Source organism: Streptococcus sp. HMSC065H07, from assembly GCF_001837325.1.
GTDB lineage: Bacteria > Bacillota > Bacilli > Lactobacillales > Streptococcaceae > Streptococcus > Streptococcus salivarius_H.
In genome coordinates, this window is record NZ_KV832029.1 from 66295 (window position 1) to 123965 (window position 57671).

At 41.3% G+C, this 57671-nt stretch carries 55 protein-coding genes and 1 pseudogene (1 of these 56 running past the window's edge); 6 read left to right on the forward strand and 50 right to left on the reverse strand.

All coding sequences use genetic code 11. The features are described 5' to 3' along the window. The 15 genes and pseudogenes from HMPREF2637_RS04145 to dinB form a co-directional block, all read right to left on the reverse strand. Nucleotides 1-1417 (reverse strand): annotated as a pseudogene (locus HMPREF2637_RS04145) (hypothetical protein); the annotation flags it as partial. A 153-nt stretch (nucleotides 1418-1570) separates the two neighbouring features. Further along, nucleotides 1571-3637: a cation:proton antiporter gene (locus HMPREF2637_RS04150; protein WP_070839171.1), complete on the reverse strand. Its 2067-nt coding sequence runs from the start codon at nucleotides 3635-3637 to the stop codon at nucleotides 1571-1573. Nucleotides 3638-3645: 8 nt separating this feature from the next. Further along, nucleotides 3646-3888, reverse strand: a complete 243-nt coding sequence (locus tag HMPREF2637_RS04155) for a hypothetical protein (RefSeq protein WP_002891697.1) — start codon at nucleotides 3886-3888, stop codon at nucleotides 3646-3648. Further along, nucleotides 3885-4433, reverse strand: coding sequence for a tRNA 5-(aminomethyl)-2-thiouridylate-methyltransferase MnmM (locus HMPREF2637_RS04160; RefSeq protein ID WP_013991103.1), 549 nt, complete (start codon nucleotides 4431-4433; stop codon nucleotides 3885-3887). The genes HMPREF2637_RS04155 and HMPREF2637_RS04160 overlap by 4 nt, the downstream gene beginning before the upstream one ends. Continuing rightward, nucleotides 4430-5374 carry a tRNA modification radical SAM protein MnmL/YtqA gene (locus tag HMPREF2637_RS04165; RefSeq protein ID WP_070839175.1) on the reverse strand — a complete coding sequence of 315 codons (945 nt, stop codon included), beginning with the start codon at nucleotides 5372-5374 and terminating at the stop codon, nucleotides 4430-4432. Before HMPREF2637_RS04165 ends, HMPREF2637_RS04160 begins: the two co-directional genes overlap by 4 nt. An 85-nt stretch (nucleotides 5375-5459) precedes the next feature. After that, the gene (locus tag HMPREF2637_RS04170; RefSeq protein WP_070839178.1) at nucleotides 5460-6536 is read right to left on the reverse strand and encodes a SepM family pheromone-processing serine protease; all 1077 of its coding nucleotides are present in this window, start codon (nucleotides 6534-6536) and stop codon (nucleotides 5460-5462) included. Then, entirely contained in the window at nucleotides 6514-7011 is a 498-nt protein-coding gene (coaD, locus tag HMPREF2637_RS04175) for a pantetheine-phosphate adenylyltransferase (RefSeq protein ID WP_049553865.1), read from the reverse strand. Before coaD ends, HMPREF2637_RS04170 begins: the two co-directional genes overlap by 23 nt. Nucleotides 7012-7042: 31 nt before the next feature. Further along, nucleotides 7043-7642, reverse strand: coding sequence for a 16S rRNA (guanine(966)-N(2))-methyltransferase RsmD (gene rsmD / locus HMPREF2637_RS04180; RefSeq protein WP_080983286.1), 600 nt, complete (start codon nucleotides 7640-7642; stop codon nucleotides 7043-7045). Between the two features lie 90 nt (nucleotides 7643-7732). Beyond that, the gene (gene trxB, locus HMPREF2637_RS04185; RefSeq protein ID WP_255296714.1) at nucleotides 7733-8686 is read right to left on the reverse strand and encodes a thioredoxin-disulfide reductase; all 954 of its coding nucleotides are present in this window, start codon (nucleotides 8684-8686) and stop codon (nucleotides 7733-7735) included. A 32-nt stretch (nucleotides 8687-8718) separates the two neighbouring features. After that, nucleotides 8719-8943, reverse strand: coding sequence for a DUF4059 family protein (locus tag HMPREF2637_RS04190; protein WP_002884393.1), 225 nt, complete (start codon nucleotides 8941-8943; stop codon nucleotides 8719-8721). Nucleotides 8944-9154: 211 nt separating this feature from the next. Continuing rightward, the gene (locus tag HMPREF2637_RS04195) at nucleotides 9155-9898 is read right to left on the reverse strand and encodes an amino acid ABC transporter ATP-binding protein (RefSeq protein WP_002884313.1); all 744 of its coding nucleotides are present in this window, start codon (nucleotides 9896-9898) and stop codon (nucleotides 9155-9157) included. Next, entirely contained in the window at nucleotides 9898-10644 is a 747-nt protein-coding gene (locus HMPREF2637_RS04200) for an amino acid ABC transporter permease (protein ID WP_141760020.1), read from the reverse strand. Before HMPREF2637_RS04200 ends, HMPREF2637_RS04195 begins: the two co-directional genes overlap by 1 nt. 387 nt (nucleotides 10645-11031) lie before the next feature. Further along, nucleotides 11032-11862 (reverse strand): transporter substrate-binding domain-containing protein, encoded by an 831-nt coding sequence (locus HMPREF2637_RS04205; protein WP_070839183.1) that lies wholly within the window; start codon nucleotides 11860-11862, stop codon nucleotides 11032-11034. A gap of 216 nt (nucleotides 11863-12078) precedes the next feature. Next, entirely contained in the window at nucleotides 12079-12969 is an 891-nt protein-coding gene (locus tag HMPREF2637_RS04210) for a peptidase (protein WP_070839186.1), read from the reverse strand. Between the two features lie 116 nt (nucleotides 12970-13085). Further along, entirely contained in the window at nucleotides 13086-14192 is a 1107-nt protein-coding gene (gene dinB / locus HMPREF2637_RS04215) for a DNA polymerase IV (RefSeq protein WP_064523905.1), read from the reverse strand. Between the two features lie 265 nt (nucleotides 14193-14457). Between dinB and pflB the strand changes: the two genes are divergently transcribed. The 3 genes from pflB to HMPREF2637_RS04230 all read left to right on the forward strand — a co-directional run bounded on the left by pflB (nucleotide 14458) and on the right by HMPREF2637_RS04230 (nucleotide 18355). Continuing rightward, nucleotides 14458-16770, forward strand: coding sequence for a formate C-acetyltransferase (gene pflB / locus HMPREF2637_RS04220; protein ID WP_064523908.1), 2313 nt, complete (start codon nucleotides 14458-14460; stop codon nucleotides 16768-16770). Nucleotides 16771-17034: 264 nt separating this feature from the next. Continuing rightward, nucleotides 17035-17817: a carbonic anhydrase gene (locus HMPREF2637_RS04225; RefSeq protein WP_037599127.1), complete on the forward strand. Its 783-nt coding sequence runs from the start codon at nucleotides 17035-17037 to the stop codon at nucleotides 17815-17817. Nucleotides 17818-17902: 85 nt separating this feature from the next. Beyond that, nucleotides 17903-18355 carry a GNAT family N-acetyltransferase gene (locus HMPREF2637_RS04230; protein ID WP_037599126.1) on the forward strand — a complete coding sequence of 151 codons (453 nt, stop codon included), beginning with the start codon at nucleotides 17903-17905 and terminating at the stop codon, nucleotides 18353-18355. 16 nt (nucleotides 18356-18371) lie between these two features. Here HMPREF2637_RS04230 and HMPREF2637_RS04235 read toward each other — a convergent pair whose 3' ends face one another. The 3 genes from HMPREF2637_RS04235 to HMPREF2637_RS04245 all read right to left on the reverse strand — a co-directional run bounded on the left by HMPREF2637_RS04235 (nucleotide 18372) and on the right by HMPREF2637_RS04245 (nucleotide 20732). Then, nucleotides 18372-18917, reverse strand: coding sequence for a hypothetical protein (locus HMPREF2637_RS04235; RefSeq protein WP_253183497.1), 546 nt, complete (start codon nucleotides 18915-18917; stop codon nucleotides 18372-18374). Nucleotides 18918-19029: 112 nt separating this feature from the next. Continuing rightward, nucleotides 19030-19977: a serine hydrolase domain-containing protein gene (locus HMPREF2637_RS04240; protein WP_037599124.1), complete on the reverse strand. Its 948-nt coding sequence runs from the start codon at nucleotides 19975-19977 to the stop codon at nucleotides 19030-19032. Next, nucleotides 19977-20732 (reverse strand): CppA family protein, encoded by a 756-nt coding sequence (locus HMPREF2637_RS04245; protein ID WP_022495893.1) that lies wholly within the window; start codon nucleotides 20730-20732, stop codon nucleotides 19977-19979. Before HMPREF2637_RS04245 ends, HMPREF2637_RS04240 begins: the two co-directional genes overlap by 1 nt. Before the next feature lie 173 nt (nucleotides 20733-20905). On the opposite strand from HMPREF2637_RS04245, the gene HMPREF2637_RS10825 reads away from it, so the two are divergent. Further along, nucleotides 20906-21577, forward strand: coding sequence for a CPBP family intramembrane glutamic endopeptidase (locus HMPREF2637_RS10825; protein ID WP_081260144.1), 672 nt, complete (start codon nucleotides 20906-20908; stop codon nucleotides 21575-21577). An 89-nt stretch (nucleotides 21578-21666) separates the two neighbouring features. On the opposite strand, the gene gla is transcribed toward HMPREF2637_RS10825, so the two are convergent. Next, nucleotides 21667-22530 (reverse strand): aquaglyceroporin Gla, encoded by an 864-nt coding sequence (gene gla / locus HMPREF2637_RS04255; protein ID WP_037599123.1) that lies wholly within the window; start codon nucleotides 22528-22530, stop codon nucleotides 21667-21669. A 120-nt stretch (nucleotides 22531-22650) separates the two neighbouring features. Between gla and HMPREF2637_RS04260 the strand changes: the two genes are divergently transcribed. After that, nucleotides 22651-24918: a Xaa-Pro dipeptidyl-peptidase gene (locus tag HMPREF2637_RS04260; RefSeq protein WP_037599122.1), complete on the forward strand. Its 2268-nt coding sequence runs from the start codon at nucleotides 22651-22653 to the stop codon at nucleotides 24916-24918. A 200-nt stretch (nucleotides 24919-25118) separates the two neighbouring features. Here the strand turns inward: HMPREF2637_RS04260 and HMPREF2637_RS04265 are convergent, their stop codons facing one another. The 29 genes from HMPREF2637_RS04265 to HMPREF2637_RS04395 form a co-directional block, all read right to left on the reverse strand. Further along, nucleotides 25119-25415, reverse strand: a complete 297-nt coding sequence (locus HMPREF2637_RS04265) for a bacteriocin immunity protein (RefSeq protein ID WP_021143666.1) — start codon at nucleotides 25413-25415, stop codon at nucleotides 25119-25121. 768 nt (nucleotides 25416-26183) lie between these two features. Beyond that, entirely contained in the window at nucleotides 26184-26585 is a 402-nt protein-coding gene (locus HMPREF2637_RS11720; RefSeq protein WP_002891731.1) for a hypothetical protein, read from the reverse strand. A 571-nt stretch (nucleotides 26586-27156) separates the two neighbouring features. Further along, a complete protein-coding gene (locus tag HMPREF2637_RS11515) occupies nucleotides 27157-27282 on the reverse strand; it encodes a hypothetical protein (protein WP_002891736.1) in 126 nt (41 codons plus the stop codon). After that, the gene (locus tag HMPREF2637_RS11090) at nucleotides 27270-27359 is read right to left on the reverse strand and encodes a ComC/BlpC family leader-containing pheromone/bacteriocin (protein WP_141760019.1); all 90 of its coding nucleotides are present in this window, start codon (nucleotides 27357-27359) and stop codon (nucleotides 27270-27272) included. The genes HMPREF2637_RS11515 and HMPREF2637_RS11090 overlap by 13 nt, the downstream gene beginning before the upstream one ends. A 206-nt stretch (nucleotides 27360-27565) precedes the next feature. Next, complete coding sequence (locus HMPREF2637_RS11275; RefSeq protein ID WP_002891737.1) at nucleotides 27566-27733, reverse strand: hypothetical protein; 168 nt, start codon at nucleotides 27731-27733, stop codon at nucleotides 27566-27568. A 15-nt stretch (nucleotides 27734-27748) separates the two neighbouring features. Further along, nucleotides 27749-27928, reverse strand: a complete 180-nt coding sequence (locus tag HMPREF2637_RS04275) for a Blp family class II bacteriocin (RefSeq protein ID WP_002891738.1) — start codon at nucleotides 27926-27928, stop codon at nucleotides 27749-27751. Nucleotides 27929-28087: 159 nt separating this feature from the next. After that, a complete protein-coding gene (locus HMPREF2637_RS04280) occupies nucleotides 28088-29836 on the reverse strand; it encodes an ABC transporter ATP-binding protein (protein WP_002891739.1) in 1749 nt (582 codons plus the stop codon). After that, nucleotides 29826-31586, reverse strand: coding sequence for an ABC transporter ATP-binding protein (locus HMPREF2637_RS04285; RefSeq protein ID WP_037599120.1), 1761 nt, complete (start codon nucleotides 31584-31586; stop codon nucleotides 29826-29828). The genes HMPREF2637_RS04280 and HMPREF2637_RS04285 overlap by 11 nt, the downstream gene beginning before the upstream one ends. A 63-nt stretch (nucleotides 31587-31649) precedes the next feature. Beyond that, nucleotides 31650-32096 (reverse strand): hypothetical protein, encoded by a 447-nt coding sequence (locus tag HMPREF2637_RS04290; protein ID WP_002891741.1) that lies wholly within the window; start codon nucleotides 32094-32096, stop codon nucleotides 31650-31652. 102 nt (nucleotides 32097-32198) lie between these two features. Next, entirely contained in the window at nucleotides 32199-32726 is a 528-nt protein-coding gene (locus HMPREF2637_RS04295) for a VanZ family protein (protein WP_037599119.1), read from the reverse strand. 1 nt (nucleotide 32727) lies between these two features. Then, on the reverse strand, nucleotides 32728-33837 hold the full coding sequence (gene rlmN / locus HMPREF2637_RS04300; protein WP_096832658.1) for a dual-specificity RNA methyltransferase RlmN: 1110 nt from the start codon (nucleotides 33835-33837) through the stop codon (nucleotides 32728-32730). Nucleotides 33838-33900: 63 nt separating this feature from the next. Further along, complete coding sequence (locus HMPREF2637_RS04305; RefSeq protein ID WP_037599118.1) at nucleotides 33901-34629, reverse strand: YutD family protein; 729 nt, start codon at nucleotides 34627-34629, stop codon at nucleotides 33901-33903. A gap of 54 nt (nucleotides 34630-34683) precedes the next feature. Next, nucleotides 34684-36039, reverse strand: coding sequence for a bifunctional metallophosphatase/5'-nucleotidase (locus tag HMPREF2637_RS04310; RefSeq protein ID WP_037599117.1), 1356 nt, complete (start codon nucleotides 36037-36039; stop codon nucleotides 34684-34686). Nucleotides 36040-36312: 273 nt separating this feature from the next. After that, nucleotides 36313-36543: a Blp family class II bacteriocin gene (locus tag HMPREF2637_RS04320; protein ID WP_002884558.1), complete on the reverse strand. Its 231-nt coding sequence runs from the start codon at nucleotides 36541-36543 to the stop codon at nucleotides 36313-36315. A gap of 479 nt (nucleotides 36544-37022) precedes the next feature. After that, nucleotides 37023-38366, reverse strand: coding sequence for a DEAD/DEAH box helicase (locus tag HMPREF2637_RS04325; protein WP_070839243.1), 1344 nt, complete (start codon nucleotides 38364-38366; stop codon nucleotides 37023-37025). A 72-nt stretch (nucleotides 38367-38438) separates the two neighbouring features. Further along, nucleotides 38439-39461 (reverse strand): phospho-N-acetylmuramoyl-pentapeptide-transferase, encoded by a 1023-nt coding sequence (gene mraY / locus HMPREF2637_RS04330; protein ID WP_002891748.1) that lies wholly within the window; start codon nucleotides 39459-39461, stop codon nucleotides 38439-38441. A 1-nt stretch (nucleotide 39462) separates the two neighbouring features. Continuing rightward, nucleotides 39463-41730, reverse strand: a complete 2268-nt coding sequence (gene pbp2X, locus HMPREF2637_RS04335) for a penicillin-binding protein PBP2X (RefSeq protein WP_070839189.1) — start codon at nucleotides 41728-41730, stop codon at nucleotides 39463-39465. 3 nt (nucleotides 41731-41733) lie between these two features. Next, nucleotides 41734-42054 carry a cell division protein FtsL gene (gene ftsL / locus HMPREF2637_RS04340; RefSeq protein WP_002884540.1) on the reverse strand — a complete coding sequence of 107 codons (321 nt, stop codon included), beginning with the start codon at nucleotides 42052-42054 and terminating at the stop codon, nucleotides 41734-41736. A 2-nt stretch (nucleotides 42055-42056) separates the two neighbouring features. Beyond that, nucleotides 42057-43007 carry a 16S rRNA (cytosine(1402)-N(4))-methyltransferase RsmH gene (gene rsmH, locus HMPREF2637_RS04345; protein ID WP_070839192.1) on the reverse strand — a complete coding sequence of 317 codons (951 nt, stop codon included), beginning with the start codon at nucleotides 43005-43007 and terminating at the stop codon, nucleotides 42057-42059. A 112-nt stretch (nucleotides 43008-43119) separates the two neighbouring features. Next, entirely contained in the window at nucleotides 43120-44148 is a 1029-nt protein-coding gene (locus HMPREF2637_RS04350) for a DUF6287 domain-containing protein (protein ID WP_070839194.1), read from the reverse strand. Between the two features lie 30 nt (nucleotides 44149-44178). Next, nucleotides 44179-44640, reverse strand: a complete 462-nt coding sequence (locus tag HMPREF2637_RS04355; RefSeq protein ID WP_070839195.1) for a Wzz/FepE/Etk N-terminal domain-containing protein — start codon at nucleotides 44638-44640, stop codon at nucleotides 44179-44181. A 141-nt stretch (nucleotides 44641-44781) separates the two neighbouring features. After that, nucleotides 44782-45180: a DUF805 domain-containing protein gene (locus HMPREF2637_RS04360; protein ID WP_070839197.1), complete on the reverse strand. Its 399-nt coding sequence runs from the start codon at nucleotides 45178-45180 to the stop codon at nucleotides 44782-44784. A gap of 88 nt (nucleotides 45181-45268) precedes the next feature. Continuing rightward, complete coding sequence (locus HMPREF2637_RS04365; RefSeq protein ID WP_002884632.1) at nucleotides 45269-45667, reverse strand: DUF805 domain-containing protein; 399 nt, start codon at nucleotides 45665-45667, stop codon at nucleotides 45269-45271. 97 nt (nucleotides 45668-45764) lie between these two features. Continuing rightward, nucleotides 45765-46181, reverse strand: coding sequence for a DUF805 domain-containing protein (locus HMPREF2637_RS04370; RefSeq protein WP_070839201.1), 417 nt, complete (start codon nucleotides 46179-46181; stop codon nucleotides 45765-45767). 99 nt (nucleotides 46182-46280) lie between these two features. Beyond that, nucleotides 46281-46673 carry a DUF805 domain-containing protein gene (locus tag HMPREF2637_RS04375; RefSeq protein ID WP_070839204.1) on the reverse strand — a complete coding sequence of 131 codons (393 nt, stop codon included), beginning with the start codon at nucleotides 46671-46673 and terminating at the stop codon, nucleotides 46281-46283. Between the two features lie 95 nt (nucleotides 46674-46768). Next, entirely contained in the window at nucleotides 46769-48019 is a 1251-nt protein-coding gene (locus tag HMPREF2637_RS04380; protein WP_070839206.1) for a glutamate-5-semialdehyde dehydrogenase, read from the reverse strand. 1 nt (nucleotide 48020) lies between these two features. Then, entirely contained in the window at nucleotides 48021-48824 is an 804-nt protein-coding gene (gene proB, locus HMPREF2637_RS04385) for a glutamate 5-kinase (RefSeq protein ID WP_004183407.1), read from the reverse strand. 119 nt (nucleotides 48825-48943) lie between these two features. Continuing rightward, entirely contained in the window at nucleotides 48944-50533 is a 1590-nt protein-coding gene (locus HMPREF2637_RS04390; RefSeq protein WP_070839209.1) for an ABC transporter permease, read from the reverse strand. Nucleotides 50534-50535: 2 nt separating this feature from the next. After that, the gene (locus HMPREF2637_RS04395) at nucleotides 50536-51267 is read right to left on the reverse strand and encodes an ABC transporter ATP-binding protein (protein ID WP_002891761.1); all 732 of its coding nucleotides are present in this window, start codon (nucleotides 51265-51267) and stop codon (nucleotides 50536-50538) included. Between the two features lie 274 nt (nucleotides 51268-51541). Between HMPREF2637_RS04395 and HMPREF2637_RS04400 the strand changes: the two genes are divergently transcribed. Beyond that, nucleotides 51542-52273 (forward strand): DUF554 domain-containing protein, encoded by a 732-nt coding sequence (locus tag HMPREF2637_RS04400; protein WP_070839211.1) that lies wholly within the window; start codon nucleotides 51542-51544, stop codon nucleotides 52271-52273. A 351-nt stretch (nucleotides 52274-52624) separates the two neighbouring features. Here HMPREF2637_RS04400 and addA read toward each other — a convergent pair whose 3' ends face one another. Together addA and rexB are read right to left on the reverse strand one after the other, a co-directional pair. Beyond that, complete coding sequence (gene addA / locus HMPREF2637_RS04405) at nucleotides 52625-56278, reverse strand: helicase-exonuclease AddAB subunit AddA (RefSeq protein WP_070839214.1); 3654 nt, start codon at nucleotides 56276-56278, stop codon at nucleotides 52625-52627. After that, nucleotides 56268-57671 carry the final stretch of an ATP-dependent nuclease subunit B gene (gene rexB, locus HMPREF2637_RS04410; RefSeq protein WP_070839217.1) on the reverse strand. Its footprint extends 1917 nt past the window's final position, so only the last 1404 of its 3321 coding nucleotides appear in the window; the start codon falls outside the window, past its right edge — the gene reads right to left on this strand; it ends in the stop codon at nucleotides 56268-56270. Before rexB ends, addA begins: the two co-directional genes overlap by 11 nt.

The following is a 57671-nucleotide window of genomic DNA, read 5'->3' on the forward strand; positions in this document are numbered from 1 at the left end:
GCGTTGTGCTAACCGCAGGTGTTTCACTAGTAGCCGGCGTTGTGCTTACAGCTGGAGCTTCACTAGTAGCAGGCGTTGTGCTAACCGCAGGTGCTTCACTAGTAGCAGGCGTTGTGCTTGTCGCGGGTGTAGAAGATGTGTCGGTAACTTTAGGAGTACCATCTGCGTTATGAGTACGATAGTCATATTGCCAAAATTCATAAAGCGTTTTACCAGCTTTTACTCTGTCATAGCTAACTTCGTAAAAGGATGGTGTACCGCTAATGACTGGAAAGGATGCGGCACCTTTACCGCCAAATCCTAAATGTTCCGTCTCACCAGGCTCTATCGTATATTCTACAGAACGTGGATCCTCACCAGTAAAATGATAAATAACAGTATAGGTTAACGGACCTTCAGACTGAGATGATGGTTTTGCAGATGGAGTTAAACTATCTTTAAATGGTGTCTCACTATTGTTCTTTTTATAAAGGAACATGGCCATTGGTGTTCCAGTATTATCAGTAACAAAATATGAGGAAGATAACTTCAACGTATTATCAGGTATATCAGAACCAGTTTCGTATTTATTAGCGCTATCTAAAGTATAGCCTGGTATAGTTTTAGCGCTTACTGTTACCTCCTTATCCAAAGGTACAACAACAGTGTCATAAGGTGCGATATCAATTACTGCTGGAACACCGTATTTACTATTTCTCTCAAAAACACCATAACGAACATGATAAGAAATAGAATCTCCATGATGCCATGAAGGTCTATTGATTGAGTTAACGACAATGTTCCCTTCTACAGAAGGTTTATTTTTATAGTAGGTATATGTTATAGCATTGTCATCAAAATTAGGATGTTTTAAAAGTGGACTATCATAAGGTATGACATCTCCAGCTTTAAAACTCTTTCCATCATCTGACGTGATTGTATAGTAAGAATACCTATAATTATCTCCCTCAGGAAGAACGAAACGCCCATCTTCATTAGAGCTGAAGACGCCAGTCCCCGTTTCTATGTCACCACTGTCTGTATGCTCTACATAACGGAAATAAAATGACTTATCTTCTTCAGTCTCATTCTTGTCACTTGAATTCTCACTTGACGTTGTACTTGTCGATGAAACTATACCAGTTGGAGTTACTGCACGACCTCCAAGTTCTGAATATAAAGCACTTGTTTCTGGTGCTTCGCTATTTTCTGAAGTCAAGGCTACTGCTGGTTCTTCACTCGTTGTTGGCACTGAACTAACGTTTTCGCTAGTAGCAGGTGCTATACTTGGAACTTCACTCGTTTTTGGTGCCGTACTAGCAATTTCATCGGCATACACTTTTGAAGACGACTGACCGAATTGGGACTGTGCTACAGTCGCAACTGTAATAGCTGCAACCAAAACGATACCGTATTTAGACAACTTATTAATAGACAAAATAAACCTCCATAGGAACATTCTCATAAAATTTTTAGAAAAATGAATTTTTCGCTGAAATTATACCCCTAAAAAAACAAAAAGTCAATATTTTTTCTAAAAAATTGACTTTTTTGCTCATTTAGCTACAAGCTGTATACTCTAAACGCCTGCTTAAGCTCGACCTCGAGCCAAATTAATCATATCATAGGTTAAAGTGTTGCTAGTTTCTTTGAGAGAGTAATCCTCAAGAGTATTGACCTCCTTACGGAGCTGTTTGGCGTAACGGCTAGAGATAAGCTCAGCCTGCTCGTACTCGTTAATAACCTTACGTTCCAAATAGTAGCCTCGTAACATTTCATCGACATTGTCTGGATGAAGGTGGGTGATAACCCGCTCAACAAAGGCACCTGACTGAATAATCTCAGCCTCTTGAAGTCGATTGCGCTTCAAATAAGACAAGAGATCTGAATGATAAACACCTTCCAGATTACTCAAGGCTTCTAAAATCTGCTCCGTATTTGTTAAATAAAGTTCAGCCATATGGTCACGGTTTTCTTCCGTCAACCTAGGACCCCTCCTAGTTTCATCCTGATTAATACGAAACTTGAAAGTAAGAACCAAGTGCAACAATCTACGAAGGCCACGCACAAAGACAGCTAGAGCGTAAGAAAGACTAGAGACAAAACCACGGTTAATACGACGCTCTAAGCTCTTGATATAACGTTGGTAGAGACTATATTCGAGTTCTGAAATCTTACCCTTCTTGTAGGCATATTCCAGACCCTCACTCTCAATTTCCATAATCATGACTCGGATATTGGCCAACTCTTCTTTGACATCATTTGATTCCTGCTCCAAGATTAAATCTTCCAAGCGTTGATTGTAGTTGTCAATAGTAGCATAGACAGCTCCTTGATTAGTTGACTGTTTTAGATCTTTTTCCAACTCACCGACCACATCATTAAGAATGGCAATCTGCATATAATGGTTGGTTGTGTGCGCTGGTCCAGTGGCTAGCTTAGGTAGGACTAAGATACCTGTTAAGAAACTTAATAAAGTGACACCCGCTACCGTAAAGAGCAAGAGACTATGTTCCAAAGCCGTCATATTGGCAACCGGAAGCAAAAGGATGGTTGCAATAGAGACCGTTCCTTTAACACCAGAAAAGGTTAAAAGAGTAGCACCCTTCCAGATTTTTTTCAGTGATCGTTTGGCCCTCCAAGCTCTTTGGGCAAATACCGCACTAATCATAACAAAACGAATGCCAAACATGGTCGCTGTTAAAAGGACGATAGCAAGAAGCATCCAGAGATTATCGTAGGTAGTGCTACGCAGTACTGGGGCTGCTAGGGTTGGAAGTTCTGTTCCCAAGAGGAAAAAGACCATGCCATTAAGCATGAAGGTAATGGTTCCCCAAATCGTATGAGAAACACTATCCAACTTAGCATCAAAAACGGTGATTTTTTTGAAACGACTGGCAAGCGAAATCCCTGCTACGACAACAGCAATAATTCCAGAAGCATGAATTTCCTCGGCTACAAAGTAAGAGGAAATCGGTAGTACCAACTCTAGTAAGAGAGCACCTGTGACATCAGCAGCATCCATATTGTCCAAAATGGTTAAAAAGAGACGATTAAATAAGGCTGTAATCAAGCCAACTAAAAAACCACCAAGCACAGAAATAACCAAATTCCAGCTCGCATCAAGGAGGGAGAAAGCACCCGTTGTCAAAGCGGTCACCGCCACCTGAAAGGCAACCAAGCCAGAGGCATCGTTTAGAAGTCCTTCACCCTGCAAAATATAGCTAATCCACTTTGGAAAACTGAAGCGTTTAGAAATAGCTGAGTAGGCCACCAAATCCGTTGGTCCAAGGGCTGCCCCAATGGCTAGGCAGGCAGACAAAGGCACTGAGGCAGGCAAGACAGCCTTAGCAAGATAACCGATTCCCAGCGTAGACACAAAGATAACTGGAAAAATCAAAAATAGAATGAGTTTCCAGTTACGTAGAATACTGGTAATATCACTTTCTTCACCCTCACGAAACAGCAAGGGAGCAATAATGAAAGCTAGGAAAAGTTCCGTTTCAAGCTCGAAAGCACGTCCCTTAAAAAGAAAACCGATACCCACTCCAAAAATAATTTGGATCAAGGGTAGGGGAAGACGTGGAAAGACACGGTTGATAACGTTCGATAAAATCAAGCTAAAAAGAAGAACAAGCAAAGCTAACGATAGATGCATAGCTTCACCTACCCTTCCTTATGACAACAGTTTGAGAATAGTTCTTTTTGCTTACTAATTTTTTTATCAATGGCAGTGACATCTTCCTTGGCTAAAAGTTTATGGCAACGTTCGACCTCAAGACTAGCTAACTTTTTCTTGATCTTAGCCGTTTTACGATTATCAACCTTTTTCAAAGTACCCTCGGCACTCTGCTTATCAATATATTTGGCCTGCATATCTGCAAGTTTTTCTTTAATATCTGTAATCATTGTAATTTCTCCAACATCACCAAAAATGGTGGGGTATTAATTTGATTAAGGGGTTGGTAAAGCATAGCTGTGAAAACACGCTGGTCCAAACCGATAACGTACTCTAGCACAGCATCCTTCTCCATATCACCACCATCATGACCGTAGTAAATCATAATAGCCAAGCGCCCACCAACCTCTAAGCGGTCAAGGATTTTCTCAATGGCCTCAAGAGTCGTATGGGGCTTAGTGATGACACTTTTGTCTGCAGATGGCAGGTAGCCCAGATTGAAAATAGCTGCTCGAATAGGTTCCGTGACATAATGGTCCAGATTTTCGTGACCATCTAAAATGAGTTCCGCATTTTCAATTCCCAGATCTGACAAGCGTTGACTGGTTTTTTCAAGCGCCTGCTCCTGCACGTCAAAAGCATAGACCTTCTTGGCAAGGCCAGCCAGAAAGGCTGTATCATTGCCGTTTCCCATGGTCGCATCGATAGCTACACTCTCATCATCCAGCACTTCTGCTAAAAAGTCATGAGATAGATGAATGGGTCGTTTAATCATGCTTTTTCCTCCTTCTCGCTAGCTACTTTGCACCCTTGCCACGAATCACGACGTTCCATCTCTTTGTCAATGGCATTAAGGACTTCCCACTTGTTGAGACTCCACATAGGACCAATCAACATATCTCGCGGCGCATCACCAGTAATCCGATGAATGACGATATCCTTAGGAATGATTTCCAACTGGTCACAGATGATTGACACATACTCGTCCTGACTCAGCAATTTAAGACGCCCCTCGTGGTAATCTCTTTGCATACGCGTATTGGTCATCAGGTGGAGGAGGTGGAGTTTGATTCCCTGAATGTCATTGTCCGTCACACAACGGCGAACATTTTCCACCATCATCTCGTGGGTTTCCCCTGGCAATCCATTAATCAGGTGCGATACAATTTCAGCCTTTGGCGCACGCTCACGCAGGCGCTTAACGGTCTCCACGTAGAGTTCATAGCTGTGTGCTCGGTTAATGAGTTCTGACGTTTCTTCATAAGTCGTCTGCAAACCAAGTTCAACAGTCACATGCATACGTTCTGTGAGTTCTGCCAGATAATCAATCACATCATCTGCCAAACAGTCTGGGCGAGTACCGATATTGATGCCAACAACACCAGGCTCATTGATAGCCTGTTCGTAGCGTTCCTTGATAACCTCAAGCGGAGCGTGGGTATTGGTAAAATTTTGAAAATAAACCAGATATTTCTGAACTTCTGGCCACTTGCGGTGCATAAAGTCAATCTCATGGTAAAACTGCTCACGAATCGGCGCCTCAGGAGCTACAATGGCGTCCCCAGACCCCGATACCGTACAAAAGGTACAGCCACCGTGAGCCACTGTGCCATCACGGTTGGGACAATCAAAGCCCGCATCTATAGGAAGTTTGAAAATCTTTTCGCCAAAAATTTCACGATAGTAATCATTGACTGTTCTATAACGTTTTTTCATAAAGACTATTATAACACTTTGACCTTAAAAAGAGAGTAAGACTAGGACAAAAATCATGGATTTCTGCCTGTCCTACTCTCTCTTCTTACTTAGTCTTTTTCAAATAATCAATGGCTTCTTGAGCTGTTTTAACAGGAACGATTTTCATCTTGGTCCCCAGTTTCTTGGCAGCTTCCTTGGCCTCTTGATAGTTAGTCTTGGCATCCGGATCAGCCTTTTTCATTTCCTTAGTTACTGGATTATTTGGCACGAAGAAAATATCTGCGCCACTATCAGCCGCTGATTTCACCTTGAGGTAGGCGCCACCGATATCACCGACAGCCCCATCCTTTTCAATGGTTCCTGTTCCAGCAATCTTACGACCAGCCTTGAGGTCTTGACCAGACACCTGATCGTAAATAGCCAAAGTAAACATAAGCCCCGCACTTGGTCCACCAACACCATCAAGTTTAAACTTCACGTTTTCAGGACTCTTGACCTCAGTATGATCCGTCAAACCAATACCGATACCATTTTTACCATTAGCAATCTTAATTATCTTACCAGTGGCAGTCTTTTCTTTGTCCTCTGTCGTATAAGTGACCTTGACTTTTGAACCCAACTTAAGTCCTTGGACGTATTTAATCAAGTCAGTAGAATTATCAAAGGTCTTGCCATTGACAGCTGTCACCGTATCCGCAATATTAAGGACACCCTTGAAACTAGAATCATCAGCCACCTGAAGCACATAAACACCCATATACTCCAAGCTAGCCTCCTTACCAGCCAGAGTCAAGCCCTGATAAATCGCCTGGTTTTGGGAAGTCTCCATGTAGAATTGATTGATACGCATAAAATCTTCATCAGAGTAATTTCCAGTCGCCTCTTCAGCTGTTTGAAGCTTTGCAAAATCATTAAGCTGAGCATAGAGCATGAGGGCCAAAGTCGCCTTGGTTTGAGCCACCGCCACAAAATTGTAGGATCCTTTTGAATCATCAGCTTTCTTATCTACAGTCAAGACTTCCTTGGTATCAAAAGCCCCACCTGGAAGCTCAACATAATAATTATTTAGCGGGAAAAAGAGAGCAAACAGGAGGAACAGTACTGTAAAAATACTTAGCAACCACCACTTAATACGCCAAATTTTCCCTAATAGTGATTTAGATTCGTTCTTGTTTGCCACGCTTGGCCTCCACTTCCTTAACAACTGCTTGAGGAACATAAGAACTAATGTCCCCCTCAAAATAAATCAACTCACGCACACGACTCGATGACACTGGTGTCACCTCATGACTAGCAATCAAATAAACCGTTTCAAGCTCAGGCGCCAGCCCCTTATTGAAATAATCCATATTAGCCTCATAGTCAAAATCTGTCGCATTACGAAGGCCTCTAACCAGATAAGTCACCCCAAGATCCCTGGCGACATCTACAGCCAGACTATCGTGGGCCGTTATAACCTTGACATTGGGAAGATCTGCTACAACCTCTTCCAAGATACACTTGCGAGTCTCAATGTCCCAGAAGCCCTGCTTATTTTTATTATAAAATAGTCCAATATAGAGCTCATCAAAGAGCTTGCTGGCTCTGGCAATAATATCCATATGCCCATTGGTAATTGGATCGAAAGACCCCGTAAACATAGCAATCTTTGTCATAGCATTCCTTTCTACAACTTCCCTACAAAGGCTAACGCACGTAAACGGTCACCTTACTGATACCATAGGTTTTCTGCTTCCAAATCCCAAAGTTTGAAATTTCTTCAGGCAAGTCCACAGTCTTATCCGTCTCGCAAACCAACATAACTTCTTCAGCCAAGAGCCCTTGCTCCTCTAACTGAGTAATATTAGCCACAATCTGCTCTTTGGCATAAGGCGGATCTAAAAGCACCAAGTCAAATTGACCCGTCAATTGTGTCAATGCACGCGCTGCATCCATCTTCAAAAGTTGAAACTGCTTCTCACTCTTGGTCATCTTGATATTTTCCTGGATAATAGCTTGTGCCCGACGATCCTTTTCCACGAGGACAGCAGACGACATACCACGACTGATAGCCTCAATAGCCAGGCTACCGCTCCCAGAAAAGAGATCCAAAACACGCCCTCCATCAAAGAAAGGACCAATCATATTGAAAATGGCACCCTTGACCTTGTCCGTTGTTGGACGAGTCGTTTTGCCTTCTAACGTTTTAAGCGGACGTCCGCCAAATTCACCTGCTACAACACGCAAGTCAGTCACCTCGTTTTTACTGATTTTTAGTAAGACTTTTCTATTATACCAAAAAACCACACATAGATGTTGCTCCAAAGGAGGCTAGAATGGCTAAAGAGCATCAAACAAACACAAAAAACTCGAGAACCTCCCGAGTTTCCATTCATGTTACTTATCACCAAGTGCAGTCACGTAGTTGTAGGCTTCGATACCAGCTGTGGCACCATCCCCTACGGCTGTTGTAATTTGGCGAAGGTCTTTCTGGCGGACATCCCCAATGGCAAAGATACCAGGAATACGTGTCGCCATCTTATCATCTGTAATTACCCAACCATCTTGGTCAGTGATGTCGAGACCTGTCAAGTAATCTGAAACTGGATCAAGTCCCACATAAACAAAGACACCGCCAAATTCGTGGTTAGTCACCTCACCAGTTTTGACATTCTTGATATCAACACTGCGAACCTTGATGTCATCACCCTTGATTTCTTCAACAACTGAATCCCAGATAAACTTGACCTTTTCATTGGCGAAGGCACGGTCTTGAAGAACCTTTTGGGCACGCAATTCATCACGACGGTGAACAATAGTCACGCTATTGGCAAAGCGTGTCAAATAAATTCCTTCTTCAACGGCAGAGTCTCCACCACCAACAACCAAGAGGTCTTGATTACGGAAGAAGGCACCATCACACACCGCACAGTAAGATACACCACGGCTGTTGTACTCTTCTTCACCAGCAACACCAATATGACGGTGTTTAGCACCGGTCGCAATGATAACTGTCTTGGTTTGGTACTCCTCATCACCAGTTTTGACAACTTTATAGTCACCCTTGTCTTCGATACCAGACACAATACCATAAAGATTTTCAACGCCCAATTTTTCCAAGGGTTCAAACATCTTCATTGACAATTCTGGACCAGAAATACTTTCAAAACCAGGGTAATTTTCAATATCAGACGTGTTATTCATCTGTCCACCAGGAGCACCTTGCTCCAAAGTTGCCACTTTAAGGTTGGCACGAGCTGCATAAAGTGCTGCAGTCATCCCCGCAGGACCAGCTCCAATAACAATTGTATCGTACATGAGTAACTCCTTATATGATTTTCTTGTAGAGATATCTTACACCTAATGTGCCAACAAAGCTAGAATTATGCATTCAGCACGATAAGAATCGCCATAAAAGCAAATGCCAAAACTGGAATCGAAACCATCGACATCATAATAGCATCATAGAGGGCACCTTGTCGCTCCTTAACTGTCTTGTCAGCACGACGTAACGCACGCCATCCAAGCCAAATGGCACCAATCACCAAGCACACAAAGAAAGCAATCACAAGGCCTAAGAGATAAAATTTAAAAATATTTAATAACATAAATCATCCTAAAGTGAAAAATAGAAAAGGCTGAGATAACATTCTCCAACCTCTAAATTCGACTAGTAATAACTGCACGATGCAGCCTCTGATTGGACTATAGTCGCCTTTGAAACATTCAAAAGTTCCTAATCATCCTTGTGGGATTTTGACTATGGACTAAACTGTAGGCTTATCCCACTACCTTTTCTATTGTAACAAAAATCCCATCTTAAAGATATTGTTTTGAATAAGAAGCGAAAAATTCTTTTGTTCGTTCTTCTTTTGGATGGTTAAAGACTTGTTCAGGTGTTCCTTGTTCAAGGATATGCCCTTTTTCAAGAAAGAGCACCTTGTCAGCTACTTGATAAACAAAGTTCATGTCGTGACTAACCAAAATCATGGTCTGACCTGACTTAGCCGCATCAGCGATTGATTTTTCAACCTCACCAACCAACTCAGGGTCAAGGGCAGATGTCGGTTCGTCAAGCAAGAGTACATCAGGCTTCATTGCAAGGGCACGAGCCAAGGCCACACGTTGCTTTTGACCACCTGACAAGTGACGTGGGTAGTGATTTTCACGATTAGAAAGCCCAACCTTAGCGAGCTCTTCTTTAGCAATCTTGGTAGCTTCGTCGTCAGAAAGTTTCTTAACAATCTTAAGACCTTCCTTAACATTATCCAAGGCTGTACGACGTTCAAAGAGGTTGAACTGTTGGAACACCATGGACAACTTACGACGAAGAGTAAGGATTTGCTCTTTGGTAATTGTTTCGAAATCTACCTTGAAATCATCAATGGTAATGGTACCAGAATCAGGCTGTTCCAAATAGTTCAAGCTACGAAGGATAGTCGACTTCCCTGCACCAGAGGCACCAACAAGAGCTACAACTTCACCCTTTTCAATGTCAATATCAATGCCATCGAGAACCTTTTGTCCTGAAAATTCTTTGGTCAAATTTTTGATACTAATCATTAGCGGTCACCTCCAATTCCAGAAATGTCAGTCACTTCAGGCGCCTTAATGGCCATGTGATTTTCAACTGAACGACCAATGTACTCAATCAAGATTGAGATTGCCCAGTATACAAGAGCCACTGAGATATAACGTTCAAAGTAACGATAGTCAGCACCACCTAAGATTTGAGCCTGTGCATACATTTCGACGATACCAGCACTAAAGGCAAGTGATGTTCCCTTAGTCAAACCAATCAAACTGTTAATCAAACTTGGTGTCGCAATAACTGCCGCATTTGGAATGATGACACGACGGTAAACTTGTGCTGATGTCATCCCAAGAGAACGGGCAGCTTCGATTTCTCCAGCATCCACAGCTTGAATCGCTGCACGAATGGTTTCACTCATGTAAGCCGCTTCGTTAAAGGCAAAGGCTGTAATGGCAAAGATAGCTGGTGGAATCTCATTAATGTTCCAGTCCAAACCAAACTCACCATTCAAGTAACGAAGGAAGAGTGGAATACCATAGTAAGTCAACATGAGTTGGACAAGAATTGGTGTCCCGCGCAAGAAACTCACAAAAACGGCTTGAATCGGATAAAGGATACGTACTCGATTGATTTTAACAACCGCAAAGACAAGGGCCAAAATCAGACCGAAGAAGGCCCCTGCAATAGTCAATCCCAAGGTTAAAGGCAAGCGTTCTACAATCTGAGGAACTGCATCAAAGACAGCCTTCCATGAGAAGAGCTTACCAGCTGGCATCCAAGATGCAATCCATTTGAAGACAACCGTAACCAGTTGCAAAACATAGCCCCAAAGGATCTCCACTAACCATGATAAGAGATTAGCCAGAGCAACAACTACTCTCAAACCAATTAAGCCAACGACAACTTGGAGGTACCAAGGTAACCGATTAAATGCTTCTATACTCTTTTTCACAATGTCGCCCTTTCTTTCTAAAAAAGTCGGTTAGCCTAGAGCTAACCGTTCAAATATCTTATCATAAATTTTATAATATTCATTTTAGCACGACTCAGAAAGTCTGTGAAATAGTCTTTTCTTATCAAAGTGATAAGGAAATCATATCACTGATAATTCAGCTTTATTAACGTCAAAAAGCTGAGACAGCAGTCTCAACTTTTAACAGTCTTATTTCAAATCACTGACGTAATCGCCACCGAAGTATTCCTTGCTGAGTTTGACAAGGGTTCCATCCTTCTTAAGTTCTTTGATACGTTTATTGACAAAAGTCTTGAGTTCCTTACCTTGCTTATCATTTGAGAAAAGAAGATATTCAAGACCATCAGTCTTCATACCGATATCGTCTTTAATCTTGTTTACTGCCAACTTATAGCCTTGATCTTTGACAATGTACTCAGACGAAATGGCATCGTAAAGGATAAAGTCAATTTTTCCTTCTTGAATGTGTTGAACACGTGTTGAAAGACCAGTTGAGCTAGAAGCGTAGTTGATTGTAATTGGTGTCTTGTCCGCATTGGCATGGTTCCAATTTTCAAGCAACTGAGCGTAGTTAGAGCCAGGAAGCACCTCTGTCGTCTTACCAGACAAATCGTCTAGGCTGGTATACTTGGTCCCCTCAGCACTGGTGATGGCATAGTTAGAACGTGAAATCGGATCTGAGAAACCATATTTCTGCGCACGTTCTTCATTGTAGTTGAAGTCATTAGCCGCAATCTGATAACGTCCAGAATCCACCCCTGTCAAGATAGAATCAAAAGGTGTCGTTACAAACTTGACCTCATACTTGTCTGAATCCTTGAAAATAGCCTTGACCAAATCAATATCATACCCCTTGAAGTCGTCACCTTTTTTGAAAGTGAAAGGCGCCGTATCAGAGTCTGTCGCAACAGTAATCGTCTGCTTCTCACCAGATGCCTTACCGTCACTCTTGTTTCCACAAGCAACCAAAGTCAGAACTGACAAGCCAAGAATCCCTAAACCTGCAAGCCATTTTTTCATATCTATATTCCTCGATACTTTCATTAATAGTTAGTGATAACAGTTTACCATCTTCATCCCAACTCGTCTAATAATAAAAACCTAAGTGGTGATAGATAAAGGTTATAGGGGGTGAGAGGAAGAATAACAAGATAGAAAAGAGTTGCCACTGATGTGACAACTCTTTTCGTCCAAAACAGCTTTCCGTACATGTTTAACATCAAATCCAATAAAACACTACTTATCCTTACCTGATGACTTACTGCTTGAGTCGCTACTATCTTCAGGTTGATAGTCTGACAAATTCTTATGGATACGTTCGGCGTAAACGGCTCTACTTCCTGATTCATCATGGTCGACCAAGGCTTCGACAAGCTCTTTATAATCTTCTACAGAAATAGTCCAGTTTCCACCATCATCTTTAGTAAGCTTGAAGGTCTTTTCCAGATTATCAGCACCTGTCAAAGGTGTGTAGGACATTTCTTTATCAATGTCCTTAAATTGCGTCAAATCACCGTTAAAGTTTTCACCATAAAGGAATTTCGTTGTGAGATCTTTGGCCTTACCCTTTTCCACATCGTTGTTATCAGCTTGATTCCATTGTTTCAACTTGTCAATGTCGTTGTCATAGAGACTCATAAGGAGAGTACGAACAGCAGCTGCAGCTCCATAGGCACTAACAGAACGCGAAGTAAAGGTAACTGTCGCATCATTTCCCTTAACTTTGACATCCTTCAGCTTATAGTCCTGAATCTTACCAATCATATTACGACGGACCTTAAGGAACTTAGAAAGTACTTGAGTTGGAGTCTTGGCATCATAGCCTTCAATGTATTTAAACGTATACTTTTCTTCCGGTGTATACCCCTTCTCTTCAATAGTGTCTGCAACCTGTTTTTCAAAGACATTCGTTTCAGTCCATGTTTCGTAATTTTCTCCGTAGAGTTTTGAAAAACCGTTACTTGATTTTCCAAGCATGGTGTCAATCAAAATCGTCGCATCAGCCTTGGCACGCTCTGTCGGTGTTGGTGTGGCCTTTTTCTTTTCCGCTGGTTTATTGGAAGCACAGGCTACAAGAACCAAGCAGGTTGCTAAAATCAAGCCCAGATAAGTAAAAACTTTTTTCATTAAGATTATTCCCTCATTTCTATTGGTTACTATTTAAGATAGCATAGGTCTGATGATTCTTCAAGGTCACTTTTCAGAGAATGAAGTAAAACTCTACCTATTATATTGTTTTTAAATCATGACTCCAAATCATCCAAATCTAACTGCCTGCCCTCTTGGTCCTCTAAACCTGTCAGGGTAACACCTAAAAGGCGAACACCACTGCTATTTTCCTCCAGTTGATCAAAAATGGTATGAGCAATCCTTTCGATGGTATCGAAATCCTGGGTCGATTTGTCCAAGGTCATACGCTTGGTTAAGGTTGAGAAATCCGAATAACGGACCTTGATGACAATAATACGACCGACTTTTTTAGTTTTCTGAGCACTTTCAGCTACTCGCCTAGCATTCTTAGTCAACTCAGCCTTGATGTCATCGTCATTATACAGGAGCTTACCATAGGTTCGCTCACTTCCGATAGATTTACGGACACGATTGGGCCTAACAGGACTATTGGAAATCCCCCTAGCCTTTCGAAAGAGATCAAATCCAAAACGTCCAAAACGATCAATCAGAGTCATCTCAGGAACCTTCAGAAGATCGGCACCGGTGTAGATGTCCATGTCATGAAGACGTTCAACTGACTTTTTACCTACCCCATGAAACTTTTCAATAGGGAGCTTTTCCAAAAATTCCTGAGCCTCCTCTGGAAGCACCACCGTCAAACCAGCAGGCTTTTGAAAATCAGAGGCTAGTTTGGCGATAAATTTATTATAGGAAACGCCTGCTGAACAAGTCAGGTGAAGTTCCTGCCAGATATCATACTGGATAAGCTTGGCTACCTTAACCGCCGATTTGACACCAAGCTTATTTATCGTCACATCAAGATAGGCTTCGTCAATAGACATAGGCTCAACCAAGTCAGTATAGCGTTTAAAAATCTCACGAATTTGCATCCCTACCTCTCGGTAATGGCTATAATTTCCTGAGATAAAGACAGCATTAGGACAACGTTCATAGGCTTCCTTAGAAGACATGGCTGAATGGATACCGTATTTTCTAGCCTCGTAATTACAGGTTGATACCACACCACGTCCCCCTGTTTTTCTGGGATCATGACCGATAATAACCGGCTTGTCCTTAAGACTGGGGTCATCCCTCATCTCGACCTGAGCAAAAAAGGCGTCCATGTCAATATGGATGATTTTCCGACTGGTATCATTTATTAGAGGAAACTCTAACATGGCTCCCTGCCTCCTTTCTCAAATTTATCTCATTGTAAAGCTTTTCACATAAAACTTTGGGCCTACAAAGCATTCTCCCCTTATGATACCAAAATCTATCAAAAAACAGAAATTTATAATACAGATTTGTCGTTTTCGAAACTGTATTATAAAAGAATGTCTCTAAAAATGCAGTTTTAAAGTTGTGTAAGCGGTTACTGTGTGATAGAATACTCTTAGAGAATGTAACAGATTATTTGTTACTAGAATTATAGGAGTACAAACTATGGCAACCGTAAAAACTAACACTGATGTTTTCGAAAAAGCGTGGGAAGGCTTTAAGGGAACTGATTGGAAAGAAAAAGCAAGTGTGTCTCGCTTCGTACAAGCAAACTACACACCATATGATGGTGATGAAAGCTTCCTTGCAGGACCAACTGAACGCTCACTTAAAATCAAAAAAATCGTAGACGAAACTAAAGCAGGTTATGAAGCTGAAGGACGCTTCCCAATGGATACTCGTCCAACTTCAATCGCTGACATCCCTGCAGGTTACATTTCAAAAGAAGATGAACTTATCTATGGTATCCAAAATGATGAGCTCTTCAAATTGAACTTCATGCCTAAAGGTGGTATCCGTATGGCGGAAACTGCTTTGAAAGAACACGGTTATGAACCAGATCCAGCTGTACACGAAATTTTCACTAAATACGTAACTACAGTTAATGACGGTATCTTCCGTGCTTACACTTCAAACATCCGTCGTGCACGTCACGCTCACACAGTTACTGGTCTTCCAGATGCTTACTCACGTGGACGTATCATCGGTGTTTACGCTCGTCTTGCCCTTTATGGTGCTGACTACTTGATGCAAGAAAAAGTTAACGACTGGAATGCTATCAAAGAAATCGACGAAGAAACTATCCGTCTTCGTGAAGAAGTTAACCTTCAATATCAAGCACTTCAACAAGTCGTTGCTCTTGGTGACCTTTACGGAGTAGACGTTCGTCGTCCAGCCTTCGATACTAAAGAAGCTATCCAATGGACAAACATTGCTTTCATGGCTGTATGTCGTGTTATCAATGGTGCGGCAACTTCACTTGGTCGTGTGCCAATCGTTCTTGACGTATACGCAGAACGTGACCTTGCTCGTGGTACTTATACTGAATCAGAAATCCAAGAATTCGTTGACGATTTCGTTATGAAACTTCGTACAGTTAAGTTTGCTCGTACAAAAGCTTACGACCAATTGTACTCAGGTGACCCAACATTCATCACAACTTCTATGGCTGGTATGGGTGCTGACGGACGTCACCGTGTTACTAAGATGGACTACCGTTTCTTGAACACTTTGGACAACATCGGTAATTCTCCAGAACCAAACTTGACAGTTCTTTGGACTGACAAATTGCCTTACTCATTCCGTCGCTACTGTATGCACATGAGCCACAAGCACTCTTCTATCCAATACGAAGGTGTGACTACTATGGCTAAAGACGGATACGGTGAAATGAGCTGTATCTCATGTTGTGTATCACCACTTGACCCAGAAAACGAAGAACAACGCCACAACATCCAATACTTCGGTGCTCGTGTTAACGTACTTAAAGCCCTTCTTACTGGTTTGAACGGTGGTTACGACGATGTTCATAAAGACTACAAAGTATTTGACATCGATCCAATCCGTGATGAAGTTCTTGACTTTGACACTGTTAAAGCTAACTTCGAAAAATCTCTTGACTGGTTGACTGACACTTACGTAGATGCCCTTAACATCATCCACTACATGACTGATAAGTACAACTATGAAGCTGTTCAAATGGCCTTCTTGCCAACTAAACAACGTGCTAACATGGGATTCGGTATCTGTGGTTTCGCAAATACTGTTGATACATTGGCAGCTATCAAATACGCTACAGTTAAACCAATCCGTGACGAAGATGGCTACATCTACGACTACGAAACAATCGGTGAATACCCACGTTGGGGTGAAGATGACCCACGTTCAAACGAATTGGCAGAATGGTTGATCGAAGCTTACACTACTCGTCTTCGCAGCCACAAACTCTATAAAGATGCAGAAGCTACAGTTTCACTTCTTACAATCACTTCTAACGTTGCTTACTCTAAACAAACTGGTAACTCTCCAGTCCACAAAGGGGTATATCTCAACGAAGATGGTTCAGTGAACTTGTCTAAATTGGAATTCTTCTCACCAGGTGCTAACCCATCTAACAAAGCTAAAGGTGGATGGTTGCAAAACTTGAACTCACTTGCAAGTCTTGACTTCGGTTATGCAGCTGACGGTATCTCACTTACTACTCAAGTATCACCTCGTGCCCTTGGTAAGACTCACGACGAACAAGTTGATAACCTCGTAACTATCCTCGACGGATACTTCGAAAATGGTGGACAACACGTTAACTTGAACGTAATGGACTTGTCAGACGTTTACGAAAAGATCATGAGCGGTGAAGATGTTATCGTACGTATCTCTGGATACTGTGTAAACACTAAATACCTCACTCCAGAACAAAAAACTGAATTGACACAACGTGTCTTCCACGAAGTTCTTTCAATGGACGATGCTTTGGGATAAAAACGAATAAAGAGCTCGCAATTGCGAGTTCTTTTCTTTTTGTAAAACACATATTTTCATTATATTTTTCTAAATCTACTATAATTTATATTTGACTTTTTCTCAGATTAGCTATAAAATAAAAGCGTTTCCGTTTGGTTTCTCCAAACACTTCCTTCTCAGAAGCACCTTAGAGAAATGACACTCTATCACTGTCTAACTGCTAGTTTACAAATAACAGGTCAACTAGTATGACAATAAAATAAAAGAGTATAAGGAAGAAAGATGAATAAGAAAAGTTTTAAGCTAATTGGATTAGTAGCTCTCGTAGCAAGTACAGTCCTACTCGTAGCCTGCCAATCCGAGACAAAAACCGAAAACTCAAAGTCCAAGGACGTTCAATGGGGTTATACTGGCTCTACTGGTCCAGACCATTGGGGTGACCTTTCGAAAGATTATGAACTCAGCAAAAATGGTAAAGAACAATCTCCGATCAATATCACCGGAGCTGAGGACGTTGATGTTCCTGAACTAAACCTTAATAATCAAGAATCAGAAGCTCAAGTTGAAAATAATGGGCATACTATTGAAGTCAGCTTCAAAAATCCAAAGAATACCCTAACAATTGGTAACGAAGTTTACAAGTTGCAACAGTTCCATTTTCACGCACCAGCTGAGAATGAAATTGATGGTCAGACTTATCCTCTAGAGGGGCACTTCGTCTATAAAACAGATAATGGGAAAATCACAGTTGTCTCCGTTCTCTATAATTATGGCGATGAAAATCAATCTTTAAAACAAATCTGGGACAAAATGCCTCAGGCGGCCAATACTGAAACTGAGCTTTCTCAGGCCATCTCACTTGATGATTTCTATCCTGAAGACAAGGACTACTACAACTTTGAAGGTTCCCTAACAACACCTCCATGTACTGAAGGTGTTAACTGGATTGTCTTCAAGAATCAAGAAACTGTCAGCAAGGAACAAGTGGAGAAATTCACTCAAACCCTTGGATTTGAAAATAACCGTCCTATCCAAGATACAAACGGTCGAAAGATAAATGAATAAAACAAGATAAAGAGCTTGATGACTACTCCTCTCATCAAGCTTTTTTTCGTTGACGATATACTAGAATCTTTGTTACACTGGTTCTATGATTATCAAACATACAAGAGATACACTTTCAGAGACTTATCTAGATGCTGTGGCTATTCGGAACACCGTTTTCGTTAAAGGGCAAGGAGTTCCTCACTCTATCGAGATTGACGCAAATGAAGCCTACTGTATTCACTTTGTTTTATACGATGATAAAGACAAGGCTGCAGCAACCGTACGCCTACTGCCTAATAAAGATTTGACTCAGCTTACCCTCCAACGTATGGCGGTGCTCGAGGCCTACCAAGGCCAAGGTCTGGGAAGCATTCTCTTGAAAGAAGCTGAAGATTTTGCACAAGAGCAAGGCTTCCAGACTATTTCTCTCCATGCTCAACTCAGGGCACTTAAGTTCTACCTCAATAATGGCTATCAGGAAGTCGGTAAAATCTTTGAAGAGGCTGGTATCCAACACATTACTGTTGAAAAATCATTACTAAGTAAAAAAGCTTAAGCAGTAGGTCAACTGCTTAAGCTTCTTCTTTTGTCGCAGATATAGGATAGCCATGCTCGACAGCAAGAACTGATACATATTCTCTTTTCTTTAATGTCTCTACGATCTTTTTCCAGTATTTCTGCCCTTTAAAAAGAAGGACAAACACTCCCATGCAGACCAAAAAACCAAGAAATTGTTTATATTCAGAAGATGACAGTTTTGATTCTAGTTCTAGGAGCTCAAACAGTCCTCTCAATAGAACTGTAAAGGTAATCATTATAAGGCTAAGTCCACTAAAGTATCCTAAACATATAAGCAAATACCCTATTTGAAGCTTCTTGGAACGCTTCTTGTAGAGTAACTTATAGTCCTGACTGTACTTTTCAAATACAGGAAAGTGAATATCAAATCCTCTCCTCATACGAATGACTTTCAAATCAGGTTGGGCACGATAACTAAGGCAATGAATCAATTTGTATAGTATCTCTCTTATCAAGATATAAGAAGAAGCGATTATAGGGACTACTATACAAGAAAATACAAGAACACCTAAATAGAAGGAATCTTTATCAAATGCCAACAAGTCGACCATCACCCCAAAAAACATACCACAGACAAAGAGACTACTCCCGTTAAGCACACAAAAGAGGAGACTCAAAAACCAAGGGACAAGTTTGCTTTCCTTAGAATGTCTACTCGACCGTTTCACGAATCAGCTCCTTCTTCATTATCTCAATTAAAACATCTCTGTCTTTAATCCATTGAGCTCTCTCATCCTTGTAGTAAGTACGATTACTGAGGAAAATAGCTGCACGTTGAGCTGGGATATTGATAAGCACAAAGGTACCTGTATAACCAGTATGAAGAATCCAATCGCCTTGAAGGTCCCAAGCGACACTGCGCTCCTTATTGGATTGGCTGATATTCTGCGTCAGATTTTTAGCAAAATCATCCGTCAAATAATGGTCAACAAAGATTTCTAAGTCCTTTAGGGTTGAAAAGAGGCCTGCTGAACCTGTATGCTCTTTGAGCACTCGAGCCTTGGGATCGTGAACAGTTCCTCCCGGAATTCCCTCAACAGTTGGAACAGCAACCTCAACTGGCCCAAACCGTGTTTCAGTCATACCAAAAAGTTGAAAAATTTCGCTGTCAAAGAGCTTATCCAGTGTTTGTCCAGAGACTTTCTCAAGCATCAAGCCTAGGAGAATAAAATTAATATCGGTATACAAGAAAGGTTTATCATCCTTAACTTTGATGGCATTAATAGCAGAAATCAAGCCAGCTTGGTCTAACTCATCACGGTTTGGAATAAAAGGATCAATGCCGCTACTGTGAGAAAGAAGCTGACGAAGAGTTAGCGTCTTATCCACTACTGCAGGATAATAGGTCGATAGTTTCTCGTCCAAGTCCAATTTTCCCGCCTGCAAGTAGAAAAGACAGAGGGTCCCTACTCCTACCACCTTGGAAACACTAGCTAGATCATAGGTCAGTCCTGGAACTACCGGAATATTTCCATCCTGAGTTCCTAGATAATGCTCCTGCCAATCTTGTCCGTCATAAAGTGCAAGGCTGGCACCCGGGAAGATGTCAGCCTTGATGTAGTCTGTAATTGTTGACAATGTTTGTTTAAAATTAGTCATTATTTTGTTAGCCAAACCTCAATATTACTCATATCAGTCAGTGCGAGTAGGCTTTCTTTAGTATCTAGATAACTTGAGAACTGTTCCTTTTCAAGTTTCTCATGCAAGGCAACCAAGTCGTAGTCTTCAGCTACCTTAAATTCTAGAATTTCCAAATCCCAAGTCTGGTCTGGACTCACTTGGAGGTCAGGACCTTCTGCTTTCTCAAAGTGGATAGACAAAGGCAATTCTTCACCAAAAAGATTGTCGTAAAAGAAAGCTGCTTGAGCTGTATCAACAACGTTCAAGGTCAAAGACTCGACCGTAAAGTCTGACACTCCTTTGAAATCTTCTTTTTCTTCAACATCTGCGTACTCGACTGTCTTGAGAGTAGACAAGTCATCTTCGGCATGCATCAAAATAAGACCATTCTCAGGTGAGATTGTTTCAAAAGCATACCCTTTTTCCCCTTGGAAAATAGCCTTGGCTTGGTGATCATCACGCGCCAAAAGGTACTCAATCTCAAGTGGATCTGAAACCTTGATAACCACTTTATTAATTTTCTTAGGGCCTTCAACCGCACGGCAACGGTAAGCTGGTGACTCCTCAATCACAAAAAGTGAGTTACGGTCTGTCCAATCTGTGAAGACCGCAAGGGCATTTTCCTCAGTCAAAAGCTTAAATCCTAATGTATTTTGGTAAAAATCAATATTTTCTTGTCTGTTATTCACACGAAAGATTGGTGTGTGAAACTTAAAATTCCCTGATTGCGTCATGACAACCTCCATTCTTTTCTATTTTATCCGAAAAGAGCCTGTGTGACAAGGATTTTCCTAAGAAAAAACAGGATTGTAATTTTTTCACATTCTTTCACATAAATTATGAAAATCATTATATTATATTTACCGTAGGACTAGCTATTTCCTCATTTTAGAGTATAATAGAGACTATGAAAACTCTCGTCAATCATTTGGCGTTTAGACATACCTATCAGGGACTCTTTTTACTGCTGATGATAGCTATCCCAAACCTGGCTTTAGGTATGACAACGTCCTATAACAATCAGACTGGGTTGACCTTCACTAGCCTTGAAAGCTGGGGAATTATCGCTGTCAATCTCATTATTTTTTATATTACCTATCTTTGGGCTAAAAATGAAGGTTTGCTTACTCACTTTAGACTCGACCGAAAGGATACTAAAGCTATTATCTGGGGCTTTGTGCTTATTTTTCTGATGGGAGTTATTGGAAGCAATCTTATGCTACTGACTCACACCAACTACCATGCAGAACTTCAAAGAACCCTTACGACAACGCCTATCCTACCAGTAGCGATTGGTATGATGACTACAGCCTTCTTACAAGAACTGCTCTTTCGTAAGTGGATTTTCACTTGGTTGTCTCCTTATTCGACAGTTGCTGTTTTAGTGAGTACCGGTCTCTTTTGTCTCTTCCACATGCCTACCAATCTTGCCCATCTCCTCCTTTATATCGGAATGGGTTTGGCCCTCTCTATGGTCTACCAAAAAAGAGAGAACTTATCTACAAGTATCACACTTCATGTTTTGTGGAACCTTTACACCTTAGGTGCTACAATTCTGGTTATGACTACTCCTATGTAACTGAGAATGCTTTCTCAGTTTTTTTGTTACGTTCAAAATTTTAAGCATAAAAAAATCTGAAGCATTGGCTTCAGATTTTTTATTATTGATTAAAGATAGAGGGCTTTGAACAAGTATACTCCCAAAAGTCCTGCAAGGATTGGCGCCACAACTGGAACCCATGCATACCACCATTTAGAATCACCTTTGTGCTCACCAAGAACTGATGTTGGCAAGATGTGGTGAAGAAGACGTGGCATCAAGTCACGGGCTGGGTTAAGGGCTGGTCCTGTAGGTCCACCAAATGAAAGAACCAAGGCACAAACCAAGAAACCAACACCGATGTGAGCTGTTTCAAGAGCTCCGTGGAATTGTCCGTCAACCATTTCTTTAGTGTAACCAACAGCAAGAGCTTGTTGAGCAAGCTTGTGACCAAAGTAGTTATTCGTCAAAGCAAGGGCACCAAAGAAGAGAAGGAATGAACCAGCGAACTCGTTAACAAAACCGTTAAGGAGAGCACGGTTACGATTTTCTGGTGTGTCATCATGAGTGTCAACTGCTGAAATCGTTGAGAAGGTACCAAGAATATTGTTTGGATTCTCAGTTTGTACATAGTAAGGTTGGTGAACCCAAACCACGATAGCTTGACCTACAAAGGCACCAAGAAGTTGTGCAATAAGGTATCCAGGAACACCTACCCATGAGAACAAGCCAGATGCAGCAAGTCCAAGTGTGAAGGCAGGGTTGATGTGGTTACCAGAAACATCACCAAACATAAGGGCTGGCATCATAACACCAAAACCATAACCAAAGGCGATTACAATCCAACCAGATTTGTTACCTTTTGTTCCCTTAAGCTCAACGTTGGCAACGGCACCATTACCAAGGGCTACAAGAAAAGCAGTCGCGATAAACTCAGTGAGGTATTTCAAAACCCATTCACTGGTGAACGCTTCTTTTAGAAAATCATTCATTTGTCTCTTTATTTCCTTTCGATTTTACAATAATTTAGACATCTATCATTTTATCAAGTATAATGTCTGATGTAAAGATATTTCTGAAATGTTTACGTATTATTTTTGAGGTTTTTGAATATGAAATTTAATCAGTTTAGTTACATCCCAGTTAGTCCTGAAATAGCTTGTCAGGAACTCCGTTCTTTGGGCTTTGAAGTCTCTCTAGATGCTAGTTCCAAGGCCAATTTTGAAGCCTTTGTTCGCAAGTCCTTCCTTTTCTTTGAAGATACTGATTTGGCTTTGAAAAATTGGATTGCTGATTCAGAGACTGACCTCCTAACCTTCTTCCAATCAGATGGTCCTTTGACTGCTGAAGTCTTTGGCTTGGTAGCCCTTCAACTGCTAGGCTTTGTCCCTAATGTGGACTTTACAGACAGTGCTGCTTTCCTAGAGAAAATGGCCTTTCCAATCACTTTTGATGGTAGTCTTAACAACCTGCATCAATTGTTGGCGACACGCACACAGTCTGGCAATACCTTAATTGATCAGTTAGTAGCTCAGGATTTAATCCCTGTAAGTAATGACTACGTCTTCTTTAATGGTAAGAGCTTAGCAACATTTGACACTAATCAGCTTCACCGTGAAGTGGTTTATGTCGAAACACCTGTAGATACTGATAAAGACGGGCAGTTAGACTTGGTCAAGGTGACTATCCTACGTCCTGATGTGGACTTCCCAGTTCCAGCCATGATGACCGCAAGTCCTTATCAACAAGGGACTAATGAGCCTGCTTCAGATAAGCTCACCCACAAGATGGAGGGAGACTTGCTCGTCAAACCAGCAGGTAAAATCTCTCTTAAACAACCTGAAATCAAGGTACCAGAGGCAGACCTTACGCCTATCAATCCTGTCACAAAGACTCAGGAGCGTTTTGCTCACACAGATACCTACACACTTAACGATTACATGTTAGCTCGTGGTGTGGCCTCTATCTATGTATCCGGTGTCGGTACCTTCAACTCAGAAGGTTTCATGACCTCTGGAGACTATCAACAAATTCTGGCCTATAAAGCTGTCATCGACTGGCTCAATGGTCGTGCACGCGCCTTTACTAGCCGTAGCAGACAGCATACAATCACTGCTGATTGGGCTTCTGGTAAGGTGACTACTACTGGACTTTCATACTTAGGTACCATGTCCAACGCCCTTGCTACAACTGGCGTTGAAGGTTTGGAAATGGTTATTGCTGAAGCGGGTATTTCTTCTTGGTACGACTATTACCGTGAAAACGGCCTCCTCGTTAGTCCTGGAGGCTACCCTGGTGAGGATCTCGATACCTTGACTGAATTCACCTACTCTCGTGCCCTATTGGCTGGAGAATACCTACGCCACCAAAAAGACTACGAGGCCTACCTTAAGGAGCTAAGTACGGCTATTGATCGTAAGCATGGAGACTATAACCAGTTTTGGCATGACCGTAACTATGTGCAGTTCGCAGACCGTGTCAAAGCCACTGTTGTCTTTACACATGGTAGCCAGGATTGGAATGTCAAACCGATTAACGTCTATCAAATGTTCAATGCTCTTCCATACTCTCTTGAAAAACACCTCTTCTTCCACAATGGTGCCCACGTTTACATGAATGCCTGGCAGTCTATTGACTTCCGAGAAAGCATGAACGCCTTGATTTGTCAGAAACTCCTTGGTTTGGAGAATGGCTACACACTACCTACTGTTATCTGGCAAAATAACCAGTCTGAGCAGACCTGGGAGGTTCTCGATAACTTTGGTCATGAGAATGCTAAACACATTCAGCTTGGTCAGGCTGAAGCTAGCATCGCTAACCATTACGAAGAGGAAACCTTCACCAAATACGGTAAAGCTTACCAAAGCTTCAAGGATTACCTCTTTGCAGACAAAGCCAATGCCATTACCTTGGACTTTGAACTGGACCAAGATATCCAGATTAATGGTCGTGTCCACCTAGAGCTCAAGGTTAAGTCTAATACAAACCGTGGTCTCATTTCGGCCCAAGTTCTAGAAATGGGTGACAAGAAGTATCTCGCACCTATTCCCGCACTCAAACGCATGAATCTAGATAACGGCCGTCTCTTCAAGGAAGAAGCCTTACGTGAATTGCCATTCAAGCAGGCAAAATACCGTATCATTACCAAAGGACACCTTAACCTGCAAAATCGCAAGAACCTCCTTAGCATTGAGAATGTCACTCCAAATGAATGGATGACTATCGGTTTGGATTTGCAACCAACCATCTACAAACTCAACAAGGGCGACAAACTCCGACTTGTTCTCTATACCACAGACTTTGAGCACACTATTCGTGACAATAGCGACTATGAATTGACCGTGGACCTAAGCCAAAGTCAGATGACATTGCCTTATTAGCTTTTTATCACAAAAAAATCCCATAGGATGAGAACTCCCATGGGATTTTTTTATTGTGTGGAAATAAACAAGATTTAATCTTCAATTTTTACGATTCATTTTAATGTTATTTAAACAAATGATGTAGCCAAGACAGTGAAATAAGACAAATTCTCAATGAACAACTCAACCTTAAAACCAAGAAATCCTCCCTAATGACATCAATAGCCATAACGAATCGCTAGCAATTTTCGCAAATCTGCCATTCGCTCCTCGATAAAGGGAGACAAGGTTAGCTGGTCTTTTCTGACCACTTCGGATATTTCCAGTGACATCCTGCTTAAGATATAGGGAGTGGCTGAACGAGAGTCTGCAAGTTCCGTTCGGTAGGAGTGCAGGACCTGCTTCAAATCAGCATAATCTGGCTTATCTCCAATAGTTTCAATTACTTCATCGATGATAGCTACTGCTTGTTCTCGTCTCTCTTTGCCTCCTGCAAACCATTTAAGTCCTGTCATTAAGAAAACCTCCTTATTTCTTTTAACTAATTTTTCAATCACATCTTTAGTATAGCACCCTGATAGTCATTTAAAAGCCAGCGTCCCAAAAAATAGCTATAGGTCCTAAATGGTAGCCAAATCCAGATTGGATGCTGACTAGATAGAGGATTTAAAGCTATATTCCCAATGACTACTCCTAAGATTGCTGATACGACACGTAAAGAACGTAACACAGCAGAACTAATTTTTTGTAATATCACCATGGTAATTCCTTTTCTACTAGAGTCATTTACATAAACTACTAGAGCGTTATCTAAAGAATGATTGGCTATTATTCTGAATCTAGCATGGCTAAAGACACGAATCTGTCACTTTCCATGCTGCTTAAAACAAATACATCACTTCTCATTTCTAAAAATCAGCTGACTAAGATCATCAGAGAACGATAAAGAAACATAAAGTGACAAGATATAAAATAAAAATGTTCTTTCTTGATGCCAGAAAAATGTTATCACACATTGAATACAGACAGCCAAGATAACTTGTAGGATAAATATTATGTATTTTCTAGAAAAAACAGATTGTTCCAATAGTAATCCTCCTTTCATGACATTTTTGAAAACCCAGACACTGTAAGTTTTGTCTATACGATAGAAGAACTTCTTTCAAGCCATAGAAATCCTACTCTAATTTTCACATTTTTCATTAATCACTTTCTTATTATAGCGCTTTTATGCACTTTATGCAACGTAAATTGAATAATGTCACAAATGGTTACTATATTTTCTATCTTTTAAAATATTTTTTGACTTGCAAGTAAGCTAGAAAATCACAGAGAATTAACAAAAGCATTAATACGACTAGTACTATGCGGTCTGTGGTATCACTGAATGTTAGTAAGGTGTAAAACTCTACACAAAGCACTAGAAATGAGATGACCAGAAAGACAATGAAGGACTGCCATATTATTAACGGATTTACTGAATCGGAACGCTTCTTAAGCATACAGTAGAGCAGCCCATTTACAAAAATGACTACTAAAGCTAGTGCTCCGACTGCTAACCAAATCTCTGGAGAAGTCTTGCTTTTGTAGAGAGAAATACTGGTACTTATAAGGAAAACTGCCAATATAGCAGTAGCGACCCTAAAAAATCGCAATACTCTCGGACTAATATTCTTTAACTTCATGATAAAACAATTAAGCTATGAATAACCTCAGTCAGTCTTGTAGACTGAATAAGCTATTACATTTAACGCTATTCCTTTCTGTATTTTATTCTACTGTTGTAAGATCTCAAGTAAGTCCTTAGCGATTAAATTCTACTGGAGATGTAATACAGTAGTGTCATTAGTACAGATACTTTAAATAAGCGAATATACATATCTTTGTCTTTTCTATTACAAAGAAAAACAATCAAATATAATACAATCTCCGCTATCATTAGCAAGAATAATTTTACTTCGGGAACATCAAAAATAAGCATTTACAAGGACCTCACGTTCAAAGGGGCCAAAAGTTACTTTTTAAACTGTACCCATTTTTTAAAAAGAAGACTATAAAGAAGCAAGGTTAGGCCTAGCAAATTAATGGTATGATGGACTGCATCCAAACTTCTAAATAGATTAGCGAGGCCCATTCCTATGAGAATGGTAGCCAGTAAATACGGTTTTGAGTTTTTGAACATACTTTTCTCCTTAAAGTGTTTTTAGCTTTCTGTGCAAAGCTATTCACAGACTAGCAATTGACAAGGTATCTCAATTAGAATTTCTTTTTAGCGGAATTGGTAACTTTGTGTTTTTCAAGAAATGACATAATAGGCTTATCTAAAAAACTCATCACAGCCATGAAAGCCATCCCTAAAATATAACTTTTCAAATCAAACATAATCCATCACCACCTTCAACGTTTGCAAGTGCCTCGAGATCGAGTGTTTCAAAAGTGTTATTTGTTTGCCTTATCATTCTAACAACCTCCTAAACTATTTTTAGCTCTTTCTTTCAAGCTATGATTTTATTATAGGGTGATAGGCCACAAAAAAGTAGTGACATAAATGTCACTACTTTTTTCCGATTTCTTTTAGCTGATGTCAGAAAAACAATATCCATAAATATAATTTTTCAGTTGACACAACTTACCAATTCCTAGATGATTACTGACAGGAATCCACCTATTTTTTGAGTCGCTCCCATTTACTAAAAATCAAACTATAAGTGATTAATGCCAACCCTACCAAATTAATGATATGATGTACAAAATCTAAATTTCTAAAAAGGTTAGCAATGCCAAATCCTAAAAGGAAAATGGCTAATAAATACATTTTTTTATCTTTAAGCATAGGGTCACCTAAATATTAGCAGAATGTGGCATAACCAACTAAAGCTCCTCCCCAGTAACCTACTGGGCCTCCAGCTGATCCTACTAGAGCAGATCCGATTGTGCCGGCATAACACTTAACCCATCCGCCACCTTCAACGTTTGCAAGTGCCTCGAGATCGAGTGTTTCAAAATTGTTCATTGTTTGTGTTGTCATTCTAACAACCTCCTAAAATATTATTTTTTAGCTTTTTCTCTCAAGCTATGGTTTTATTATAAGTTGTAGGCCAACAAAAAAGTAGTGACATAAATGTCACTACTCGATTTTGATTTTTAAGAAATCTTTTCGAATATAAAATCTATGGTCTAGATTAGCTTACGCTCCTTCCATTGCACCTGCTTGTAGGCTGTACATCTTATGATAGGTACCACCAAGGGCTAGGAGTTCCTCGTGGCTACCGTGTTCGATGATGCGGCCCTTGTCTAAGACATAGATGCAGTTGGCATCTTGGATAGTCGATAGGCGGTGGGCAATGGCAATGGTTGTACGTCCTTGACGCATTTTTGCTAGAGAGTTTTGGACAATAGCCTCTGTCTCCGAATCAATATTGGCTGTCGCTTCATCCAAAATCAAGATTTTAGGCTGACTAGCAACGGTCCTAGCAAAGGCTAGAAGCTGACGTTGACCGGTTGAAAAACTTGAACCTCGTTCGGAAACTGGAGCTTCATAACCTTCTGGAAGTTTGTCGATAAAGTGGTTGGCATCCACAAACTCAGCAGCGGCTTTGATTTCTTCATCAGTTAAATCTTGATACATGGCAATATTGGATTTGATTGTACCATGATAGAGAAAGGGTTCCTGAAGGACAAGACCAATGTTCTTACGTAGCTCTGCCTGACTATAATCGCGAATATCCACACCGTCAAGAAGAACTCGTCCTGATTGGAACTCATAGAAACGCATAAAGACATTGATAATAGAGGATTTTCCGGAACCTGTAGAACCGACAAAGGCGATGGTTTCTCCTTTATTGACAGAGAAGGAAATACTATCTAAAATCTGGTGCTTGCCATCATAGGAGAAGGAGACATTTTCAAAGCGAATATTCCCCTCAGTAACCTTGGCATCTGTGCCTCTCTGCTCAGGTTCATAGGTGCGCTCGTCGATCAAGGCGAAGACCCGACCTGCTGAGACCATCGAGGTTTGCAAGGTTGAGAAGTTTTGTGTCACTTCAATCAAGGGATCAAAGAGGCGGTTAATGTACTGGATAAAGGCATACATGGTCCCCGCTGTGATGCCCAAATAGATACCTCGGTAGCCAAAGTAGGCCATGAGAACAGCATAGCCCAGGAGCTTCAGTAAACTCATGGCTGGGCGTAGAAAGAGAGAATCCAGTGACATGGAACGGCTGGCGTAAATCAGGTGTTCCTCATTAATGGCATCAAACTCTTTTTTGAGGCGTTTCTCTTGGTTAAAGGCCTGAATGATGCGAATCCCTTCGATACTCTCTGACAGTTTGGCATTTATATCTGAAAGCAAGGCTCTGGTCTTTTCAATGATGACCACTGATTTTTTGCGGTAGAGATTAACCAAAAGAACAATCAGAGGAAGAAAGAGCACAATAAGCCCGGTCAGACGAATGTCCAAGATCATCATGGTGTAAAGGGTGGTAACAAATATAAAGATAGCCGAAATAAAGCTAGACAGAATCCCTGAGAACATCTCACTAATAGTCTCTGTATCATTGGTCAAGCGGGAAACGATAGAGCCTGCTGGAGTTTTGTCAAAGTAAGACATGCCTAGTTTCTCCATATTGGCAAAGGCATCTCGGCGAATATCCCTGACAATGCTGTAGGACACACGCGCAAAAAAGAGATTTCCCAAATACTGAACTAGTGTCTGCAAAAGATAAAGACCATAGTAACCAATCAGAATTAAACTTGCCGCCTGATTCATATCATGAAGATAGTGGTCAATAAAATAAGAGGCCACAAGGGGAATAATACTCTTGATAACCGTTGTGGACAAGAGGAAGGCTAAAGCTAGAAAGGTCAAGAATTTGTAAGGCTTGAGATAGGTCAAGAGACGCTTAAACACAGACCATTGGTTTTGATTAGGCATCATCTTCTTCTCCTCCTTCCATTTCTAACTGTTGAGACTCATAGGTCTTGGCATACCAACCACCCTGAGCTAGCAAATCCTCATGACGGCCACGTTCAATGATACGACCATCCTGCATGACTAAGATAAGGTCAGCGTGCACCACCGCACTCAGACGATGGGCGGTAATGATAGTTGTCTTGTCCTTGCGGGTATGTTTGAGATTGTCAATAATAGCATATTCTGTCTTGGCATCAACCGCAGATAGGGAGTCGTCCAAAATCAAAATATCTGGATCCAAAATCATGGCCCGACTCATGGCCAGACGTTGTTTTTGACCGCCTGATAGGCTGACACCCTTTTCACCAATGATTGTTTCAAAGCCTTCAGGCATATCCTTGATGTCATCATAAACTTGAGCTAACTTAGTCGCTTCTTCTACCTTGTCAAAGGAGAGATCCGGATTACCAAAGCAGATATTGTCTAAAATGGAGCTGGCAAAGAGAAACTGGTCTTGAGGAACATAGCCCATCAAGCTACGCAAGTCTGATAGGCGATAATCTCGGATGTTATGACCATTCAAATAGATGGCTCCTTGATTAACATCGTGCTCCCGCAAGAGCAACTTGACAAGGGCCGTCTTTCCTGAGCCAGTCTGTCCAACCAAACCAAGGGTTTGCCCCTTGTCCAAGGTGAAATGAATATCTCTCAAAGTATCCTCATCCTCAAAGGCAAAGCGGTCAATCGCATATTCTAAGCGACCATTTTCAATACTTGGGAGAGGGTGCGCAGGATCTTGAACATCTGATTCCTGCTCCAGAAGATTTTCAATACGTTGGTAGGACACATTTCCTCTCTGTGTGATATTAAAGAGGAAGCCAATGGCCATTAGAGGCCAAACCAGCATGTCCAAATAGGTAATGAAGGTTACCAAATTTCCGACCGTTATCTGACCAGCCTGAATCATAAAGGCACCGACAAGAAGGGTCAAAACATAGGATGAGCCAACAAAGAGTAAGACCAAAGGATCAAAAAGGCTATCATACTTCATGGTATGCATATTCTTTTTAAAGGTCATCTTATTGGTCTCTTGGAAGGACTGAAGCTCAGCCTCCTGATAGCCAAAAGACTTGGTTACCTTGATACCTGATACCGACTCTTGGACCTTATTATTAAGTTCTGAAAAGGCTGCCTGGGATTCTCCAAAAGCTTTATGGGTCTTGCGTCCTAAACGACTAGTCGCAAAAGCCATGAAGGGGAGGGGTAAGACAGCCACCAGTGTCATCTGCCAGGAAATGCTGAAAAACATGGTGATTAGGGTTACCAAGGCTGTGATAGAGGCATCCACGGCTGACATGACGCCCCCGCCAGCCAAGCGGGTTAAAGAGTTGATATCATTGGTTGCATGGGCCATGAGGTCCCCAGTTCGGTACTTTTGATAAAAAGAAGGCGACATCTTAGTAAAATGCTCAAAAAGGCGTGAACGCATAATCTGGCCTAAGCGATAAGAAGTCGCCAAGATATACATGCGCCAAACATAGCGCAAATAGTACATCCCCAGAGCTGCCAAAAGCAAATATACGAGATTCAGAAGCAAGATCTGATTGGTCAATTTTCCCGATGTGATAGCATCAATGACCCGCCCCATAACCATAGGAGGAATCAGATTGAGAACCGAAACCAGACTCAGTGCCAAAATCCCGACAATATACCGGCGTTTTTCTAACTTGAAAAACCACCAAAGTTTTGCAATGATTGATTCTTTAAAAGACAAGTTACTCCTCCTATCCTTACAAATGGTTAATAATAGACCTCGTATAAGTCTCGTATGATAAGGTTACTTCCAATAGCGATAGATTGTGCCATCTTCTAACTGAAAGTGACCAATATAAGATAACTTCCCAAAATCAGTAGACTCTGGCAATTGATAAGCAAAGGAATCAAAATTATAGACCTTGTGCCCATCATCCATAGAGTAGCTATCCTTATCATGGATAACGGATTCATCTTTCTTAGGGTTCCAAATGCGTCTGATTTCATCAGATGTCTTATACTCTCTGACAAAATTGTACAATTCAAAGTTAGTTGCCTCACTGAGATAGCGACCATCGGTGTTGTAGTTAGCTAATTGAGGCTCTCTCTTAGCCTCAGAATAATTCCAAACCTGTCCTCTTTCTCGCATGATATCGGCATCACGGCCACTTTGATAGGTATCTGCCTTAACCATCGTCATTGTTACTCCTAACGTTAATACGGTGACTACTGTCATCATTAAATGTTTCATTATTTCTCCAAACGTGTTTATTCATTTTTCCCTCTTTTGAATGTGTTGTATTTGTATGATAGAAAATAAGTGAAACCTGAGACGCGTAAGCTCCCAGGTTTTTTACTCTTTAAAATGCGTTTGAATCAGTTTTACAAGAAGGCGGTAGGCACCTAGTGCCACCAAACCACCCAAAGTATTGGTCCATAAATCATCTAGCTCAAAGACACGATTAGCATCAATGAGAAGGTCTAGAATCACTTGTCCGACCTCAATCGCCAAAGACATGGCAAAAGTCGCTAAAAGGACCTTTTTCCAAGACCTGAATCTTGGGTACAAGGCTAAAAGCCCTAAAATCAGCGGACTCAGCAAGAAAATGTTGGTCACATTTTGCCCAAGCACAAAGACAATCTCTTTAAGACTATCTAGCTGATAAAAGTTGGTCAAACTATTGAATGGGGTTAATAGGACCACGACACGACCAAAATGTTGAATACCAGGGGTTTCAACACCTTCAACTAGCCCGTACTGGGGTGTCCAACATAGGAGCACTAAACAAAGGAGATAAGCACAGACCAAAACTCGGCTTAGCTTTCTTCCTTTTGGTGTTAGTTCTCCATCCTTATCTACCCAAGTCTTAAGCTGAAACATCTTACTTACCTTCTGATTTACCAGAAGCTTCTGCCACTGCCTTTTGACGGTCGCGTTTCATAGTGTTTGAACGCAATTGTCCACAAGCAGCATCGATATCTGTACCGTGCTCTTGACGAACCACGCAGTTAACCCCATTTTTCTTGAGCACATCGTAGAAGGCAGCCACACGTTCTTTCGTTGAACGGCTATATTGGTCGTGCTCTGATACTGGGTTATATGGAATCAAGTTGATGTATGACAACTTACGGATTTTCTTAGTCAAATCCGCCAACTCTTGTGCATTTTCAGGATGGTCATTGACCTCATTAAGCATGATATACTCAAAAGTTACACGACGGTTGGTTGTTTGGATGTAATACTCGATAGCTTCAAAGAGTTTTTCAAGTGGGAACGAGCGGTTGATACGCATGATGCTTGAACGAAGGTCATTGTTAGGCGCGTGAAGTGACACGGCAAGGTTAACTTGAACACCTTCGTTAGCAAATTCCTTGATTTTTGGTGCCAAACCAGATGTTGACACGGTAATGTGACGCGCTCCGATAGCAAGACCATTGTCATTGTTAATGGTACGCAAGAAGCGAAGCACATTGTCATAGTTATCAAATGGCTCACCGATACCCATAACAACCACGTGGCTGACACGTTCACCGTCGCCACGGTCATCAAAGTATTTTTGTACCAACATGATTTGCGCCACAATCTCACCAGCAGTCAAGTCACGTTGTTTCTTAATCAAACCACTGGCACAGAAAGTACAACCGATGTTACATCCAACCTGAGTTGTCACACAGACAGACAAACCATAGTGTTGACGCATCAAAACCGTCTCAATCAACATACCATCTGGCAATTCAAAAAGATATTTAACGGTACCATCTTTAGATTCTTGAACGATACGTTGTTTCAATGGGTTTACGCAGAAATTCTCATTCAATTTAGCAATGAAATCCTTTGAAATGTTGGTCATTTCTTCGAAAGATTGCACACGCTTCTTGTAAAGCCAATCCCAAATTTGAGTAGCACGGAATTTCTTTTCACCGTGTTCCATAGCCCAATCAATCAACTCGTCACGAGTAAGACCATAAATAGAAGGTTTGTAGCCTTCCATATCCTCTAACTTCTGACGTTTACGGCGTTCTGGTTTTGCTTGTGTTGTTACTTCTGACATAGTTTAATTTCCTTTTTTTCTGATTGTGAAATGCTGACCATCTGACTTGGTCTGGCTTTGTTTCTTCGATGGGGTGTTTTGACCTTTAGATTTTGGAGCTTGCTTCTGACTCTTCTTGAAGTTAGGCTTACGCTCACGACCACCGTCCTCGGATCTAGATTTGAACTTAGGGCGACGCTTGATTTTCTCAAAGCTTGGACCCTCTTGATCCCTATCTCTTCGTTTGGACTTGTCTGGCTTTTGCTTAGCAGAAGCTTTTTGCCCCTTATTCTTTTGAGAAGCATTGCGCTCTCTATCTCTAGATTCCTGAGAAGCATTACGACGATTATTAGAACGACGGCGCTTGCGACGAGGCTCCATCTCCTCTTCAAAGACGATTAACTGCGGCTCTTCATTTTTCAAAATAAAGTAAGCACAGCCAAAGGCACAGTATTCACGCAAATACTCCGATAATCGGCTAATGCGGTCTGTCTTACGCGTATTAGGGCGCTCGTCCTCGTAAAATCCCTTAAGACGAAGCTGATCATTAGACCAGTCCCCAACGATATAATCATACTTGAGCATGATTTCAGAAAAACGTTGCCCAAAGCGGGTAGCGTCTAAAGCATCCTTGTGATTTTCAAGAACTGTAAACTGACAGGCATCTGATTTCAGAAGATCAGCCACATACACAAAGTCTGGCCCTGGATATTTATTATAATTAAACATTTCTGGCAAGATTTCTTTACGCATGTGCCATCCTTTCTGCTCTCTCTTATTTTCTATCCTGATGCTGTAATAATGTCTCTATATCTTATCCCAATTGGCACCATTTTTTCCTAAATACTTGGCCACAAGTTCCCTTAACAAATCTGGAAAAAGAAGAGTAACCTCCTTTTCCTTAATTGTAGGGAAGTAAGAAGCAAAGTAGTACTGGTCCACAAGGACCAAACTAAACTTCTCATTGGAATCTACAACCCTTCTATTATACAACAAATTACCGTTTTTGTAAGCAAAATTCCCTGTGATTACTTCACCAAATGTCTTCCCTCTGAATCCCATACCTTTAATAGCTTGATTTTTAAGGAGTTCAGCCTTAGTAAAAACTTCCTGACAGATTTCTTTGAGTTCTTGTCCTGTCACGACTAGACGTGCCATCCGCATCTGGTGAGGAAGGGCTTCTTGCAGGTCTGCCATGGTCACTTGAGGACCTAGTGTTTTCATGATAAGTCCAGTATTTAAAAGCGTTAATTGGCTATCGGTCTCCTGACAAACAGCCTGTAAAACCAATTGACAGGTCTCATCAAAATCTAGTTCTCGACCTAGATTAGCTACTTTTTTCTGAGCTAAACGACGATGGCCTTCCTCACGCATAGCCTTGATAAAGGTTTCGTCCTCCTTGTCTAAATCCAAGATGTAGGACTTGGTGGGGATAGCCTCAATCTGACATTCTATCAATCGCCCATTTTCCACAGTAAGGTCAATACAGCCAAGATAATAGCCATATCTGTCAGCAGCTGCCAAATAGGTTTCATTGACTAATTTCCCCTCTTCAAAAAGGTGATGCGTGTGGCTCCCGATGACAAGGTTTACCTGCGGATAAGTCTCTGCAATCTGCTCATCATAGCGTACACCCAGATGGCTAAGAACGACGACTATGTCTGCATCCTTTACCTCAGGACGAGCCAAATCCTCTTCCAACCTAGCCATAGGCTCTAACACCTGCCAACCATTGGGAGCATAGGTGATGTAATATGGGAAGGTATAGGCTAAGAAAGCAATGTTTGTACCTGCTTTAGTTCTGTGGATAAGATAGGACTTGGCCCATTCAGGCTGTCTCCCCTCATCCTTGAGATTTCCTATGATAGGCTGAAACTTAGCCTGCTCATAAAGACAGTCTAGCTCATCCTTGGCCAGACCAATCCCCTCATTATTTCCAATAGTCGCATAGTCTATCCCCAACTCATTCATCAGGGCTACATTAAAACGCCCGGCTGTCGCATCAGATAAGGGATGGGACTTATCCACATTGTCCCCAAGATCTACCTTAATCAACTCTCTATCCGTCTGACTCAAATCATCCACAGCTCGCTTGAGTTGTGGATACTGTTCAAAATGAGAGTGTAAATCATTGATATGAAGAATTCGAATCGTGTCTTTCATGACTCCTATTGTAGCACTTTTGCTATAAAAAAACTTGACAATCATTCTGCCAAGTTTTTACATGCTATTTTTCAAACAGGAACGTATTCCTAGTTAACTTTCTTTTTAACATATTCTTCTGCGAGATGATAGACGTCATCTGCTAGGGATATACTGACATAGATGCACACAATTGAGAAAATTTCTCCTCTAAAGTGTTGCCAAGCAAAGAATATAAGCCCATAAATTAGGAGAGCAAGTACTATTTGGCCAAAAAATTGACTCAGTAATCGCCTAATAACGACAAATAAGTCCATAAGTAATCCCATCTTTAATACCATAACCAATACCCTTTAAGGCTGCACCTTGCCAAGTACCTGTTTGAATACCACCTTTAATGGCTCCTCCAACAGCCCCGACGCCTACGGCAGCTGTAGCTCCCCAAAAACTACATGCTCCACCCTTAACAGTAGAAAGATCTTCGGAATTAAGTGAGTTAAAATTGTTAATGATTTGTGTCGTCATTAAAACAACCTCCTTTAAAATATTTTTTAGCCTTTTCTCAAAAGCTATGATTGTATTATAGATAGAAAGCCAACAAAAAAGTAGTGACATAAATGTCACTACCTGATTTTGAGAGTTGACTCAACTAATAACCTCAAACTTACACATTATTTTACTTTAAACGGAAAGCTTCTTAAAAATGTCTGTGATAAAACTATTTAAAATCTGTCATAGTTTCAGTTCTTAAGACAGCCAATTATTTTGCGAGTGTAGTGAGCATATACTGAGACTTGTCGCTGTGATAATGACGACTAAGACTTTGTAGTCATAAGCGTTGGGAAGTTTTGAGACCTTAGGCTCAAAAGAAAAATATATCTTCAAACTAAATAAGGTCTTTTGAGTTTCCAAAAAGTTTGATAATAATCAAAAAAGCTGAAACACTTTGGTTTCAACCTCTTGAATTTTTAAATTAAAATTTGCTCTCACCTAGAAGCCAATACTTAGAAACTTTGCTTCTTAGCTTTACGCTCAGCACGTCCCTTAGCACGGTTAGCCGCACGACGTTCACGTTTGCGTTTTTCGTCAACCTTCCACTGAATTTTCTTCTTGTAGCCAGGCTTGATTTTTTTCTTTTTCTTCTTAACCAAACCGATCATTTCCGTATCAAGTTTTTGATAGGCTTTTTCACGGTTGGCACGACGGTCACGGTCATAGGTATCTTGAAACTCGCCGTCCTTATAGACTTTCGGCTCAAAGGTAATCCCCATCTTTTCAAGCTCACGAATATCTGAGTCATCACTTGGTTGGTAGAGGGTGATGGCTGTTCCTGACAAGCCATTACGTCCAGTACGTCCTACACGGTGAACAAAGAAGGACAAGTCTTGAGGGATGGCGTCATTGATTACATGGCTAACCCCTTCAATGTCAATCCCACGCGCTGCAAGGTCCGTCGCTACAATGTACTCAAAATCAAGCTTCTTGACTTGATTCATGATACGCTTACGTTCACGTGGTGGAATACCTCCATGAATTTTGGCAACCCTAAGACCATTTGACACTAGGTAACTGTGCAAATCGTCAGCACGTTCCTTGGTATTGACGAAAATCATTGCCAGATATGGTTGCATCCCCTTAAGCATCTCAAGAATCTGCTCATTCTTGTTGCGACCCTTGGTAGATACCAACCAGTTATCAATAGTATCCGCAATAACTGTTGAAGTTTTGATTTGTTCCATGACTGGATTGGTCAAATACTTCTTCAAGAATGGTTGCAATTTTTGAGGAATGGTTGCTGAGAAGACCAAAATTTGAACTTCCTTAGGTAGACTTGCCGCAATCTTGTCTACAGTATCCAAGAATCCCATATCCATGGTCATATCAGCTTCGTCAACAACAAAGGTATGGGCCTTGTGAATAGCCAAGTCCCCAGACTTAACTAGGTCATAAATACGACCTGGTGTCCCAATAACAATATGAGGTTGTGCTACCTTGAGTTTCTCAATCTGACGTTGCTTGTCTGTACCACCCACATAATTGACTACACGAATTTCAGTCTCAGAGTGTTTGGCAATTTGTTTTGTCGCTTGGTAAATTTGTGTAGCCAATTCACGTGATGGTGCTGTAATAACAACCTGAACATCACCACTCTTTGGATTTAGTTTCTCAAAAATTGGCAAGAGGAAGGTATGTGTCTTCCCTGAACCCGTCTTTGATTCACCAACCAAATCACGACCTGAACGGACTACAGGAATCAATTTCTGTTGAACAGGTGTTGGCTCCTTAAACTTAATCTCGTCAAGAGCCTCCTGAATAAATGTTTTAAAATTAAAATCTTTAAATGACATGTTTACTTCTTCTTTTCTATCTAGTCTATCCCTATCATTATAACAGAAAAAGAGCATTTCTGCTCTTTTCATTTATTTCATAACGTTTCCAAGAACCATCCAAAGGGTAATGGCACTTGCAAGTGCTCCAACTGTCCAAAGGAAAGCATCAACCTTCCACTCTGACCATTTGTCACCCTTACCTGAAAGGCCACCCAATTCGAGGTGATGGTGGAATGGTGTCATACGGAAAATACGACGACCTTCACCATACTTACGCTTAGTGTATTTGAAATAGCTGACCTGTAGCATGACAGAAGCTGTCTCAAAGACATAAACCACACCAATCAAGAGTAGAGTCCACTCTACACGTAGGGCAATAGAGATAACCGCAAGCATAGCTCCAAGTGACAAGGAACCGACATCTCCCATAAAGACCTTGGCTGGCTTGTGGTTAAAGACGAAGAAGCCAAGAAGTGCCCCAATCATAGTGATAATGATAGTCAAGATAGCGAACTCACCCTTGACAAAAGCGATAATCCCATAGGCAATCAAGCTGATAACCACAGAGATAGAAGCTAAACCATCAATACCGTCTGTCAAGTTCACAGCATTTGAGAAACCGACAATCCAGAATAAAACAAATAGAACATAAAAGACACCGAGATGAATGGTTAATCCACCAATAGCTAGGCTATCTGTCCCACTAGGGAGTACGTGGATAAAGTAGAAAAGCAAACCCGCAATAATCTGCAAGGCCATCTTTTGCCAAGGTTTAAGTCCCTCATTGATTTGACGGAAAATCTTAAGGAAATCATCAAGGAAGCCGATAATTCCATAAATCAAAATTACAAAGAGAATCCCTACTGTAGCACCATAGGCTTGGTGGCCCTCGCTAAAGACGTGGAAGTTAAAAATCAAGCTAACCAAGATGGCAACCACTAGGAAGACTGTCCCTCCCATAGTTGGTGTTCCAGCCTTAGCCAAATGCTGCTTCACATCTTCATGCATTTGTTGGCCACCGATTTTCTTGATTTTGTAGTAAGTAATAAAGTGAGGCATGGCGAGCACCGTCAACACAAAGGCGGCCACACCTGCTATCAGACTCATAGTCATCTTAGTCTCCTAAAGTAATGGTAATCTTCTTGGTTTTAGACAGGGCTTTTCCTGCCGCAACACTTTGTTTGGTAACAGTCCCTGACTTGCCACCCTTATAAGTAACTTTAATGCCTTTCCATTTGGCAAAGGTTTCAACGTTCTTCTTGGTCCAACCATACATGTCTGGAAGTTCTGTGAAATCATTGGTCATGATAAGAATCTGTTCATTAGCCTTGATATTGGCTTTGGAATCTACAGAAACCTTCTCAATCTTATCACCAACACCCAGAACAATCGGATGAATCAAGTTTTGACGAAGGGTGTTAGCTGTCTCGCCCGTACTCTTACCGATAATATCGCCGGTTTGATAGCTCGTTTCCTCGGTCTTTTCACTACCTTCAGACACAGAAGTATCTAGGGTGTCTCCCATAGACATGGCTTCTTCTAGGACAGGGTTAACCACCGTCGCATAAAAATTATTATCCCAGGTCTTAGGTTCCTGAACCGTTACATACATGACATATTGTGGATCATCAGAAGGAACCATAGCTACAACTGAGTTGAGCGTTTCGTTGGTCCCATCTTTGTAAGTCCCAGTCTTTTCATCGGCAACTTGAGCCGTTCCTGACTTAACCGCAACATCATAGTTACCAACCTTAATGATTGGCGAACCTTCGGACTTGTTGTACATGGTACCAAACTCTGGGTCTGTACCAACAGAAATCATATAATTACGGGTCTCAGAAGCAGTCTGCTTGGAAACTGGCTTACCAATAACTTCTTTCTTAGCCGTACGAACAGTGCCTTGGTTGACATCCGCAACTTGTTTGATAAATTGAGGTTCCAACATAACACCATTGTTAGAGATGGCTGAAAAAGCACGAAGCATCTGAACCTGAGTCACTGAAATCCCTTGTCCAAAGGATGATTGAGCAATATTCACAGAGTTTCTTGAGACAAACCCTGAAGATTCACCTACCATCCCAAAACGAGTTGGAATTCCAAATTTGTAAAGAGATAAGTAGTTAGACCAAACCTTGTCTCCCATCTCTTGTTCTAGCATGGTCGTAGCAACGTTACTTGAATAAGAGAAGCCTTGAGCAAATGTCATGGTACGACCTGTTGAGATACCCTCATTGATTGACCAGTCATTAGTTTCAACGTCGTCAACCTTAATACCATTAGCATTACTGTAGGTCGCATTCGGGTTGAAACTTCCATTGTTAATAGCAGCTGACAAGAGCATGACCTTAAAGGCTGATCCAGGCTCATACTGAGCTTCGTAAAGACGGTTAACCCAGTCATAGTTTTTCTTAGCCTGTCCCTCAAGAGTATCAGAATTATAGGTCGGACGTTGTGTCGTTGCAAGAATCTCACCTGTCTTAGCATTAACAACTGTCGCTGAAGCATTGACACCTTGCGTCTGCTCCATAAAGGTATCCATCTGCGTTTCTAAGAAGGTTTGGAGAGGCGCTGACAAGGTTGTATAGATGTTCTTACCATCGATAGCTTCCTTGGTAATGGTTTCCGTACCTAGAAGCGTATTACCGTTTTTATCCTTCTCATAAATGGCCTCTCCATCTGTTCCAGTCAAGAGGCTATTGAGCGAGCGCTCCAAACCAGTTTGACCAATCAAAGAATATGAGCCGTCTTTTTTATTTTCAACAGCTTCGGCACGACCAAGAAACTCTGACGCGAAGGTTCCATTAGGATACATTCGTGACGTTGTTGCTTCAAAGGCCATCCCCTTAATTCCCGCATCTTTAAAGGCTTTTTCTAGTTCTTCTTTAACAGAGTAGGTAATTCCCTTCCCCTTTAGTCCAAAGGAAACCTGGTAGGCACCCTTAGTACGCAATTGGGCCAAGGAATCACTCTTTTCAATTCCTAGCTTATCCTTTAAAATATCAGCAACCTTGTCAAACTGACTATCTTGGACATAGAGTTTTTCTTGAGTCGCTGACACATAGCTGGTCGACACGATAGCGTAAATGGCATAACTGGTTGAATCCTCAGCCAAAACATTTCCATTTCGGTCGTAAATCGTCCCACGCTTGGCAGCCACTGTGGTCTTAGTGTTATAAGATTTAGCAGCCTGAGTCGACAAATCGACACCAAACTTACTATCTGCCCCGATAATCACCACAAAGTTGATAATAAAGACGAAAAAGATAAAGATGCTGAGAACCATAAGGTTCTGACCAACGTGCTGTCGATTCTGGGCTGGCTTTCGCCTATCCCTAACGACATAGTTTAGAAATAAATGTTTAAGTTTTCTTAATCTGTTCATTGGTTACCTCACACTCTTAATACTATCGTTATTAATAGACAGGCCTGCCTTATTAGCAATCTCTTTAATACGGTCAGAGTTAGTCAACTCATTAACCGCCTGCTTAGCATTGTTAAGCTCTGTTTTTTCATCACTAATCTTGCTATTAAGGTCTGTGATTTGTTGCTTGATAGCCTGATTACGCCCTTGTAAAAATACAACAGCGATACTCATCACAATAGCTGTCAAAACAATTGCCGAATAGAAGGCCTTTTCCATACGCGTCATAAAACGAATATGGTTTCTAATGGCTCTATTGACAATCTGATGTTCCTTATTTTCCATAATTATTTCCTGATTTTTTTAGCCACACGCAATTTAGCAGAATGCGAGCGGTTATTAGCTTCTAATTCTTCCTGACTAGGTAGGATTGGCTTACGATTAACTAAGGCTACCTTAGGTTGGAGGTCTTCAGGAATAAAGGGTAGACCTTTAGGCACATCTACCATACTAGCTTCCTTGAAAAGCTGTTTAGTCAATCGATCCTCCAAAGAGTGGAAGGTAATGACCGAAATACGACCATCCACAGCAAGTAAATCCAAGGCCTCTTGAATAGACTCATCCGCAGCACCAAGCTCATCGTTCACTTCGATTCGAATAGCTTGGAAGATTTGTTTGGCTGGATGACCCTTCTTCTTTAATTCCTTAGCAGGCTTAGCTGATTTAATGATTTCTGCCAGTTCCGTCGTCGTCTCGATAGGTTTTACCTGACGCGCTTGCTCAATCTTACGTGCAATTTGTTTAGAGAACTTGTCCTCACCGTATTTGAAGAAAATACGCACTAAATCGTTGTAAGGATAGGTATTGACCACATCATATGCAGTCAGACTTGCCTCCTCATTCATGCGCATATCCAGCTTGGCATCCTGTTTGTAGGAGAAACCACGCTCACGCTCATCCAACTGAGGGCTAGACACACCCAAGTCATAGAGAATACCATCGATTTCAGACACCCCCAAAGCTTCAAGGTTGGACTTGAGATTACGGAAATTATCCTTAATGAAGGTCACCACGCCCTTATCAATATAGTCCTTGAGACGCACTTGAGCATTATCAATAGCCTTTTGGTCCTGATCAAAACAGTACAAATGACCCTTTTCAGACAATTGTGACAAAAGATAAGACGAATGTCCTGCGCCACCCAAAGTCGCATCTACATAGATGCCATCGGGCTTGATATCAAGCATATCAACAGTTTCGTGCAAAAGAACGGTTACATGGTGAAATTCATTAGTCATAATTTTATTATAGCACAAGAATGGAGAAATTGTCTCGTTCTGTAAGTTGACAGGATAGTAAAAAAGCCAGACCTGTGGTCTAACTCTTTAGTTGATATATCATCTGATAAGATTAATCCACTCTGTAAAAATAGCTTTCCTCAGATGGCACTCCATTCGTCGCTAAGATACGGTCCTTACTGTTATCTCCCGCATCACTTGCATCACTAACTCCCTTAGGACAAAGCTGAATTGGGGTATTCCCTACTGGACTAGAATCAACATAAGTTAAGGTATATATACCAGACACATATTGATTGGATGAGACTTTGTCAATAGGGTAAGTATAGCCCCAGAGATTCAACTGTCCATCCGAAGTAATAGTAATGGTCTTTCCATTTGAAGACTTCCATGTTCCTACGGCTGACTTATAGTTACCATTTTTCAATTCATCAGCGTTAAGTGAGGTTGAGCTTGTTTTATCTTCCGACGATGTTTTAGAACTACTATTAGTAGAGGCACTACTCAGATCCTTCCAACCCCAATTAGAAAGATCAACCTTGTCTGCACCCGAATCACTGTCATCTTTTACAAGAGACTGACCATCACTACTAAAGCGGTAGCCAGAGCCTCCACCAGCCATAGCACCAGCACTACCATAGTAGCTAAAGGTGTTATCCATGAGGTAGGCCAATGTCATACGCTCACCCAACATGCCCAGTTGTGGACCTTCTGTCAGACGAATCACCTGACCACTATCCTTAGAGATAGTGTAAATATCCGTAATCACATGTTCTTTAAAGAGTTTACCTGGCTTAAAAGCAAGAATCAACTCATCAACACCATTACCATCCAAATCACGATAAGTATAGACCGTTGAGGCAGGACTTGTTTGAGAATTAGCATAGGTCACCACCAAAGGATTAATTGAAGCGTCAGTTTGATTGTCAGCTACAGCCGTTTGGTACTTGCTGATGATGCTATCATAGGAAGAAATATCTACTTTCTCCTCCTGACTTGAACTTTCACTGCTACTTGATTGTGACTGCTCTACTGATGAAGATGAAGTCGACGCTGTTAAGCCATTCTGCAGGTTTGAACAAGCGGCCAATAGGACTAAACTAGATAATCCTGTTACTAATGCTAAAACTTTATTTTTCATTTCTAATCCTAAATTCCTTTTCTCTAACCCTTATTCTGTTGTCCCAGAGCTAACATCTGCGCTGTAGGCAGGTGCTGTATAGCTTGAAGCATCACTATGTGACTCTGTATAAGTTGTTGGTGGCACATAGCTATACTGGGGCGCTTGATAAGTCTCTTGTGCTGAAGATGGTGATGGTGTAGGCGTTGATGCTACCGCAGGAGTTGAGCTTGCTTCTGTCTGACTAGCTGCTTCTACCGTTGAGCTTGCTGATGACGATTCACTTGAAGACTCAATTGAGGTTGAAGAAGATGACGAAGAACTTGAGCTCGATGACTTAGATGAAGCCTTGGGTTTACTAGACGATGACTGCTTAGTAGCTACCTTGACTTGGACCTTAGCATGATTGTGTGCAGGCTGCAAAAAGACAATAGCCAATGCCAAAAGAATAGCCGGTAGGGTAAATGCCAAAATAAGGTAACGTTTTTCTTTTAATTGACGAAGTAGTTTCATAGAGTATTCACATTTCTTAAATTATATTTTAGTATTGATTAGTCTCAGATAAGATTATATCAGAAATATTAAAATGTGCAACATTAACATAAAACTTTTTTGGCATCAGAAAAACCAACTCTAAGAGTTGGCTGATTTGCATTATTGCTGTAGGTTATCGACGTTGTTCAATGGCACTTCTACTTTTGTTGGTTGACATAGTAGAAAAATGAAGATAAAAATACCGACAAAAGGAATTAAAGGAATAAAAATATACGGCCAATTATAGCCAGCATCACGTAAACGACGAACCGTTAGAGCAATACCAGGTAAAACCGCAGCAACACCATAGGCAAAAAAGATAAGTAGTAAAATAACACCAATAGTAAATAGATCGCTTGATCCTGTTTCAGCTGCCATTCTTTCAAACACTGCTAGGAGCAAATACCCAGCAAAGACAATCAATAGATGTGCCAAATATGCAGACCATAAATCTGAGGGTGTTGAACGTCCCGTAAAATCAACATAGCCCTTCCAAAATTTTTTGTAGGCTTCAATCATAATAAAATCCCCCCTTTTTTATGATACTTCCAGTATAACAAGTGACAAATCAAGTAAAAAACAGCCTAGTGAGGCTGTTAAGTCATTATTATTGTTGTGGGTTATTGAAGTTGTTGAATGGATACTCAACCTTAGTTGGTTTACACAACAACACAATTAAGATAATACCACCTACAAATGGGATAAATGCAACAAAAATATACGGCCAATTGTAGCCAGCATCACGCAAACGACGAACAGTTACAGCAATACCAGGTAAACACGCAGCAATACCATAGGCAAAAAAGATAAGTAGTAGGATAAGTGAAATAACAGCTAAAAAGCTTGAATCAGTTGCACCTGCAATTCCTCCAAATACTGCTAACAACACATAAAAAGCAACGACAGTTAACATATTTGCCAAATATGCAAACCAGTAATCTGAACGTGTTGAACGTCCCTCAAAATCTACGTAGCCCTTCCAAAACTTCTTATAAGCTTCGATCATAATAAAATCTCCTCATTTTTTGATAATACTACTATACCAAAAGACCGGTCTTCTGGCAAATTGACTAAGGAGCAGCCTATAAGGCTGCTAAGCACTTTTATTGCTGTGGGTTATTGAAATTATTAAACGCTACTTCTACCTTTGTTGGTTGTAAGGTTAAGATAAAAATAATAAAACCACCGAGATATGGAATTAGCGATAGGAATATCAAGGCCCAGTGGTAACCTGCATCTCGTAAACGACGTACTATGATTGCAATGGATGGTACAAGTGAGGCCAACGCATAGACTCCAATTCCTAACACTACAATATAGACCAAAATCATTTGAAAACTATATGGATTAGACGTATACGTAGAGGAGTCTCCTCCTAAAATCATGATTAGTATGAGTAAGAAACTAAACAATAAATAAACCAAGCATTGCGCAAGAACATTAAGCCAATAATCTGAACGCGTTGAACGTCCCTTAAAATCTACATAGCCCTTCCAAAATTTTTTGTAGGCTTCAATCATAATAAAATCCCCCTTTTTTATGATACTCCCAGTATAGCAAGAGAAGGGAAGATTGACAAATCAACTAAAAAACAGCCTAGCAAGGCTGTTAAGTCATTATTATTGTTGTGAATTATTGAACTGGTTGAAAGGAAATTCTACTTTTGTGGGTTGACAAGACAAAACCAACAGTACGATATCACCTATGACAGACGCAAAGCGTAAGAAAATCAAGGCCCAATGAAAACCGGCATCACGCAAGCGACGCACCTGAAGGGCAATGGATGGAATATAGGTAGCAAAGAAATATACCATTGCAAGCCCATACAATAAGTTGAGAATAATATGATAATCACTATCTGGTCTATCAAATAAAATAGCAACTATAATCACGGTAAATAAAATAATGCTTACAATAGTATTCGCTAAAACTGCCAACCAATATTCTGAGCGAGTTGAACGTCCTATAAAATCGAAATAGCCCATCCAATACTTCTTATAAGCTTTAAACATGACAAAATCTCCTCATTCTTGATACCACCAGTATATCGGAAGGCCTGTCGTCTAGCAAACTAACTTAAAAAAGCTCCTTCATGGAGCTTGATGGTTTATTCTCTAATTTGACCTTGGCCATTAATATAGAACTTGGTTGAGGTAAGGGCCTCAAGTCCCATTGGACCGCGGGCGTGCATTTTTTGGGTTGAAATTCCGATTTCAGCACCTAGTCCAAAGACGAATCCATCTGTGAAGCGGGTTGAGGCATTAACATAGACAGCTGCAGCGTCAACATCATCTTGGAATTGCTCCGCACGACTGATATCCTGAGTCACAATAGCCTCTGAATGCGATGTCGTGTAAGTATTAATCCAATCAATGGCCTCATCAAGGCTGTCTACCACTTTAACAGACATGATATAGTCAAGAAATTCTGTCGCAAAATCTTCTGGTGAAGCTGGTACAGCTTTTTCCATAAGTTTCAAAGCCTTTTCATCCGCACGGAATTCAACAGTCTGAACTTTTGAAATAGCTTTTTCCAAATTAGGTAAGAAGTCTTCCGCAATATCAGCATGAACGACGAGAGATTCTGCAGCATTACACACGCTTGGTCGTTGAGTCTTGGCATTGATGACAATCTGTGTCGCCATATCTAAGTTAGCATATTTATCCACATAAATATGACAGTTACCAACACCCGTTTCGATGACAGGAACCTTGGCTTTTTCTTTAACTGTTTGGATGAGACGGGCTCCGCCACGAGGGATGAGCAAGTCTACATACTTAGTCGCCACCATGAGTTCTTCTGCTACCTCATGAGAGGTATCTTCAACCAGCTGAACGGCATCTGCTGTGATACCCGCATTTTCCAAAGCCTTACGAGCTACTGTAACCAAGGCCTTGTTGGAATTGATGGCATCACGTCCTCCACGAAGAATGATAGCATTATTGGTTTTAAAGGCAAGGCTAAAGGCATCGATTGAGACATTGGGACGGCTCTCAAAAATCATAGCGATAACACCCATAGGAACACGCTTTTGAATGATTTTGAGACCATCCAGATTCGTATAGCCACGAACTACTTGACCGATTGGGTCCTGAAGATCTGCCACCTGACGGACACCCTCAGCAATCCCTGCGATACGGTCTTCCGTTAAGAGCAAGCGATCTTGCATAATCTCTGAAATACCATTTTCCTTGGCATTGGCCATATCCTTAGCATTTTCAGCGATAATATAGGCACTCTCAGCTACTAGAGCTTTAGCTACCTGATTTAGAAGGTCATTTTTAGCTGCTGTTGATAATTTAGCAATCTGACGACCTGCCACCTTGGCCTGTTGGCCCAGTGTATCGATATATGTCATCTTAGTCCTCCTGTTTAAAGAGTGTACCAATCTTGGCTCCTTCTAGGACACGAAGGATGTCACGTGGATTTTCACCATTCATCAAAACCATTTGGCTATGATTTTCAAAAACCATCTGGGCGGATTTAATCTTACTCATCATACCACCTGTACCAAATTTACTACCGGCACCACCAGCTGAGGCCAGAATTTCCTCAGTAATCTCTGGAACATAGCTACGAAGGGTCGCATCCTCATAAACATTTGGGTTCTTATCAAAGAGCCCATCAATATCTGACAGCATGATGAGTAGGTCTGCACCAACAATCTTAGCAACAATAGCAGACAAGCGGTCATTGTCCCCAAATTTAGTCGCATGATCCATTTCATCTACGCTGACAGCGTCATTCTCATTAACAACTGGGACAACCCCAAGCTCGAAGAGGCTCTCAAAAGCATTGATGGCATTGGCCAAACTCTCGGGATACTCAACCACATCACGCGTCAAAAGCAACTGAGATACCTTGGTCTGGTAATGTGAAAAGACCTGAGAATATAGGCTCATCATAGCCACCTGTCCTACACTTGAGACAGCCTGTTGCTTACCGACTTCAGCCGGTCGCTTGTCTAGGTCTAGGACATTGAGACCAAAGCCCATGGCACCAGAGGATACGAGGACAACCTCAATTCCTTTATTATGCAAGCTAGAAATAACAAAAGCTAATTGATCGATTTTTTCAAGATTAATTTTCCCTGATGGCAAAACCAGAGAGCTAGTCCCGATTTTGATAACCAGGCGTTTTACTGAGTCAAAATTTCGTTTCATGTTTATGATTATACACTAAATTCAGGTATTTTAACATATATAATGCATAAGTTTACATATTAAGGATTTTCATTAAAAAAGAATCCCTCCAATCGGAGAGACTCTTTAAACAGTTTGTTCTAGGCAAAAAACATGGCTCTAATACGTTTCCAACGTCTGCGATCAACAAAGAGATAAACGATTAGGACAACTAAAGCTATAAGCCCAGATACTATAGCATTGACTACTAGGGCAATCCAGAACTTACTTGCAAAGAAGACAATACCTCCTAGCAAGGCAGCAATGAAAATTGTAAGAATAAAGATACCCATAAAGAGCCACTGTCCGCCACCTCGATTGAAAAGCTGGGTAACTTCCTGCCAATTCACTTCCAGCAATTTAAGGTCACGTTCAAAGTAATAGCCACCTACAAGATAGGTTGTTACGAGAAAACCAAGAGTGAAACTTGCTACCAAAATAGGATGGAGATGAGCCAAGAATATTAAACCAAGTCCTCCTAATAAGAGGGAAACACCAACTTGCAAGCCATAGAAAAGCCAGAACTTTTGACGAAGATAGTCACCCGTATTGATTGGTAGGCTACGAATAAAGTCAAAGTTTGTCCCCTCTAGGGAAGTTGCTACACCAAGAAAGCTTGTTGGTTGAGCTGAAAAGAAACCAAAGGCAATTCCGACCAAAAGCAGGAGTCCGAAATAGTCTGGACCCAGATCTTTCAAAAAGACCGCACCTCCACCCAACATGATCATATATAAGACTGGCACCACATAGGTATTGATAATGAGGGTTGAATTCCCCAAAGTAGATAAATGATGGCGGATCAAGACCTGTCTTTGGCTTCGAGTAACAGCTTTGGCCTGAGGCTTTCTAGCCTTTTTGTTATAAATCGCTTCGTGGAAATAACGAGGCATTCTGACTTTATAAAACCAAAAACCCAAGATAAGCACTGAGATAAGAGGAAGATAAAAATTTAGTAGAGCCTCTGGAGATAGAGGAGCAGCTACCACATCATAGTAACCTCTTAGATAAGGCAATAAAGGAAAATCAATATGTCCAGCACCCTTAATATAACCATTAAGAAAACCAACCATCATGATAGGCAACATAATCAATAGGGTTGACAGGGTCATCAAAATAGTCGAATAGAGCTTTTGACGAGAACTGCGAACAATCAGCGTTCCAATACTATTAGACAGAATCACTGAAAAAACGAGATTGATAAAGAGAGAAACGATAAAGGATAGCAGCCCCACGACTATCCCCAGCGGGCCAATAAATTGCCAGTAAGCTAGTATGAGAAGACTAAGGATAGGTACCATGAAGGTCATCCCAACCATAGAACCTGACAAGGTCTTGGCCAAAAAGACTTCTGATGGCTTTAAGGGAAGAGGCAGATAAGCCTTGCTATCCTTACTATCGTAAAAGGTACTATAGAGAGCCGTAAAAGTCTGGAGAAGCCCCATGACTGAAAATGTCAAAAGATATAGGGTTAAGACTCCAGGATTGGCCTTATAATCGACACCTACAAAAAGATAGCTATATACAACCGTAAAAACAATTAAAATCAAGAGTTGTTGTCTAAGCATGGCATTAACGATGGAGAAATTAGCCTTTTTCTTTTTCTCCTGACGTTTCTGTAGGTTAGTTACTGCTTGAGGATTTGCATAGAGGAGATTAATTTTAAAAAGCTCCCAAACATGGTTCCAGTTCATGACTACACCTCCTCGATCTTACGTCCAGCCATTTCCAGATAAATAGTTTCCAAATCCTTGTCAGGGTACTGAGACTTAAGTTCCGCTAGAGACCCTTGGAAGATGAGTTTTCCTTTCTTCAAAATAGCAATACGATCACAGAGCTGCTCAGCTACACTTAGAACGTGGGTTGAAAAGAGCACACTATTACCCTCCTTAGCGTGGTTACGCATGGCTTCTTTCAAATCATAAGATGCCTGTGGATCCAGACCAGTCAAAGGCTCATCCAAAACCCAAATCTGCGGATTTACCAGAAGAGCACCGATAACGACAACCTTCTGACGCATACCGTGAGAGAAGGAAGAAATGAGGTTATAGCGACTTTCCGTCAAGTCAAAGGTAGCCATAAGATTAGTCAAACGTTCCTCAACCTGACTAGCTTCCAAATCATAGATACGTGTCAAAAAGTACCAATAGTCATTAGCAGTTAAATTTAAGAATAAGTCTGGTGAATCTGGCACATAAGCGATTTTTTTCTTGATAGCATCACGATGTTGGCTGAGGGCCATATCATCGACGTAAACTTCACCGTAGCTAGCTTCAATGATAGACGTCAAAATGGAAATAGTCGTGGTCTTACCAGCCCCATTGTGACCAATCAGACCAAAAATCTCACCATCTCGAATCTCGAGGTTAAGATCTGAGAGAGCATCCTTATCTTCATAACGTTTCGTTACGTGTTCAAAACGAATCATCTTTTATCCTTTCTTGAGAATCTATTTAACAATAGTCTCATTTTACACTTTATATTAGATTATAAATTAGAGTTGTTACCTTGTTTTTTATGAACAATACTCTAAGAACACTGGCAATAGATTTAGATAAGGCTATTTCCCTATCTTCTCATTTATTGTATCATTTCAAAGGTACAATTTCAAGGAAACGTTTGTAAAAACGAGACAATTTTGCATTCGGTCTTTGATAATGCTAAACTTATAGTATTTAGAATAAATAGGAGGAAAATCACTGGTGCCAACTGGAATTATCATCAACTCCCTATCTATTATTTTAGGAGGAATCGCTGGAGGACTCTTTGGGGACTATCTCAGAGACGGTTTCAAGGAAAATCTTAATCTTATCTTTGGCCTAGCCTCTATGGTTATGGGGATTAGCGCTATTATGAATATGGTTAATATGCCTGCGGTTATCTTTGCAGTAGTTATCGGTACCATCATTGGGCTGTCCCTAAAGTTTGGAAACCTCATCAACAAGGGAGCTGGGCTAATGGAAAAAGGCTTGTCCAAGATTACACCAAGCAAGCAAACAGGGTTAGCTCACGATGAGTTTTATGCACAGCTCTTGACAGTTATCGTCCTTTTTTGTGCGAGTGGTACAGGAATTTACGGGAGCCTTGAGTCTGGGATGACAGGCGATGCTTCTATCTTAATTTCTAAATCTATCCTAGATTTCTTTACGGCTATGATTTTCTCTTGTAGTCTAGGCTACATCGTCTCCATGATTGCCATTCCACAATTTATCGTTTTCTTCCTCCTCTTTGTGAGTGCTGGTTTCATTCTTCCTCTAACAACAAAAGCCATGATTGGAGACTTTAAGGCTTGCGGGGGCTTCCTCATGATTGCGACTGGTTTTCGTATTATGAAACTGCGTCAATTCCCAACAGCAGATATGATTCCAGCCATGATTCTGGTTATGCCTATTTCCTGGGCCTGGGTCAATTGGGTGGTGCCTTTGATTAGTTGATATTAGGATTAAACTAAACAAATACCGTCAGTCTCATGTGACGGTTTTTGTCTCTATTTATTGCTATTATGGATTCTAACTATTAAAAAACCAGCAATGTTTGTGGCAGTTAATTCTAATTTTTCTAACCTTGTTTAGACTAAGATGAGTTTGTTATAATAGCCCTTGTAGGCCTAAGCAACCTACAAGATACTTTTTTTCATAACTATTTCCATCCTCTAATATTTTAACGAACTTACAATACTGATGGAAATCTATCGAAAAGACTGGTGTGTGCACATCGGTCTTTTTTGGTGGGATTAAGACACAAAAAACCACTCTTTCACTATGAAAGAATGGTTAGGCTATAGCTTATACTTCTACGACTTCCAAGTCTTTTCCACCTAGGAGAATAAGGTATTTATCAATCTTATCTATTTGATAGGCTTGGCTGAGTGCTTTAGCATAGAGGCTCATTTGCCCTTTGTAACGTTCCTTAAGTTCACTAGGATGAGTGAAGCGGTCCGTCTTATAGTCAAAGAGGACAATACGGTCTTCAAGAAGAAGGTAGCCATCGATGATACCACGGACGACAAAATCTTCTTTACTAGCGGGATCTTCTGCCAACATAGCAAATGGTGCTTCACGACGCAACTTACCACGGTTAGCTAGAATGAGCTTCCCAAGTTCGGTGTCAAAGAAGCCTAGTAGCTTTTCTAACTGCACACGCGCCTTAACTTGATCATCTGCCGATACCCGACTCAAGGCCTGTGTTAAATCTTGGAGGGTCACCTTGTCAGAAAGAATCAAGCGTTGCATGAGTTCATGGGTGGCTGAACCAACTGCAGCTCCAGTGACCTTCGTTTTTTGCCCAAAGTCTGGAAGCTCAAAGGTAGTGGTAGTCTCAAGAGGTTGCACCTCCTCTTTCTTGTCCATAATATCCACCCCTTCGGTATCCATAACAGGTTCGTAGAAGGCTTTGAGCTGGCTCGGCGTACGCACAGATGGTAGGTCAATCGCTGGTGCATAAAGCTGGTTAAGTTTTTCAACACTTTCTAAGACAGTTAGGGCACGCTTAATGTCTTCCGTCTGGCGGTTGTTAGATAAGTCATCGGCATCTACTGCCGCCTTGACTTGAACCTGACCAATAGCCTCTGGTGTCAACTCCTCAGCCTCAACAAAGCGAACAGTAAACTTGAGATCCTTTCTCATAAAGGCGGTATCCAAAGCCATAACCCAATCCTGATAAGTAGCGATTTGGTCACGTAGAGCTACTGGTAGGCGATTATTTTCGACATCCGTGCCAAATTGCTGGGTTAATTTTTCCTTACTACCCTTACCAACCAGGTAGAGTTTTTTCTCTGCACGAGTCATTGCAACATAGAGCAGACGCATCTCTTCTGAGATACTTGCTCTGCGCTCTTCCCTACGATTTTCCTGGAAGGTTAGGGTCTCTAGAACAACATTTAACTTGGGCAAATTGGTGTTTATCTGGTCTTTAAGGTCAGCTAGGTACTTAATGCCAAGTCCTTTTTCACGGTTGATAATATACTTACCACTTAGTCCATCCCTACTGTGACCAATGAACTTGCGATTCATCTGCAAGACAAAGACATACTTGAACTCTAGTCCCTTGGACTTGTGAATGGTCATGAGGCTAACGGCATTTTTGGGAACCAAGTCTGTTACTTCCTCTAGGTCGTTACCGCTAGAAATGATCTTATCAATCATACCAATAAAACGAGAAAGTCCCTTAAAGCCTGTCTTTTCATAAGCATTGGCACGCAAGGCAAGGGCGTAGAGATTGGCCTGGCGTTGCTCGGCTCGTGGAAGACTGCCAACATAATCATAATAGAAACGATCGTCGTAAATCTTCCAAATGAGGTCGTAGAGCGAGTGCCACTTACTGTAATCACGCCAATCTGCCAGAGTCTCAGTGAAAAGAGTCAACTTGGCATCAAGTCCTTGTGTGACAACTTCCGGATGAAGCCCTGTTTTAATGCAAGCTACAAGAAGTTTGTCATAGAATTGTCCTTCGTCAGCCTGGACAGCAATACGAGCCAAATCATCCTCGTTGAAATTAAACATCGGTGAACGAAGGAGGGCAACGAGGGCATAGTCATTAAGAGGATTATTGATGGCACGAAGGGTATCCAACATAATCATAACTTCTAGCGACTCTAGGTAGCTTGACTTGTACTCGTCAGGAACCAAAGGAATTCCGTGCTCCTCGAAGCTTGCCATCAAGTCCAGATAGGTGTTGCGGGTTGGTGCTAGGAGGGTAATGTCCTCAAAACGTACACCCTGCTTATGAAGACTGATAATTTCTTTGATAACCAAGGAAATCTCACCACTACTGATAGGTTGATCAGAACCTTCCTCGTCAGGAGTCACACTTGCTTCATCACTATTGTAAATCAGAACCTCAGTCTCATTTTCAGGATGGGGCTCTTTTTGCTTCTCGCTACCTGCTACCAACATATGCGTCTTGTCATAGAGGATATCTCCGATTTCCTGATCCATGAGGTGGCTGAAAACACCATTAGTCGCATCAAGAACCTCAGATTGGCTACGGAAGTTCTCTTTAAGGAGAATCAGCTTACCTGCATCTGGATTTTCAAGGAAAAGCTGGAACTTGCCATTAAAAATCTGAGGATCCGCCTGACGGAAACGATAGATGGATTGCTTGATATCTCCCACCATGAATCGGTTGTGACCGTTAGAGAGGAGCTCCAACATGCGTTCTTGAGTATGGCTATTGTCTTGATACTCGTCTACCATTACTTCATGGTAACGGTCACGGTAGCTGGCTGCCACCTCTGGATTTTCCTCCAAAATACGGATGGCAAAGTGGGCAATATCTGAGAATTCAAAGGCATTTTCCTGAATCTTGGCCTGTAAATACTGGTCTGAAAAATCAAGCACAAAGGCCTGAAGCATCTCTAACAGAGGTAGGATGTCATCATTATGCTTGGTCAAAACCTCGAGGACCGTTAGTTGGGTATCAATCTCACGCAACTGGGCCACAAACTCATTTTTGGTCTTGTTGTAAGCTTCCTTGTAGGCCTTGAGTTCCTCGTCTTTAGGACGGGTCATATTTGTCAAGCCAGTCCCTCCTGACAGAGTCAAGAGTTGTTTGAGCAAGTCCTCCATATCGGTTTGATCATTGGCCAAGGCTCCTTCAAGAAGGCTAATGGCATCCGACACATTATTAAGATACTTAGCCTTGGCAAATTCACGCTGAGCTAGGCCTAAATGGTCTCTTAAGAAGTCTAAGAAATCAGCCAACAAGCCATCTTTGAGATCCTCTAAAAGCTCAGCTTTAGCCTTGTCTGGATTGGCCTCTGCCTGCCCTTTTAAAAGATTTTGACGTAGCCATTTTTCAGGACCTGCAGTAGCCTGAGAAAAGTTATAGACATCGTAAACTAAATCACGAAAAGCCTTACTAGTCTTGCCATTTCCTGCGAAGTTGCGGACCAATTTTTGGAAAAGTTGGGCATCCTTTCCTTGCATGTAATCGTTGAAAAGATCGGCATAAACCTCATTTTTCATAAGTGTCTGCTCGGCAGGATCTGTCATAATGCGGAAAATAGGTGACACACCCAAGAGATAGCCATACTGATTGACCAATTTCTGGGTGAAGGCATCCATAGTTCCAATATCTGCCGTCCCAATCTTGGCAATCTGATCTGAAAGAAAGGCACGCTCTTCATCCGTCTCAACTTGTCCAAGCTGCTCTGTCAGACGTTTTTCCAGACGCTCTTTTAACTCACCTGCAGCCTTTACCGTAAAGGTTGAGATAAAGAGTTGGTCAATGCCAACGCCACGTCCAATCATATCAAGGATACGCTCAACCATAACAAAGGTTTTTCCTGATCCAGCCGAAGCTGACACAAGAATATTACTACCATTACTGTAAATGGCCTCAATCTGCTCAGGTGTTAACTTGCGTTCCTTGTCAGAAGCTGCTTCTTGGGCAATGCGTTCCTTAATCTCTGTTGGACTTAAAAAAGCTTTAGTCAACATGGTTGTCCTCCTGGTCTTTTTTGTCTGCTGTCACAGCTTGATCAGTGACTAGAAAGGGGACGATTTTTTCAGCAACTTGCATCTCATTATAGTCCTCATCTTTTGCCATCAGCTCCAAATAAGCTTCCTTCTTGCCCTTACTTGGTAAACGCAGGAGCTTTCGAGCCTGTCCCATGTGGCGGTCGGCCTCAAAATGAGTAATTGCCTTGATTTGATCCCCTTGAACAGACTTGCCATCCTCGGTATAAGGATTAACCGCAAAATTCCCGCTTCGAATAACTTCAGCAGCACTTGTAAAGAGCTTGATATTGTAGTCTAGCAAGTTTTCTAGGTCCTCCTTGTCATAGGTGACAGTCTTTTGTAAATCATAGTTTCCACCAGCCAGATGCTCTGTTTCTGAAGCCACAAAAAGTCCCTTATAGGTCAATTCCTTATGAGCCTGAGCTGCTAGCTTATCCAGACCAAACTGAGCTAAGCTAAGCTGTGGGTCCTGCATGTGAAGATACATGGCACCAAAAAGCTGATCAGCATCAACCTTATAGGTCTGGCGGAGGGCTTCTAGATAGGTTACCAACTGCGGACTGAGGCCATTGTAGAATTTCTGAATGTCAAAGACATTTTTAGCTGATTTGTAGTCAACGACACCCAGAGCCCCATCCGTTAAACGGTCCACACGGTCAATAATCCCTGTAATCTTGATGCTATTTGCTAAAAGCAAATCAAACTTGGCTTCCTCACGCTCAACCTTAACAGCCGCATTATCACGCAAAACACTGGCAGTTGAACGGGCGATATCTTCCAAGATTTGACGAGACAAGCGACTCTCTTGGTCCTCGGTATAGAGAATTTCAAAGGGTTGTTCCTGATTGGTCTGAGCAATAGCCTTTTCCAATTTATCATCGAAGTTTTCTGACGAAGAATCACCCATCACACGCTCAAAGACACGGTGTAAATAAGTCCCGTGGTGTCGGGCATCTGGATGGATGGACTCCAACTCTTCAAGTCCCAAAACATAACGCAAGAAATAAAGATATTGGTTGTTATAGAAGGTCGTCAGAGCCGAAGCTGATAATTTTAGTGGTTCTTCCCCCGGAAACACCAGCTGCATGACCTGATCATCCACCTTGGTCGTCGTCACATCGTCAATCACATTTGGAATCAAGACTTGGTCCTTATCAAGTCGCTTACGGAGATAACGCACAGCAACTGACCAGAACGTCTGCGTTTCCTTGTCCAAATCAGCATCTAGATGGCTGCTGTTAAGAGCAATGACAGTCGATAGGAGGTCCTTGTAGTTCCCAATTTGGTCACCCTTAGCCTCGAAACGATTACGTCCCTTTTCAACCAAAGGAAGACCAAGGTCAAGAAGTTCCTTCAAATAAACCGACATGTC

Bases quoted from the DNA above. Each gene is read 5' to 3' on its own strand.
- HMPREF2637_RS04150 (WP_070839171.1), bottom strand. From the start codon at position 3,637: ATGCATCTATCGTTAGCTTTGCTTGTTCTTCTTTTTAGCTTGATTTTA.
- HMPREF2637_RS04155 (WP_002891697.1), bottom strand. From the start codon at position 3,888: ATGATTACAGATATTAAAGAAAAACTTGCAGATATGCAGGCCAAATAT.
- HMPREF2637_RS04160 (WP_013991103.1), bottom strand. From the start codon at position 4,433: ATGATTAAACGACCCATTCATCTATCTCATGACTTTTTAGCAGAAGTG.
- HMPREF2637_RS04165 (WP_070839175.1), bottom strand. From the start codon at position 5,374: ATGAAAAAACGTTATAGAACAGTCAATGATTACTATCGTGAAATTTTT.
- coaD (WP_049553865.1), bottom strand. From the start codon at position 7,011: ATGACAAAGATTGCTATGTTTACGGGGTCTTTCGATCCAATTACCAAT.
- HMPREF2637_RS04190 (WP_002884393.1), bottom strand. From the start codon at position 8,943: ATGTTATTAAATATTTTTAAATTTTATCTCTTAGGCCTTGTGATTGCT.
- HMPREF2637_RS04195 (WP_002884313.1), bottom strand. From the start codon at position 9,898: ATGATTAGTATCAAAAATTTGACCAAAGAATTTTCAGGACAAAAGGTT.
- HMPREF2637_RS04200 (WP_141760020.1), bottom strand. From the start codon at position 10,644: ATGCCAGCTGGTAAGCTCTTCTCATGGAAGGCTGTCTTTGATGCAGTT.
- HMPREF2637_RS04205 (WP_070839183.1), bottom strand. From the start codon at position 11,862: ATGAAAAAATGGCTTGCAGGTTTAGGGATTCTTGGCTTGTCAGTTCTG.
- HMPREF2637_RS04210 (WP_070839186.1), bottom strand. From the start codon at position 12,969: ATGAAAAAAGTTTTTACTTATCTGGGCTTGATTTTAGCAACCTGCTTG.
- dinB (WP_064523905.1), bottom strand. From the start codon at position 14,192: ATGTTAGAGTTTCCTCTAATAAATGATACCAGTCGGAAAATCATCCAT.
- pflB (WP_064523908.1), top strand. From the start codon at position 14,458: ATGGCAACCGTAAAAACTAACACTGATGTTTTCGAAAAAGCGTGGGAA.
- HMPREF2637_RS04225 (WP_037599127.1), top strand. From the start codon at position 17,035: ATGAATAAGAAAAGTTTTAAGCTAATTGGATTAGTAGCTCTCGTAGCA.
- HMPREF2637_RS04230 (WP_037599126.1), top strand. From the start codon at position 17,903: ATGATTATCAAACATACAAGAGATACACTTTCAGAGACTTATCTAGAT.
- HMPREF2637_RS04240 (WP_037599124.1), bottom strand. From the start codon at position 19,977: ATGACTAATTTTAAACAAACATTGTCAACAATTACAGACTACATCAAG.
- HMPREF2637_RS04245 (WP_022495893.1), bottom strand. From the start codon at position 20,732: ATGACGCAATCAGGGAATTTTAAGTTTCACACACCAATCTTTCGTGTG.
- HMPREF2637_RS10825 (WP_081260144.1), top strand. From the start codon at position 20,906: ATGAAAACTCTCGTCAATCATTTGGCGTTTAGACATACCTATCAGGGA.
- gla (WP_037599123.1), bottom strand. From the start codon at position 22,530: ATGAATGATTTTCTAAAAGAAGCGTTCACCAGTGAATGGGTTTTGAAA.
- HMPREF2637_RS04260 (WP_037599122.1), top strand. From the start codon at position 22,651: ATGAAATTTAATCAGTTTAGTTACATCCCAGTTAGTCCTGAAATAGCT.
- HMPREF2637_RS04265 (WP_021143666.1), bottom strand. From the start codon at position 25,415: ATGACAGGACTTAAATGGTTTGCAGGAGGCAAAGAGAGACGAGAACAA.
- HMPREF2637_RS11720 (WP_002891731.1), bottom strand. From the start codon at position 26,585: ATGAAGTTAAAGAATATTAGTCCGAGAGTATTGCGATTTTTTAGGGTC.
- HMPREF2637_RS11515 (WP_002891736.1), bottom strand. From the start codon at position 27,282: ATGTTTGATTTGAAAAGTTATATTTTAGGGATGGCTTTCATGGCTGTG.
- HMPREF2637_RS11090 (WP_141760019.1), bottom strand. From the start codon at position 27,359: ATGATAAGGCAAACAAATAACACTTTTGAAACACTCGATCTCGAGGCA.
- HMPREF2637_RS11275 (WP_002891737.1), bottom strand. From the start codon at position 27,733: ATGCTTAAAGATAAAAAAATGTATTTATTAGCCATTTTCCTTTTAGGA.
- HMPREF2637_RS04275 (WP_002891738.1), bottom strand. From the start codon at position 27,928: ATGACAACACAAACAATGAACAATTTTGAAACACTCGATCTCGAGGCA.
- HMPREF2637_RS04280 (WP_002891739.1), bottom strand. From the start codon at position 29,836: ATGATGCCTAATCAAAACCAATGGTCTGTGTTTAAGCGTCTCTTGACC.
- HMPREF2637_RS04290 (WP_002891741.1), bottom strand. From the start codon at position 32,096: ATGAAACATTTAATGATGACAGTAGTCACCGTATTAACGTTAGGAGTA.
- HMPREF2637_RS04295 (WP_037599119.1), bottom strand. From the start codon at position 32,726: ATGTTTCAGCTTAAGACTTGGGTAGATAAGGATGGAGAACTAACACCA.
- rlmN (WP_096832658.1), bottom strand. From the start codon at position 33,837: ATGGAAGGCTACAAACCTTCTATTTATGGTCTTACTCGTGACGAGTTG.
- HMPREF2637_RS04305 (WP_037599118.1), bottom strand. From the start codon at position 34,629: ATGCGTAAAGAAATCTTGCCAGAAATGTTTAATTATAATAAATATCCA.
- HMPREF2637_RS04310 (WP_037599117.1), bottom strand. From the start codon at position 36,039: ATGAAAGACACGATTCGAATTCTTCATATCAATGATTTACACTCTCAT.
- HMPREF2637_RS04320 (WP_002884558.1), bottom strand. From the start codon at position 36,543: ATGACGACACAAATCATTAACAATTTTAACTCACTTAATTCCGAAGAT.
- HMPREF2637_RS04325 (WP_070839243.1), bottom strand. From the start codon at position 38,366: ATGTCATTTAAAGATTTTAATTTTAAAACATTTATTCAGGAGGCTCTT.
- mraY (WP_002891748.1), bottom strand. From the start codon at position 39,461: ATGACTATGAGTCTGATAGCAGGTGTGGCCGCCTTTGTGTTGACGGTG.
- pbp2X (WP_070839189.1), bottom strand. From the start codon at position 41,730: ATGAACAGATTAAGAAAACTTAAACATTTATTTCTAAACTATGTCGTT.
- ftsL (WP_002884540.1), bottom strand. From the start codon at position 42,054: ATGGAAAATAAGGAACATCAGATTGTCAATAGAGCCATTAGAAACCAT.
- rsmH (WP_070839192.1), bottom strand. From the start codon at position 43,007: ATGACTAATGAATTTCACCATGTAACCGTTCTTTTGCACGAAACTGTT.
- HMPREF2637_RS04350 (WP_070839194.1), bottom strand. From the start codon at position 44,148: ATGAAAAATAAAGTTTTAGCATTAGTAACAGGATTATCTAGTTTAGTC.
- HMPREF2637_RS04355 (WP_070839195.1), bottom strand. From the start codon at position 44,640: ATGAAACTACTTCGTCAATTAAAAGAAAAACGTTACCTTATTTTGGCA.
- HMPREF2637_RS04360 (WP_070839197.1), bottom strand. From the start codon at position 45,180: ATGATTGAAGCCTACAAAAAATTTTGGAAGGGCTATGTTGATTTTACG.
- HMPREF2637_RS04365 (WP_002884632.1), bottom strand. From the start codon at position 45,667: ATGATCGAAGCTTATAAGAAGTTTTGGAAGGGCTACGTAGATTTTGAG.
- HMPREF2637_RS04370 (WP_070839201.1), bottom strand. From the start codon at position 46,181: ATGATTGAAGCCTACAAAAAATTTTGGAAGGGCTATGTAGATTTTAAG.
- HMPREF2637_RS04375 (WP_070839204.1), bottom strand. From the start codon at position 46,673: ATGTTTAAAGCTTATAAGAAGTATTGGATGGGCTATTTCGATTTTATA.
- HMPREF2637_RS04380 (WP_070839206.1), bottom strand. From the start codon at position 48,019: ATGACATATATCGATACACTGGGCCAACAGGCCAAGGTGGCAGGTCGT.
- proB (WP_004183407.1), bottom strand. From the start codon at position 48,824: ATGAAACGAAATTTTGACTCAGTAAAACGCCTGGTTATCAAAATCGGG.
- HMPREF2637_RS04390 (WP_070839209.1), bottom strand. From the start codon at position 50,533: ATGAACTGGAACCATGTTTGGGAGCTTTTTAAAATTAATCTCCTCTAT.
- HMPREF2637_RS04395 (WP_002891761.1), bottom strand. From the start codon at position 51,267: ATGATTCGTTTTGAACACGTAACGAAACGTTATGAAGATAAGGATGCT.
- addA (WP_070839214.1), bottom strand. From the start codon at position 56,278: ATGTTGACTAAAGCTTTTTTAAGTCCAACAGAGATTAAGGAACGCATT.